This window comes from Nonomuraea sp. NPDC048901, from assembly GCF_040649695.1.
In the GTDB taxonomy this organism is placed as follows: Bacteria; Actinomycetota; Actinomycetes; order Streptosporangiales; family Streptosporangiaceae; genus Nonomuraea.
The window spans coordinates 167630-225300 of record NZ_JBEZFW010000002.1; the positions used below are offsets into that span (position 1 = coordinate 167630).

43 protein-coding genes (1 of these 43 cut by a window edge) are annotated in these 57671 nt (G+C 70.3%); 25 read left to right on the plus strand and 18 right to left on the minus strand.

Annotated elements, in window-relative coordinates:
- On the plus strand, window positions 1–608 hold the 3' portion of the coding sequence (locus AB0C30_RS05910; RefSeq protein WP_357940078.1) for an SDR family oxidoreductase. 148 nt of this gene lie to the left of the window's left edge; only the last 608 of its 756 coding nucleotides appear in the window; its start codon lies off the left edge, out of view; the stop codon is at window positions 606–608.
- 22 nt (window positions 609–630) lie between these two features.
- Here the strand turns inward: AB0C30_RS05910 and AB0C30_RS05915 are convergent, their stop codons facing one another.
- Entirely contained in the window at window positions 631–2070 is a 1440-nt protein-coding gene (locus tag AB0C30_RS05915; RefSeq protein ID WP_357940080.1) for a GuaB1 family IMP dehydrogenase-related protein, read from the minus strand.
- Window positions 2071–2164: 94 nt separating this feature from the next.
- Here AB0C30_RS05915 and AB0C30_RS05920 point away from each other — a divergent pair, with 94 nt between their 5' ends.
- The 7 genes from AB0C30_RS05920 to AB0C30_RS05950 all read left to right on the plus strand — a co-directional run bounded on the left by AB0C30_RS05920 (window position 2165) and on the right by AB0C30_RS05950 (window position 8038).
- Window positions 2165–2620 carry a GyrI-like domain-containing protein gene (locus AB0C30_RS05920; RefSeq protein WP_357940082.1) on the plus strand — a complete coding sequence of 152 codons (456 nt, stop codon included), beginning with the start codon at window positions 2165–2167 and terminating at the stop codon, window positions 2618–2620.
- Between the two features lie 127 nt (window positions 2621–2747).
- Window positions 2748–3965, plus strand: coding sequence for an FAD-dependent monooxygenase (locus AB0C30_RS05925; RefSeq protein WP_357940084.1), 1218 nt, complete (start codon window positions 2748–2750; stop codon window positions 3963–3965).
- Window positions 3966–4019: 54 nt separating this feature from the next.
- Window positions 4020–5141 carry a glycosyltransferase gene (locus AB0C30_RS05930; protein ID WP_357940086.1) on the plus strand — a complete coding sequence of 374 codons (1122 nt, stop codon included), beginning with the start codon at window positions 4020–4022 and terminating at the stop codon, window positions 5139–5141.
- A gap of 11 nt (window positions 5142–5152) precedes the next feature.
- Window positions 5153–5863 carry a hypothetical protein gene (locus AB0C30_RS05935; protein WP_357940087.1) on the plus strand — a complete coding sequence of 237 codons (711 nt, stop codon included), beginning with the start codon at window positions 5153–5155 and terminating at the stop codon, window positions 5861–5863.
- Window positions 5860–6204 (plus strand): hypothetical protein, encoded by a 345-nt coding sequence (locus AB0C30_RS05940; RefSeq protein WP_357940089.1) that lies wholly within the window; start codon window positions 5860–5862, stop codon window positions 6202–6204. The genes AB0C30_RS05935 and AB0C30_RS05940 overlap by 4 nt, the downstream gene beginning before the upstream one ends.
- Entirely contained in the window at window positions 6204–7283 is a 1080-nt protein-coding gene (locus AB0C30_RS05945; protein WP_357940090.1) for a glycosyltransferase family 4 protein, read from the plus strand. Before AB0C30_RS05940 ends, AB0C30_RS05945 begins: the two co-directional genes overlap by 1 nt.
- A complete protein-coding gene (locus AB0C30_RS05950) occupies window positions 7280–8038 on the plus strand; it encodes a hypothetical protein (protein WP_357940091.1) in 759 nt (252 codons plus the stop codon). The genes AB0C30_RS05945 and AB0C30_RS05950 overlap by 4 nt, the downstream gene beginning before the upstream one ends.
- On the opposite strand, the gene AB0C30_RS05955 is transcribed toward AB0C30_RS05950, so the two are convergent.
- On the minus strand, window positions 8001–9158 hold the full coding sequence (locus AB0C30_RS05955; protein ID WP_357940092.1) for a cytochrome P450: 1158 nt from the start codon (window positions 9156–9158) through the stop codon (window positions 8001–8003). The genes AB0C30_RS05950 and AB0C30_RS05955 overlap by 38 nt on opposite strands.
- A 1-nt stretch (window position 9159) precedes the next feature.
- Window positions 9160–10281: a CaiB/BaiF CoA-transferase family protein gene (locus tag AB0C30_RS05960; RefSeq protein WP_357940093.1), complete on the minus strand. Its 1122-nt coding sequence runs from the start codon at window positions 10279–10281 to the stop codon at window positions 9160–9162.
- Window positions 10282–10421: 140 nt separating this feature from the next.
- Here AB0C30_RS05960 and AB0C30_RS05965 point away from each other — a divergent pair, with 140 nt between their 5' ends.
- The 4 genes from AB0C30_RS05965 (at window position 10422) to AB0C30_RS05980 (ending at window position 15751) form a co-directional block, all read left to right on the plus strand.
- Window positions 10422–11957, plus strand: a complete 1536-nt coding sequence (locus tag AB0C30_RS05965) for a serine/threonine-protein kinase (RefSeq protein WP_357940095.1) — start codon at window positions 10422–10424, stop codon at window positions 11955–11957.
- A gap of 66 nt (window positions 11958–12023) precedes the next feature.
- The gene (locus AB0C30_RS05970) at window positions 12024–13007 is read left to right on the plus strand and encodes an NAD(P)-dependent oxidoreductase (RefSeq protein ID WP_357940097.1); all 984 of its coding nucleotides are present in this window, start codon (window positions 12024–12026) and stop codon (window positions 13005–13007) included.
- A 130-nt stretch (window positions 13008–13137) separates the two neighbouring features.
- Window positions 13138–14487 (plus strand): FAD-binding oxidoreductase, encoded by a 1350-nt coding sequence (locus AB0C30_RS05975; protein ID WP_357941460.1) that lies wholly within the window; start codon window positions 13138–13140, stop codon window positions 14485–14487.
- Window positions 14488–14491: 4 nt separating this feature from the next.
- Entirely contained in the window at window positions 14492–15751 is a 1260-nt protein-coding gene (locus AB0C30_RS05980; protein WP_357940099.1) for a cyclopropane-fatty-acyl-phospholipid synthase family protein, read from the plus strand.
- A 97-nt stretch (window positions 15752–15848) separates the two neighbouring features.
- On the opposite strand, the gene AB0C30_RS05985 is transcribed toward AB0C30_RS05980, so the two are convergent.
- Complete coding sequence (locus AB0C30_RS05985) at window positions 15849–17759, minus strand: S8 family serine peptidase (RefSeq protein WP_357940101.1); 1911 nt, start codon at window positions 17757–17759, stop codon at window positions 15849–15851.
- Between the two features lie 625 nt (window positions 17760–18384).
- Between AB0C30_RS05985 and AB0C30_RS05990 the strand changes: the two genes are divergently transcribed.
- The gene (locus tag AB0C30_RS05990) at window positions 18385–19029 is read left to right on the plus strand and encodes a hypothetical protein (protein WP_357940103.1); all 645 of its coding nucleotides are present in this window, start codon (window positions 18385–18387) and stop codon (window positions 19027–19029) included.
- A 419-nt stretch (window positions 19030–19448) separates the two neighbouring features.
- Here the strand turns inward: AB0C30_RS05990 and AB0C30_RS05995 are convergent, their stop codons facing one another.
- The 4 genes from AB0C30_RS05995 to AB0C30_RS06010 all read right to left on the minus strand — a co-directional run bounded on the left by AB0C30_RS05995 (window position 19449) and on the right by AB0C30_RS06010 (window position 25607).
- Window positions 19449–22142, minus strand: a complete 2694-nt coding sequence (locus tag AB0C30_RS05995) for a PQQ-binding-like beta-propeller repeat protein (RefSeq protein ID WP_357940105.1) — start codon at window positions 22140–22142, stop codon at window positions 19449–19451.
- Window positions 22136–22978: a hypothetical protein gene (locus AB0C30_RS06000; protein WP_357940107.1), complete on the minus strand. Its 843-nt coding sequence runs from the start codon at window positions 22976–22978 to the stop codon at window positions 22136–22138. Before AB0C30_RS06000 ends, AB0C30_RS05995 begins: the two co-directional genes overlap by 7 nt.
- Window positions 22979–23201: 223 nt before the next feature.
- The gene (locus AB0C30_RS06005) at window positions 23202–24911 is read right to left on the minus strand and encodes a hypothetical protein (protein WP_357940109.1); all 1710 of its coding nucleotides are present in this window, start codon (window positions 24909–24911) and stop codon (window positions 23202–23204) included.
- A 51-nt stretch (window positions 24912–24962) separates the two neighbouring features.
- On the minus strand, window positions 24963–25607 hold the full coding sequence (locus tag AB0C30_RS06010; protein WP_357940111.1) for an HAD family hydrolase: 645 nt from the start codon (window positions 25605–25607) through the stop codon (window positions 24963–24965).
- Window positions 25608–25724: 117 nt separating this feature from the next.
- On the opposite strand from AB0C30_RS06010, the gene AB0C30_RS06015 reads away from it, so the two are divergent.
- Both AB0C30_RS06015 and AB0C30_RS06020 read left to right on the plus strand, forming a co-directional pair.
- Entirely contained in the window at window positions 25725–26816 is a 1092-nt protein-coding gene (locus AB0C30_RS06015) for a glycerophosphodiester phosphodiesterase (RefSeq protein ID WP_357940113.1), read from the plus strand.
- A 126-nt stretch (window positions 26817–26942) separates the two neighbouring features.
- Entirely contained in the window at window positions 26943–28697 is a 1755-nt protein-coding gene (locus AB0C30_RS06020; RefSeq protein WP_357940115.1) for a sensor histidine kinase, read from the plus strand.
- Here the strand turns inward: AB0C30_RS06020 and AB0C30_RS06025 are convergent.
- On the minus strand, window positions 28682–29326 hold the full coding sequence (locus AB0C30_RS06025) for a response regulator transcription factor (protein WP_357940117.1): 645 nt from the start codon (window positions 29324–29326) through the stop codon (window positions 28682–28684). The genes AB0C30_RS06020 and AB0C30_RS06025 overlap by 16 nt on opposite strands.
- Before the next feature lie 92 nt (window positions 29327–29418).
- Here AB0C30_RS06025 and AB0C30_RS06030 point away from each other — a divergent pair, with 92 nt between their 5' ends.
- Together AB0C30_RS06030 and AB0C30_RS06035 are read left to right on the plus strand one after the other, a co-directional pair.
- A complete protein-coding gene (locus AB0C30_RS06030; RefSeq protein ID WP_357940119.1) occupies window positions 29419–30159 on the plus strand; it encodes an ABC transporter ATP-binding protein in 741 nt (246 codons plus the stop codon).
- A gap of 4 nt (window positions 30160–30163) precedes the next feature.
- Window positions 30164–32782 carry an ABC transporter permease gene (locus AB0C30_RS06035; protein WP_357940121.1) on the plus strand — a complete coding sequence of 873 codons (2619 nt, stop codon included), beginning with the start codon at window positions 30164–30166 and terminating at the stop codon, window positions 32780–32782.
- Between the two features lie 72 nt (window positions 32783–32854).
- Here the strand turns inward: AB0C30_RS06035 and AB0C30_RS06040 are convergent, their stop codons facing one another.
- Complete coding sequence (locus AB0C30_RS06040; RefSeq protein ID WP_357941462.1) at window positions 32855–34390, minus strand: long-chain fatty acid--CoA ligase; 1536 nt, start codon at window positions 34388–34390, stop codon at window positions 32855–32857.
- 214 nt (window positions 34391–34604) lie between these two features.
- On the opposite strand from AB0C30_RS06040, the gene AB0C30_RS06045 reads away from it, so the two are divergent.
- Both AB0C30_RS06045 and AB0C30_RS06050 read left to right on the plus strand, forming a co-directional pair.
- Window positions 34605–36149: a GMC family oxidoreductase N-terminal domain-containing protein gene (locus tag AB0C30_RS06045; RefSeq protein ID WP_357940123.1), complete on the plus strand. Its 1545-nt coding sequence runs from the start codon at window positions 34605–34607 to the stop codon at window positions 36147–36149.
- Window positions 36150–36182: 33 nt separating this feature from the next.
- The gene (locus AB0C30_RS06050) at window positions 36183–37436 is read left to right on the plus strand and encodes a cytochrome P450 (RefSeq protein ID WP_357940125.1); all 1254 of its coding nucleotides are present in this window, start codon (window positions 36183–36185) and stop codon (window positions 37434–37436) included.
- On the opposite strand, the gene AB0C30_RS06055 is transcribed toward AB0C30_RS06050, so the two are convergent.
- On the minus strand, window positions 37411–38826 hold the full coding sequence (locus AB0C30_RS06055) for an FAD-dependent monooxygenase (protein WP_357940127.1): 1416 nt from the start codon (window positions 38824–38826) through the stop codon (window positions 37411–37413). The two genes, AB0C30_RS06050 and AB0C30_RS06055, sit on opposite strands and share 26 nt — an antisense overlap.
- Before the next feature lie 35 nt (window positions 38827–38861).
- Here AB0C30_RS06055 and AB0C30_RS06060 point away from each other — a divergent pair, with 35 nt between their 5' ends.
- Both AB0C30_RS06060 and AB0C30_RS06065 read left to right on the plus strand, forming a co-directional pair.
- Window positions 38862–39548: a TetR/AcrR family transcriptional regulator gene (locus AB0C30_RS06060; protein ID WP_357940129.1), complete on the plus strand. Its 687-nt coding sequence runs from the start codon at window positions 38862–38864 to the stop codon at window positions 39546–39548.
- A 113-nt stretch (window positions 39549–39661) separates the two neighbouring features.
- Window positions 39662–40495, plus strand: coding sequence for an alpha/beta hydrolase (locus AB0C30_RS06065; protein ID WP_357940131.1), 834 nt, complete (start codon window positions 39662–39664; stop codon window positions 40493–40495).
- A 53-nt stretch (window positions 40496–40548) separates the two neighbouring features.
- Here the strand turns inward: AB0C30_RS06065 and AB0C30_RS06070 are convergent, their stop codons facing one another.
- Entirely contained in the window at window positions 40549–41646 is a 1098-nt protein-coding gene (locus tag AB0C30_RS06070) for a methyltransferase domain-containing protein (protein ID WP_357940134.1), read from the minus strand.
- Window positions 41647–41887: 241 nt separating this feature from the next.
- Here AB0C30_RS06070 and AB0C30_RS06075 point away from each other — a divergent pair, with 241 nt between their 5' ends.
- Entirely contained in the window at window positions 41888–43129 is a 1242-nt protein-coding gene (locus tag AB0C30_RS06075) for a cytochrome P450 (RefSeq protein WP_357940136.1), read from the plus strand.
- Window positions 43130–43173: 44 nt separating this feature from the next.
- On the opposite strand, the gene AB0C30_RS06080 is transcribed toward AB0C30_RS06075, so the two are convergent.
- Window positions 43174–44574 carry a hypothetical protein gene (locus AB0C30_RS06080; protein WP_357940138.1) on the minus strand — a complete coding sequence of 467 codons (1401 nt, stop codon included), beginning with the start codon at window positions 44572–44574 and terminating at the stop codon, window positions 43174–43176.
- A 920-nt stretch (window positions 44575–45494) separates the two neighbouring features.
- Between AB0C30_RS06080 and leuS the strand changes: the two genes are divergently transcribed.
- Entirely contained in the window at window positions 45495–47975 is a 2481-nt protein-coding gene (gene leuS, locus AB0C30_RS06085) for a leucine--tRNA ligase (RefSeq protein WP_357940140.1), read from the plus strand.
- 7 nt (window positions 47976–47982) lie between these two features.
- Here the strand turns inward: leuS and AB0C30_RS06090 are convergent, their stop codons facing one another.
- Window positions 47983–48948 (minus strand): TIGR03557 family F420-dependent LLM class oxidoreductase, encoded by a 966-nt coding sequence (locus AB0C30_RS06090; protein ID WP_357940142.1) that lies wholly within the window; start codon window positions 48946–48948, stop codon window positions 47983–47985.
- Window positions 48949–48998: 50 nt separating this feature from the next.
- On the minus strand, window positions 48999–49418 hold the full coding sequence (locus tag AB0C30_RS06095) for a hypothetical protein (protein ID WP_357940144.1): 420 nt from the start codon (window positions 49416–49418) through the stop codon (window positions 48999–49001).
- A 128-nt stretch (window positions 49419–49546) separates the two neighbouring features.
- Between AB0C30_RS06095 and AB0C30_RS06100 the strand changes: the two genes are divergently transcribed.
- Complete coding sequence (locus AB0C30_RS06100; protein ID WP_357940146.1) at window positions 49547–52723, plus strand: PDZ domain-containing protein; 3177 nt, start codon at window positions 49547–49549, stop codon at window positions 52721–52723.
- 207 nt (window positions 52724–52930) lie between these two features.
- Window positions 52931–54004 (plus strand): hypothetical protein, encoded by a 1074-nt coding sequence (locus tag AB0C30_RS06105; RefSeq protein ID WP_357940147.1) that lies wholly within the window; start codon window positions 52931–52933, stop codon window positions 54002–54004.
- Window positions 54005–54130: 126 nt separating this feature from the next.
- Here AB0C30_RS06105 and AB0C30_RS06110 read toward each other — a convergent pair whose 3' ends face one another.
- The 3 genes from AB0C30_RS06110 to AB0C30_RS06120 form a co-directional block, all read right to left on the minus strand.
- Window positions 54131–55240: an aminotransferase class I/II-fold pyridoxal phosphate-dependent enzyme gene (locus AB0C30_RS06110; protein WP_357940149.1), complete on the minus strand. Its 1110-nt coding sequence runs from the start codon at window positions 55238–55240 to the stop codon at window positions 54131–54133.
- A gap of 572 nt (window positions 55241–55812) precedes the next feature.
- On the minus strand, window positions 55813–56523 hold the full coding sequence (gene lexA / locus AB0C30_RS06115; RefSeq protein ID WP_357940151.1) for a transcriptional repressor LexA: 711 nt from the start codon (window positions 56521–56523) through the stop codon (window positions 55813–55815).
- Window positions 56524–56551: 28 nt separating this feature from the next.
- Window positions 56552–56806: a hypothetical protein gene (locus AB0C30_RS06120; protein WP_357940153.1), complete on the minus strand. Its 255-nt coding sequence runs from the start codon at window positions 56804–56806 to the stop codon at window positions 56552–56554.
- Between the last annotated feature and the right edge of the window lie 865 nt (window positions 56807–57671).

The window sequence follows — 57671 nt, forward strand, 5'->3', positions numbered from 1 at the left end:
AGAGCAGCGAGCTCGCGATGACCCTGGACGTACGGGATCCGGTCGCCGTGGAGGTGTTCGCGCAGGCCGTGCACGAGCGGTGGGGGCGCGTGGACATCCTGGTGAACAACGCGGGCGGGACCTTCCACGCCGCGTTCGCCGACACCACGGCCCGCGGCGAGCGGACCCTGATCGAGGAGAACTTCACGCAGGTCACCGGCATGATCCGCCGGATGCTGCCGATGATGGGCGCCGGGGCGTCGATCATCAACGTGACCTCCAGCGAGGCGCACCAGGCGGCGCCGGGGTTCGCGGTCTACGCGGCGATGAAGGCGGGGCTGGAGAGCCTGACGAAGTCGCTCGCGCTGGAGTTCGCGCCCCTGGGCATCAGGGTGAACGCCATCGCGCCCGACGGGCTGCCCACCGAGGGCGAGACACAGGTGCGGGAGCGGATGGCGGACGGACCCTTCGAGCCGGTACGCCTGCCGCCGCTCGGGCATCTCGGGGAGCCGGCCGACGCGGCGGGCGCGGCGGTGTTCCTGGCCAGTGAGCTGGCCAGGTTCGTGACCGGCACGACGCTGCACGTCGACGGCGGGATCCACGCGGCAGGCGGCTGGCGCCGCACCTGAGCCAGCCGGAGCCTGAGCCGCGCTACCAGCTCTGGTGCAGCGGCATGCCCTCGGTGTAGCCGGAGGCGCTCTGGATGCCGACCACCGCGCGCTCGTGCAGCTCCTCCAGGTTCGCCGCCCCCGCGTACGTGCACGAGGACCGCAGCCCGGCCACGATCGCGTCGATCTGGTCCTCCACGCTCGGCCGCCGCGGATCCAGGTACATGCGCGAGGTCGAGATCCCCTCCTCGAACAGCGCCTTCCTGGCCCGATCGAACGGGCTGTCCTCCGCCGTGCGCAGCCGCACGGCCCGCGCGGACGCCATGCCGAAGTTCTCCTTGTACCTGCGTCCGTCGGCGTCGGTGCGCGCGTCGCCGGGCGACTCGTACGTCCCGGCGAACCACGAGCCGATCATCACGTTGGCCGCGCCCGCGGCCAGGGCGAGCGCCACATCACGCGGGTGCCGGACACCGCCGTCGGCCCACACGTGCCGCCCGAGCCGCCGCGCCTCCACCGAGCATTCGAGCACGGCCGAGAACTGCGGCCGCCCCACCCCGGTCATCATCCGCGTCGTGCACATGGCGCCGGGGCCGACCCCCACCTTGAGGATGTCCGCGCCCGCGTCCACCAGGTCGCGCACGCCCTCGGCGGTCACCACGTTGCCCGCCGCGACCGGCACGCCCGGGTCGAGGGCCCGGACCGCGCGCAGGGCGGAGACCATCTTCTCCTGGTGCCCGTGCGCGGTGTCGACCACCAGGCAGTCGATCCCGGCATCGAGCAGTTCCTTGGCCTTGGCCGCGACGTCGCCGTTCACGCCGACGGCGGCCGCGACGCGCAGCCGGCCGGCGGCGTCGAGCGCGGGCTGGTAGAGCGTGGCGCGCAGGGCGCCCGTGCGGGTCAGGATGCCGACCAGGCGGCCGTCGGCGTCCACGATGGGCGCCAGGCGGTGGCGGCCCCCGTGCAACCGGTCGAACGCCGCGCGCGGCTCAAGACCGGCCGGCAGCGTCAGCAGCTCGCTCGACATCACCTGCGACAGCTGCGTGTACATGTCGACGCCCTGGCAGTCGGCCTCGGTCACCACGCCGGTCGGCCGGTTGTCCCAGTCGACGACGATGACCGCGCCGTGGGCGCGCTTGGGCAGCAGCTGCATGGCCTCGCCGACCGTGTCGTGCGGCGTCAGCGTGAGCGGAGTGTCGTGGACCAGGTCGCGTTTCTTGACCCAGTCGACGACTTCCGTCACGACATCGATGGGAATGTCCTGGGGGATCACGGTGATGCCGCCCCGGCGGGCGATCGTCTCGGCCATGCGCCGGCCGGCGACCGCGGTCATGTTCGCCACGACGATCGGAATGGTGGTACCCGTGCCGTCGTTCGTCGAAAGATCGACCGCGAGCCGGGAACCGACCGAGGAACGCGACGGGACCATGAACACGTCGCTGTACGTCAGGTCGTATTGCGGCTCGAGGCCGTTAAGGAACTTCACGTTCGTCCATCTTATGCGCTGGGTGGCTTATGAGGAGTTTCCCGATTGTTATGGCCATATGATCGGCCGGGATACTTAGGGGGATGGAGGGCCTGTGGAGGTCACTGAGAGAAACGAGCTGACAGTCGTCGGTATCGCCGTACGCACCTCGAACGCCGACGAGATAGACCCCGCCAGGGCGAAGCTGCCCGTGCTGTGGCAACGGGCGGGCGCGCCCGGGGCGTTCGCCCACATTCCGGGACGCGTCGACGAGAACCTTTACGCGGTGCTGACCGACTACGAGGGCGACCATCACGGCGCCTACACGCAGATCGTCGGCATCGGCGTGCGGACGGTCCCCAGGCTGCCCGAGGGCATGGTCGCCGTACGCGTTCCCGCGGGCCCGGCTCTGCGGGTCGAGGCGCGCGGTCAGATGCCGCAGGCGATCGTCGACGCCTGGCAGCAGGTGTGGAAGCACACCGAGTCGGGCGGCACGCCCGCGCGGGCGTTCAGGACGGACCTCGAGGTGCACCACCCCGGTGGCGCGGACCTCTACATCGCCGTCTACTGATCGCTGAACCCGAGCCCGTTCGGGCTCGGGTCGTGGCTTCATGGTCCACCTCTTACCTATCGTTAAGTAACCTCTTGCGGGCGTCGCTCCGGGTCGCTTACCATCCGTTAGGTAAGGGGGTGTCACCATGCAGATCCTGATCTCCGGCGCGAGTGTCGCCGGACCCGCGCTGGCGTACTGGCTCAACAGGTACGGCTTCGACGTCACCGTCGTGGAGCGCGCCCCGTCGCTCCGCAAGACGGGCGGCCACGCGATCGACCTGTTCAGACCCGCGATGGACATCGTCGAGAAGATGGGCCTGATCGACCCGATCACGGCCAAGAAGACCGGCACGAACTGGCTCACCATGTATCGCGAAGGCCAGGAGGGGGTCGTGGAGCTGGACCTCCGGCGCGTCTTCACGGCCGTGTCGGACCGGCACGTCGAGATCATGCGCGACGACCTCAGCGAGATCTTCTACGACGCCACCCGCGCCGACATCGAGTACGTCTTCGACGACTCCATCACCGCCATCGCCGAGGACGGCACGGTGACCTTCGAGCGCGGGCCGTCCAGGCGGTTCGACCTGGTCGTCGGCGCCGACGGGCTGCACTCGAACGTGCGCGGCCTGGTCTTCGGCCCCGAGTCGCGCTTCTCCACCTGGGTCGGCGCCTATCTGGCCGTCTTCTCGGTGCCCAACTACCTCGACCTCGACGGCCGCATGGAGGGGCTGTCCGGCATCGGGCGGATGGCCGGGATGTACGGCGCGGCGCACATGTCCGACGCGCGGGCGCTGTTCCTGTTCAGGACGCCGGAGCAGCTCCAGTATCACCATCGCGACATCGCCCGGCAGAAGAAGCTGCTGCGCGAGCGGTTCGCGGGGATGGGCTGGCAGGTTCCCCGGTTGCTGGCCGAGCTCGACCGCACCCCGGCCTTCTACTTCGACTCGATCACCCAGCTGCGCCTCGACACCTGGTCGCGTGGCCGCGTGACGCTGGTCGGCGACGCGGGCTACTGCCCGGGACCGGCCGTGGGCGGCAGCACGAGCCTGGCCGTCGTCGGGGCGTACATTCTCGCGGGCGAGCTGGCCGCCGCGCGCGGCGACCACGAGCGCGCCTTCCCGGCCTACGAGGCAGAGATCGGTGAGTACGTACTGCGGAGTCGCACGTTCGCGGTCGGGGCGGCCAAGCGGATCGTGCCCGGCAACCGGTTCGACCTGTGGACGCTCACCCAGGCCGCGCGGCTGATCGGCCACCTGCCGGTCGCGGTGACCAAGGCCGCTACCAAGCTGGGCAGCAAGGGCATGCGGCTGCACGACTCGATCGCGTTGAAGGACTACTCGGCGTACGAGGGCGTGCGGCAGTAGCCAGCTGTACGCCAGCTATGCGTCAGTGGAAACGGCGCGAATAGACTGCGCGCCGTGCGTGCCGCCTATTTCGCCTTTGACCGGTTCCCTTCGAGCAAGGGGTCGGCGGTGCACATCGGGCAGATGGCCGCCGAGCTGTTCGACCGGTTCGGCGGCGGGCTGCTGGGGGTGCTGGGCGGGGGCGGGCTGCCGCGCTACCAGCGCGAGGGCGATGTCCAGATCGCCAGGTTCGACGAGCAGATCCCCAACCTGATCGACCGGGCCGAGGCGTACTCGCACTGGGTCGCCCGCCATCTCGCACCGCACCTGGAGACGCTGGAACTGGTCCACGTGCGTGACCCCTGGAGCGCGCTGCCGGTGCTCGGCCACCGGCACAAGGTGGTGTACGAGGTGAACGGGCTGCCGTCCATCGAGCTGCCGCACACCTGGCCCCAGGCGGCCCCCGCCACGGTGGCCAAGTTGCGGCGGCTGGAGGCGCACTGTCTGGAACAGGCGGACGCGGTTGTCGTGCCATCGACCGTCATCGGGGACGCCATCCGCAAAATGGGGATAAAACCTGAAAAGGTGTTCCTCGTTCCGAACGCCGCCAACCCCGTCACCCCGGCACCGACCGCACCGACCGCCGCGCCCGAGCACTACCTGATCTACGTAGGCGCCCTCCAGCGCTGGCAGGGCGTGGACGTGCTGTTCCGTGCCTTCGCCAGGCTGGCCGACCTGACCGAGCTGCGCCTGGTCGTCTGTTCCTCCGTCCCGGAACGTCGCGCCAAACCCCTCCAGCGCCTCGCCGACCGCCTGGGGGTGGCCGAGCGGGTCGTGTGGCGGTTCACGCTGCCCCACGACGAGGTGGCCGGCTGGCTGGCCGGCGCGGCCGTGTCCGCCGCCCCGCTCACCGCCTGCCCGCGCAACCTCGACCAGGGCTGCGCCCCGCTCAAGATCCTGGAGTCGATGGCGGCCGGCACGCCGGTGGTGGCCTCGGACCTGCCGGCCGTACGGGAGATCCTGGGGGAGGACGGGCGGCTGGTCGCGCCCGATCGGCCCGCCGAGTTGGCTCGCGCGATCCGGATCCTCCTGGAGTACCCCGACCAGGCGCGGGCGATGGCGGAGCGGGCCAGGGTCAGGGTGCCCAGCTGGGCGGATTCCCGGGCGAGACTCGCCGAGGTTTATCGCCGTGTGTAGTGTTTCGAGCCATGTTCTGGCGGAAGACACGGGCGGCGATCGCCGGGTTCCACCCGCTGCACCAGACTCTCATCTGGGAGCACACGCTCTCGGCCACGCTGCCCAAGGCGGAATGGGCGGCGCTGCTGGCCAGCCTCTCCCGGCATCGCGGGCTCGTCCGCCGGCCCAAGTGGCGGCTGCCCGCGCGTACGGAGAGCCTGCTCGTGCCGCTGATCAGGGTGCTCTGTGAAGACGTCGGCGGCGGCGTGGTCGGTATCACCGCCGATCTGCGCGGCCACGGCGTCCCCGGCAAGGAGAGCCCGCGCCGGCCCCTGCCGGTCGTACGGCCGGTGCGGCGGGCCGAGGAGTGGTGGGTGCGCGATCCGTGGCTCAGCGTCCGCTCGGAGTTACGCGACGGCAGCGTGCTCACGCTCGCCGTCACCGACCTGGTCAGGCGCCGCCGCGTCGTCAAGGTCAACCCGCGGGGCAAGCACAAGACCAAGACCAAGACGAAGGCCGTACAGCACATTCGGACCAGCCGCTCGCTGGCCAAGGGCCAGATGCCGGCGCGGCCGGGCAGCCCGCCGCCGTGGTGGATCCGGGTGAAGGTCCGTCCGGGCGTGAAGACCGTGATCAGGGCCGCCGCCAAGGTGCCGCTGCCCGCCGAGCGCGACCAGCTCGGGGCGATCATGACGGTGGCGACCGAACCCTTCAGGTGGACGCAAAGGAGGCGGGCCGCGTGATCCCGTGCATGGTGAGCACCGGATTCTTCGTGCTCGGCCGCTGCGGCCGGGCGCCGGTCGCAGCCTGCGCCGGGTGCGGCAGGCCGATCTGCGACCGGCATGTCGGGCCCGGCGGCGTCTGCCCCGAGTGCGCGACCGCCCAGGGCTACGGCTCCGCCTACGACCCGTTCTGGACCAGCGGCTTCCGCCGCGACCACTACCAGAGCACCTCCTCCACCTACCAGGACCCCGGCTGGTACGGCACGTTCGACGACTACGACAGAGGCGCCTTCGACCCCGAGGACCAGGGCGACTTCGGTGACTTCGGCGACGGCGACGAGCGCGATTTCGTGGACAGCTGATGCGGCTGCTGTGGCTCACCGAGCACTACCCGCCGAGCAGGGGCGGCATGGCCGAGTCCTGCGACAGGATCGTCAGGGGCCTGCGTGAGGCGGGCGTGGAGATCGACGTCGCGCACCTGACCAGGCGGGACCGGCCCTGGCAGACCGGCGGCGAGCGGGGCGGGCGGCTGCTCACCGTGCCGCTGGAGGACAATCCCGAGCACGCGCTGCGCCGGCTGTGGACCGTGCTGCGCGGTGAGTCGTACACGCACGTGGTGGCGTTCGGCGGCACGTACGCCATGCTCGGCGCCCCGATCCTGGCCGCGTGGCTCGGCGCGCCGCTGGTGACGCTGCTGCGCGGCAACGACTTCGACACCGGCGTCTTCTCGCTGCGCCGCAGGGGCGCCCTGCTCGACGCGTTACGGGCCTCGGCCACGGTGTGCGTGGTGGCCTCGGGGCACGCGCCGCTGGTGTCCGCGCTGGTTCCGGAGGCGCGGGTGCGGTGGGTGGCCAATGGCATCGACACCGCCGGCTGGCAGATCCTGCCCTCCGAACGCGCGGCGGGCCTGGCCAGGCGGGCCGCCGCCGGCCGGCGCACGATCGGGCTCATCGGGCAGCTCAAGAACAAGAAGGGCGTCGGCTTCCTGCTCGACGCGCTGGCCGCCTCCGGGCACGCGGACCTGTTCCACCTGCTGCTCGTCGGGGAGTTGGAGGCGGACCTGGACGTGCCGGTCGGGCACACGCGGCTGCCGTTCCTCGACCGGTACGAGCTGCCCGCGCTCTACGCCGCCTGCGACCTGGTCGCGCTGCCCTCGTTCTACGACGGGCTGCCGAACGTGGCCCTGGAGGCCGCCGCCCTCGGCGTCCCGCTGCTCGCCTCCGACGCGGGCGGGCTGGCCGACCTGGTCGACGACGAGATCGGCTTCCGCTTCGCCGCCGGGGACCCGCACGAGTGCCGGGCGGCGGTCGACCAGGCCGCGCGGGCGACGGACGAGCAGCTGGCCAAGCTCGGCACGGCGGCGGCCGAGCGGGTACGCAGGGACTTCACGGTGACCGCCGAGACGGAGGGCTACCTGAGGGTGTTCCACGAGAGCGCATGATCGTCTGTTACGCCAGAGGCGGCGGGCTCGGCCATCTCACGCGGGTCCGGGCCTACCTGCACACGGTCCATCCGGGCGCCGCGGCCACGATCCGCACCGAGTGGCCGCGCGACCCGGCTGTGCTCGCGCGGGCGGACGAGATCGTGGTGGACGCCTTTCCCGCCGGGCTCGACGGCGAGATCGAGGCGGCGGTGCCGCGGGGGCCGCGTGTCGTGCACCTGGCCAGGCTGCTGCGCTGGGACGCGTACCGGCCGCTGATCCCGGCCCGGCCGTTGCGTTTCCACCGGACGTGGCTGGCCGAGCCGGTGAGCGATCCCCACCTGGCCTACCTGGAGTCGGTGTCGGACGAGGTGGTCCCGCTGGCACTGGCCGATCCACCGGCCCGGCCCGCTAGGGCGCCGGGGGACTGGCCGACAGCTCCGGAAGACTGGCTGATCGTGCATGCCGGGCCGCCGGGCGAGATCCTGGAGCTGGTGGCGTACGCCCGCGAGAGCGCCGTCCACGAAGGTCTCAGCCCGCGCCTCGTGCTCGTCTCGCCCGCCGCGCCGCCCGGCCTGCCCGCCGGGGTGGCCCACCTCGCCGTCCGCCCGGCCTGGCCGCTGTTCGCCACGGCCGGCCGCATCGTCTCCGCCGCCGGGTTCAACGTGGTACGGCAGGCCGCGCCGTACCGGCACAAGCATCGGATGGTGCCCTTCCCCCGCCGCTTCGACGACCAGTTCACCCGCGCGGCGAGAGCACGACGGGAAAGGACGTGACGCCGCGCACGAACGCGTTGGGCAGGATGCGCGGGCCCGCGTCGTCGGCCCAGGCGGCCGAACCCACCCGGTCGATCCACTCCTCGAAGAAGATCCGTAACTCCAGCCGGGCCAGGGACGCGCCCAGGCAGAAGTGGGTCCCCAGGCCGAACGCGATGTGCCCGCCCGGCTTGCGCGTCACGTCGAACACCTCCGGGCGGTCGAACACCGACTCGTCCCGGTTCGCCGAGCCGTACATGAGCAGGACCTGCTGGCCGCGGCCGATGCGCTGCCCGTGGAGCTCGGTGTCGCGGGTGGCCGAGCGGCACATGTTCAGGATCGGGGTGGTCCAGCGGATGAACTCCTCCACGGCGTTCTCGATCAGGCCGCGGTCCTCCCGCAGCAGCCGCCACTGGTCCGGGTGCCGGATCAGCGCGTCGATCGCGGTCGCGATGACCGTACGAGTGGTCTCCGCGCCGCCGTCGAGCAGCAGCAGCGCCTCGTTCGCCAGGTGGTCGTCGTCGTAGGCGGCCCGGCCGGACCACAGGGTCACCAGGTCGTCGGCCGGGCACGTCCGGCGCTCGGCGGCCAGGGCCAGTACGGCCTCGCCGAACTCGCCCGCGGCGACCGCGGCCTCGTGCGTGACGTAGCGCAGGCCGCCGCCCGCCACGATCGTGGTCTCCGACCAGTGCTTGAGCCGCGGCCAGTCCGTGTCGGGGAAGCCGAGCAGCCAGCCGATCATGCGGGCGGGCACCGGCGCGGCCAGGGCGGGCACCGCGTCGACGGTGCCGGTCTCCAGGGCCTGGTCGATCAGCTCGACGACGACCTCGCGGACGCGGGCGGCGTAGCGCTCGTGGACGTAGCGCGGCGTGAAGCGGCGGTAGACGAGGCGGCGGTGCTCGGCGTGCTCCGGGTCGTCCATGCCGATCATCGACGGATCGGAGGGCAGCTGGGGGCGGTAGCCGCCGGTGCTGGTCCACAGCCCGGGATCGCGCTCGATGGCCGTGATGTCGGCGTGGCGGGAGATGCCCCACAGCCCGTTGGCGGCGTCGTGGTGAACGGGGGAGTGCTCGCGCAGCCAGGCGTAGACGGGTGCCGGGTCGCCCGCGTACAGGGCGCCGTCGAGCAGGTCGGGGTTCATGTCAGGCCAGCACCCCCTGGGAGCGCAGCTTCTCCGCGGCCTCGGCGCTCAGGCCCCAGGCGGACAGGTCGGTGAGCCGGGTGGCGGGTGAGAGGTCCTGGTCCGGTACGCCGAGCAGGCGCGGGGCGGGTACCGGCTGGCTGAGCCCGCCGACGTCGGCGAAGGTGCCCCTGGCCACGTTGTGCGGATGCCGGACGGCCTCCTTCATGGACAGGACCGGCGACACGCACGCGTCGGAGCCCTCGAACACCGCCTCCCACTCCGCCCGCGTCCGCGACTTGAACTCCTCGGCCAGGCGGGCCTTGAGCGCCGGCCACTGCTTCTTGTCGCCGCGGTCCGGCAGGTCCGTCAGCCCCATCCGGGTCACCATCGCGTTCCAGAACTGCGGCTCCAGCGAGCCGACCGCCATGAACTCCCCGTCGGCCGTCTCATAGGTGTCGTAGTGGGGCGCGCCGGTGTCCAGCAGGTTCGTGCCGCGCGGGCCCCAGAAGCCGCTCTGCACGCCGTGGTAGAACATCGCGAACAGGATCGCGGCGCCGTCCACCATGGCCGCGTCGATCACTCGGCCCTTGCCGGTGCGTTCCCGCTCGAACAGGGCGAGCAGCACGCCGTACGCGAGCATGAGACCGCCGCCGGCGAAGTCGCCCAGGATGTTGATCGGCGGCGTCGGCTTGTCCTCCGCGCGGCCGAGCATCGACAGGATGCCGGAGATCGCGATGTAGTCGATGTCGTGGCCCGCGGTGGTGGCGAGCGGCCCGTCCTGTCCCCAGCCGGTCATCCGGCCGTAGATCAGCCGCTCGTTCACCGCGTGGAGGTCGGCGGGGCCGATGCCGAGCCGCTCCGCCACTCCGGGCCGGAACACCTCGATGACGACGTCGGCGTTCCTCGCCAGTTCCTTGAGCGCGGCGACGCCCTCGGGCGACTTCAGGTCCAGGCCGATGGTGTGCTTGCCGCGGTCCATGACGTCCGTCCGCGGCTCGTCGGAGACGGCGGACACGCGGTCGACGCGCAGCACGTCGGCGCCGTGGTCGGCGAGCATCATCCCGGCGAACGGGCCCGGCGCGAGCCCCGCGAGCTCCAGCACCCGGATCCCGGCGAGCGGGCCCTGACGGCCTTCAGACATCGGCATCTCCTACGACTCGGCTGGCCTCAGTAGAACAACATTCGGTGACCTCTGGCAAGACGCCTTCCCGACCTCCAGGCAGACATACGCGAGGTATGGGAAACTTGCCCACTGTTCGGGTGGGTCTACAAGGGTTGGACATGGTTTCGGATAGCAACCAGCTGGTGGCCAAGCGCTACCAGTTACTGCGCGAACTGGGGCGCGGCGGTATGGGCGTGGTCTGGGAAGGCCGCGACACACTGCTCAACCGGCAGATCGCCGTTAAGGAAGTGCTCCTGCCCGCGGGACTGCCCCGGGCCGACCAGGAACGGCAGCTGCTCCGTACCGCCCGCGAGGCGCGTATGGCGGCACGGCTGAACCACCCGTCCGTCGTCGCGATCTACGACGTGGTCGAGGAGGACGGCCGGCCGTGGATCATCATGGAGCTGGTACGCCACCCCTCGGTGGAGGAGGTCGTCGCCACCTCCGGCGCTCTTCCGGTACGGCAGGCGGCCGACGTGGGCCGCCAGGTGCTGTCGGCGTTGCGGGCCGCGCACGAGGTCGGGATCCTGCACCGCGACGTCAAGCCGAGCAACATCCTGCTCACCGACGACGGCCGGGCCGTGCTCACCGACTTCGGCATCGCCACCGCCGAAGGAGACGCGTCGCTCACCCAGACCGGGATGGTGACCGGCTCGCCGAGCTTCCTGGCTCCCGAACGGGTGCGCGCGGCCGAGTCCGGGCCCGCCTCCGACCTGTGGTCGCTCGGGGCCACGCTCTACGCCACGCTGGTCGGCCGGTCGCCGTTCGAGCGCGGCGATCCCATGGCCACGCTGAACGCGCTGCTGAGCGAGGAGCCGGACTACCGCCGGATCCCGCCGATCATGCACCCGGTCCTGCAAGGGCTGCTACGCAAGGAGCCGCACGAACGGGTCAACGCCGAGCAGGCAGACGCGCTGCTGGCCGCCGTCGTCGCCGCCAAGCAGCCGAACGCCGACCGGGTCGTGGTGGAGCCGAAGCCGCCCCGCGGCGGCCGTACCCTCCTCGCGGCGGCAGCGGCGGCGGTGCTGGTGGTCGCCGGCGGCGGGTTCGCCTTCTTCAAGTTCAGCGGGTCGGCGGAAGGCGCGCCGCGCGTCACGCAGAGCGCCGTGGCCAGCGCGCCGCCGAGCACGCCGCCGCCCAGCGCCGAGACCAGCGCGACGCCCACCCCCACCCCGACGCCCACCCCGACCAGGGTGGTGGCGACGGTACGGGCCTGGAAGTCCCCCGACGGCTGGTCCATCATGCGGCCCATCGGCTGGCGGGGCGCCCGCAAGGAGGCCTACACCGAGTGGACGCGCCGGGACCGGAGCGGGCACTTCGGCGTCCAGGCCATCTACGTCAACCCGGACCCGAACCAGATCATCCGCGACTCGCAGGAGACCGCCGGGCAGAACGACCAGGACGTTCGGACCCTGCGCCGCAGGTCCGTCACCCACCAGGGGACCAAGGCCGTGGAATGGGAGTTCACCTACACGGCGGGGCCGACCGGCGACGCGCCGTGGAGCACGCAGGGCGTGAAGTACCACGAGGTGCAGCGGGCGGTGGCGATCGGGGACACCGCCTACGTCCTGTCGTGGACGGCCACCGAGGCGCGCTGGAAACAAGACCAGGGGTTGATGCGGCAGGTGATCGCCAGCTTTACGGTAGCGGCATGAGTAACCCCTCCACGGTCATGCCGGTGATGGCATGACGCCCCGGAATCAGAGTGCCGGTGGTGTGGCATGACGCCTTGGAATCTGCTCGCGCTGGCGCCGCTCCCCGAGGAGGTGCTGCGGCAGTTGCTCGCGCCGCTCGGCGACCGGGTGGCCGTGCGGGTGCCGCCGGCCCGCGACCGCGCCGCGCTCCTCGCCTCGCTGGCCGAGGCGGAGATCGTGCTCGGCGACTGGACGGCGCTGCTGGCGCTCGACGCCGAGGCGGTGGCCGCCGCGCCCCGGCTGGCCTTCGTCCAGCAGCCCTCGGTCGGCGTCGACGGCCACGACCTAACCGCGCTGGCCGCCGCGGGCGTGCCGCTGGCCAACACGGCGGGCGTCAGCGCCGTCGCGGTGTCCGAGTGGTGCCTGGCCGCCGCCCTGTCGCTGTCGCGCAAGCTCGCCGAGGCCGACGCCGCCGTCCGCGCGGGCCACTGGCCGCAGCAGGGGCTGCAGCCCCGCGAGCTGCACGGCCGGCAGGTGGGCATCGTCGGCTACGGTCCGATCGGCGCGGCCTGCGCCCGGCTGTTCCGGGCGTTCGGCTGCCAGGTGTCCTACTGGACCCGCACGCCTCGCGCCGAGCCGGGCTACCAGGAGCTGGCACCGCTGCTGTCCGACTCCGACGTGGTCGTCGTGGTGATCGCGCTGTCCGACGAGACTCGTGGCCTGATCGACCCCAGGCGGCTGAAGCAGGGCGCGTTACTGGTCAACGCGGCCAGGGGCGGGGTCGTCGACCAGGTGGCGCTGGCCGGCGCGCTCACCGACGGGCATCTCGGCGGCGCCGCGCTCGACGTGTTCGACATCGAGCCCCTGCCCGACGGCGACCCGCTGCGCGAGATCGACGGCGTGCTGCTGTCGCCGCACGTCGCCGGAGTGACGCCGGAGTCCACCGGACGCCTGCTCACGGCCACGATGGCCAACCTCACGGCCGCGCTGGACGGCCACGAGGTGGCCAACGTGATCAACGGGGTCTCGCCGATCATCTGCCGGAAGTTTCCGGGTTCGCCCACCGCGTAGGCATTCGACCGGGCACGATAAACAGTTTTCGAGTCTTTAACGACCCCGGTCTGGTCGATGTCAGTCCAGGGAGATACCTTCTTACGGACGATCTCTACCGGCTCAAGGGGGTGCTTCCGTGACGACAACGATGTCGACACACCGACGGGCAGTAGAGCACATCAGGCAGTCGTACGCGGAGATCCCGGGGGACGCTTCGCCCCGGCTGTCCAAGGCCACGTCCAACCTCTTCAGATTCCGCGACTCGGGCAAGACCGCCAAGCTCTCCGCCAGGGAGCTCGACGAGGTCATCAGTGTCGACCCGGTGACGATGACGGCCGAGGTCCAGGGCATGACGACCTACGAGCACCTGGTCGACGCCACGCTGCCGCACGGGCTCATGCCCTATGTGGTGCCCCAGCTCAAGACGATCACGCTGGGCGGCGCGGTGACGGGGCTCGGCATCGAGTCGACCAGCTTCAGAGACGGGCTGCCGCACGAGTCGGTCGAGGAGCTCGAGATCCTGACCGGCGACGGCCGCATCGTCGTCGCCCGCGACGACAACGAGCACCGCGACCTGTTCCGGGCCTTCCCCAACTCCTACGGCACGCTCGGCTACGCCCTGCGCATCAGGATCAAGCTCAGGAAGGTCCAGCCCTACGTCAAGCTGACGCACGTCAAGTTCACCGACGCCGACAAGTGCATGCTGGCCATGCAGGAGATCTGCGACAGCATGGAGCATGACGGGGAGCCCGTCGACTTCATCGACGGTGTCTTCTTCGAGCCGGGGGAGATGTATCTCACGGTCGGCCGCTTCGCCGAGCGTGCGCCCTACACCTCCGACTACACCGGCATGCGGATCTACTACCAGTCCATCAGGCAGCGCAACCGCGACTGGCTGAGCATCCGCGACTACCTGTGGCGCTGGGACACCGACTGGTTCTGGTGCTCGCGTGCCTTCGGCGTGCAGCAGCCGGTGGTCCGCTCGCTGATGCCGCGCCGCTGGATGCGTTCCGACGTCTACCGGCGGCTGGTCGCGCTCGACCGGAAATACGGGGTGGTCGCGCGGGTCGACAGATGGCGCGACCAGCCCGTCCAGGAATCGGTCATCCAGGACGTCGAGACCCCGGTCGAGCGGGGCGCGGAGTTCCTGGAGTTCTTTCACGACAAGGTCGGCATGACGCCGGTGTGGATGTGCCCGCTGCGGGCCTCCTCCCGCTGGCCGCTCTACCCCCTGGAGCCCGGCAAGCTGTACGTGAACTTCGGCTTCTGGGGAATGGTGCCACTGCCACGGGGGCAGTTCGACGGTTATTACAACCGTCTCATCGAGAACTCTGTGCACGAGCTCGACGGGCACAAGTCGCTTTACTCGACTTCTTTCTACGCCCGTGAGCAGTTCTGGCAGCTGTACAACGGCGATGCTTACTGGCCGGTCAAGCAGGAATACGACCCGAACGGCCGAATGCTTGACCTGTACGACAAGTGTGTACGGGGAAGGTGAGCAGATGGCTCTCGCATCCATCTTTGAGAAGATCGTTGGCCCGCAGGCCAACATCGCGTTCATGGCCTACGACGGCAGCAAGGCGGGGCCGGACGGCGCGGACCTCGCCCTGGAGGTGAAGTCCCCGATAGCGGTCGCCTACCTCGCGCAGGCACCCGGAGAGCTCGGCCTGGCCCGGGCGTACATCTCCGGCCACATCGACGTCCACGGCGACATGTACACACTGCTCGACCGCATGTGGAACATCACCACCAACGACCTGACGACCGCCGAGAAGGTGGCGGCCGTCCGATCGCTGGGCCTGAAGCCGTTGATGATGCGCGTCCCGGCGCCGCCGCAGGAGATCCGCCAGAGCACGCTGGCCAAGCTCGGCTCCCGGCACGCCAAGCAGCGTGACGCCGAGGCGATCCACCACCACTACGACGTCTCCAACCGCTTCTACGAGTGGGTCCTGGGCCCGTCCATGGCCTATACCTGCGCCGTCTTCCCCACCAAGGAGTCGTCGCTGGAGGAAGCGCAATACGCCAAGTTCGACCTGGTGGCCCGCAAGCTCGGCCTCAAGCCCGGCATGCGGCTGCTCGACGTCGGCTGCGGCTGGGGCGGCATGGTCATGCACGCCGCCAAGCACTACGGCGTCAAGGCCCTGGGCGTCACCCTCAGCAAGCAGCAGGCCGAATGGGCCCAGAAGGCCATCGTCGAGGCCGGCCTCGAGGACCTGGCGGAGGTCCGCTTCATGGACTACCGCGACGTCGTCGAGTCGGAATTCGACGCGGTCAGCTCCATCGGTCTCACGGAGCACATCGGCAAGCGCAACCTGCCGTCCTACTTCGCCTTCCTCTACAGCAAGCTCAAGCCGGGCGGCCGCCTGCTCAACCACTGCATCACCCGGCCGACCGGCACCGAGAAGACGTTCAACAAGGGCGGCTTCATCAACCGCTACGTCTTCCCCGACGGCGAGCTGGAGTCGGTCGGTTACCTGGTCAGGCAGATGGAGGACCTCGGCTTCGAGATCCGCCACGAGGAAAATCTGCGCGAGCACTACGCCGAGACCCTCCGGCACTGGTGCGCCAACCTCGACGCCAACTGGGCCGACGCGGTGCAGGAGGTGGGCATGGGGACCGCCCGCGTCTGGGCCCTGTACATGGCGGGCTGCATCGTGGGCTTCGAACGCAACAAGGTGCAGCTGCACCAGGTGCTGGGGGTCAAGCTGGACTCGGAGGGACACTCCGGCGTCCCGCTTCGTCCGTCGATCGACTGGCCTTGAGGTTTATCGACTTGAGGCTTATCGATTTTAAGGCTTATCGATTTTAAGGCTTGAGGTGTGAGGGGCTCACCGGCCCCTCACACCCGGTGCCGACGGTTCAGAACCTCAGCATCCACCCGTTGATGTAGCCGGTGTCGCCGGTTGTGACGTCTTCGACGCGTAACGTCCACGTCCCGTTGGCCGGTGAGGATCTTCCATCCACCGGATAGGTCTCCTCGATCTGGTCGGCGTCGTCTTTGGAGTTCGCCGCGCGAAGCGGATAAACGATGCCGGTCGGGCCGATCAGATCGATCTTCAGGTCGCCTCTCCAGGGATGACTGATGTCCACGGAGACCGTCATCTTCTGGGGTGCGTTACCCGGGAGCCAGCCCGTGACCGTGATGGGCGATTTGACGAGGCGGCCCTTGTCCGGGATGGCGTATTCGGTCCAGTTCTCGAAGTAGGGGAAGTCCATCGACCAGGCATCGATGATGCCGGCATGGGGTGACCAGCCGTCCGCGGCACGCAGCTTCCAGGTCCCGTTCTGCTTCGTCACGGCGCTGATGTCCACGTCGTACGTCTCGTCGATGAAATCGCTGCCGTCCGAGGACGGCGACCTCAGCACATATGCCTTTCCGTCTGGGCTGATCAGGGAGAGCTTCAGATCACCCACCCAAGGGTGCTGGATGGAGACGTAGACGTGCACCTGGGACGGGGTCTTGCCGAGGAGGTCGCTCACCACGATCGGCGAGTCCACACTGCCCGGGTCGGGGATGGCGTAGTCGTTGAAGTTGGAGAAGTACATCGGCCAGAGGGCGCCGTCGGTGGGCTGGGTCGGCGGGAGGGCCGCGCTGTCCAGCCGGAGGCGGGGCGTGGTGGCGCTGGTATAGGCGATGGGCTTGCCCGTGCTCTCCATGGCCGCTTCCAGCTGCCCGATGCTCGCCTGGGGGAAGGCCTGGCGGAGCACGGCCAGCGCGCCGGCCACGTGCGGAGCGGCCATCGACGTACCACTCAGCGACCCAAAGGTGTTGCCGGGCACCGAGGAGACGATCGACGTGCCGGGGGCGAACAGGTCTAGCAGCGGACCGCGGTTGCTGAAGGCGGACACCTCGTCCGTGTCGGTGGTGCTGCCGACCGTGATGGCCGAGGGCACACAGGCGGGCGCGCTGACCGCGTCGCCGTAGCCGTTGTTCCCGGCCGCGACCACCGTGGCCACCCCGGCCGCCAGGAGCGCGTCGATGGCCGGCTTGCGCGGGTCGGTGTCACACGCGGAGGTGTACTGGCCGCCGCCCAGGCTCAGGTTGGCGGCCACCAGCGCCGTACCGGCCTCCTTCAGCTGCAGGACCTTCTCCAGTCCCGCCACCTGGGCGCTGGTGAAGCTCAGCACGCACGGCGCGGCGCCCACCCCGCAGAAGTCGTCGGTGGTGAACTTGCTGAACACCTGGATGGCGACGAGTTTGGCCCCAGGGGCGACCCCGGCCGGCGGGGCGCCGGCCACGTTCGTGCCGTCGCCGACCGCGATCCCGGCCACGTGCGTGCCGTGATCACAGTCGAGGGCCGCGTCGGCGCACGGCCCGCTCTCGGAGTCGGCCGAGCCGGCTCCCGTCTGCGTGGCGGTGCCGTTCGGGCACAGGCTGGTGGCGCCGTAGTCGGCGTCGATGGGGGAGAAGCAGGCCTGCTCGATCACCCGTCCGCCCAGGAAGGGGTGCTTGACGGCGACGCCGGTGTCCAGCACGGCCACCACGCTGCCCGCGCCGGTCAACCCGGCCGCCCGCGTCTTGTCCGCGCCGATCAGCGGGATGCTCTCGGCGAGCACCGGTGGTACGGGCTTGTCCTCCGACACGCTCACCACGTTCGGCAGCTTGGCCAGCCGGTCCACCGCCGCCGCGTCGACGCGCAAGGTGACCATGGGGAACCGGGACATCGTCTGCAGCACCTGACCGGCACTCGACGCCTCAGGCAGATCCGTCCGGCTCTTGGTGATCACATTCACCCTGATCTTGGCACCGGCGGCCAGCCGCGCGCTCAACCCGGGCTCTATCGTCGGGGGCTGGTCAATCAGATTCGCCGACGTGGCATGGGCCGGCACGCTCACGCCTGTCGTGGCCGCTAACGCCATGATGATGCAGGATAAAACCCACTTTTTCATCCGCCACTCCAAGGTGAGTGAATTGATCACCTGGACAGTAAATGATCGAAACCTACTCAACAAGGGCCGGGGCTTAGGTAGATGTTCAAATCGCCGCTCAAGATGCTGAAATCTCACATCTGCGCAGGTGGATGCAGTCGTATGGCGAAATTGTGGCGAATATATGGCGCCTTGGTGGACAATTCGCATGCGCGCTGTAAATCGCGCGGAAGGCGCGCTCATCGGCCATAGTGGCGTAATGAAGAAAGGCGGTCTCTACGGCGTCCCTGGGAGGGGATGTCCATTCTGAAGGACCTCAGCCACAACGGACCGTCTTCGTCCGCGTTCCCAGAGGGGGCATCTCTGGAGGGACCTCAGCCACAACGGACCGTCTTCTTCCGCGCGCGTTCCCAGAGGGGGCATCTCCCGAGGGACCCCAGCCACCACGGACCGCCACCGAGATCGAGACGGTCGTGTGACGAAACACCTGGGACCCCCGGTGATCACCTCACTAGGATGCGATCCCATGCGCTCCGTGATCTTAGGTGGCACTGCCGCCGCCCTCCTTCTGGCCTCCGCCACCCCCGCGCTGGCCACCGCCCCCGACAAGCCCCTGACCTCGGCCCAGTTGAGTGAAGCCCTCATCACACCCGAGGACCTGGGCGACGCTTACGCCCCCAATCCGAAGCACATCCGGGAGGCGTTGGACGCCGAGTCGGCCCACACGAAGAAGTGCGTGCGGGCGATGAGGGCGCTGAAGCCCCTTCTCAGCAGCCCGGCCGCCGTCTACATCGACAAGGAGGGCCTGCCGTCGGGCGTCAAGCAGTTCGCCATCAGCGGCACCTCGGCCAAGCTGGCCGGCTGGCAGACGGTGGGCAAGGTCATGGTCCGGGACTGCGCCGGAACCAAGACGAAGACCAAGCGCGCCAAGTCGGCCATCACCAAGCTCTCCGTCGGTACGGTCGGGAACTGGGTGTACGGGATCAGGTACAAGGAGACGATGGCGACGAGGAACGCCGAGCTTCAGGCGGCGGATGTCGTGCTCATCAGAGTCAAGAACGCCGTCACGTTGCTGGTGAGCGACGGCTTCTTCGGGGCGTTCGAGCCCGGCCTGAGCAAGCGGGCGGCGAGGCTGGCGGTGCCGAAGCTTCGGGACGCCCAGAACGAGTGACGCGCGTGCGCACACGATGCCTGACGACGCAGATGACGGCGATCTCGCGCTTCCCGGCGGACGGTCACACGGGGACGTAGCGGGCGACCCGACCGACGTCGCGACCCGGCAGCCAGGAGTGTTCTGATGATGTTGTTGGTCAGGGTTCCGATCATGTAGGTCGGGGGTCAGGCCGGCGGCATGATGGGGCATCGTCCCGAGCGGCCGATGGAGCCGGATGTGTGGGACGCCTGCCGGGAGTTGATCCCGGCAGGCAGCGCGTACGCGTTTTCGGCGTGTGGAGGACGGCGCCGGGCCGCCGCCCGGACGATGCACGCGAAAGCCACAGGCCTGGCACAGGCGGCCAGCCGCGGACAGGGTTTCCAGCAGCGCGAGCCGGGTGGCCGGCTCACCGGTGATTCGCACCGAACGACCCGTACTCACCCGGGGCGCCGGTCAAGCTCGGCCGGATTCGGCCCGGGGAGTCCGTCCGTGGCGCGCAGCGCGTACAGGTTGCCGTTCGAGCTGCCGACGTAGACAAGACCGTCGGCCACGACCGGCAGCGTCTGGAAATGGCCGCCGGTCTGGAAGCGCCAGCGGGGCGCGCCGGTGGCCGCGTCCAGCGCGTGCAGCATGCCACCCTCGTCTCGGGCGAAGACAGTGTCCCCGTGGACCGACACCTTGGCGGTGAGCGGCCTGCTCCACCGTTCTTGCCCGGTTTCGGGGTCGAGGGCGTGCAGGTCCTGGCCGCCGATGTAGACCGTCCCTCGTGACTCGGTCACGCTCCAGAGGCCGCTGTCGCCTGCGGTGGTAAGCCTCCATCGCTCCTGGCCGGAGGCGGTGTCCAACGCGTACGTGCGTCCGGCGAGGTCGCCGAGGTAGACGGTGCCGCCGATCATGATGGGGTCGTACCGGACGAGGTCGCCGAAGCCGGCGCGCCATCGCGCCTTCCCCGTGGCGGGGTCGAGCGCGACCACCCTCGCGCCGGTGACCGCGAAGACGGCCTCCTTGGTCGCGGTGAGGTAACCGGCCGGGATGGAGTTGGCGGCGCCCAGACGGGAGCGCCAGCGAAGGGCGCCCGTCTTGGCGTCGAGGGCGGACAGCAGGCCTTGCTCGCTGCCCACGCGACCTTCCTGGCTGCTCACGTAGACGGTGCCGGCGGCCACGGCCACGTTGCCCAGGGAGCCGGGGACGCGGAATCGCCTCCGCTGCTTGCCGGTGGCGGCGTCCAGCGCGATGACGTGGGTGAAGCCGACGCCCGCGTACACGCCGCCGGCCTGGATCACGATGTCACTGGCGTCAAACTGGCGGTTCCATCGCATCCGGCCGGTGGCGGCGTCGACGGCCGCCACCCCGTCGCTCCTCGCGCCGTAGAGTAGGCCGTCCACCAGCATGGGCGCGGCCGGTCCTGACCTCCAGCGCATACGGCCGGTGGCGGCGTCCAGGGCGTACAGCCCGTCGTCGGCGCCGGCGTAGACGACATCGCCGTCCACCACGGGGTCGGCGCGGACGCCCTCGTCGGCGAGGTGGGTCCAGCCGCCCGTCCGCGCCGGAGGACGGACGCGCTCCCCTGGCCGGTAGCGGGCCATCAGGTTGTCGCGCACCCGGGCCGCGGCCAGGCGTTGGACCAGCCTGGATGGCGACGTCAGATGGACGATGACCGGGCCCACGTTGACGAGCGTCGCGCCGAAGGTCCCGCGGGGGCCGTGGGCCGTGTAGGAGAAGATGCCCTCGCCCTCGATCGTGGGGTCGTAGTCGAAGCTCTCGTGCCCCTTGATCTGCCCGGCCGCGGCGGCGAAGAGGGCGCCGGCGTCCGGGGACACCCAGCTCACGGAGAGCGAGACGACTCCGCGGTCGTCCTCGGGCGGCACCCAGTCGCAGGTCACGGGCTTGGGCAGCGTGAGGCGGCCCAGCGACCTGCGGCCGGGGAGGAAGCGGGCGCCGGGGGCGACGTCGCGCGGAGTGAGCAAGGAGCACGCGTCCGGCCAGTCGCCCGGCGGGACGCCGCCGAGCGCGACGGGCCCAGTGGGACGTCCGTAGACGGGACGGAAGGCGGTGACATGGGCGTCACTGTGGATGAGGGCCAGGTGCGAGGTCGACCCCAGGAGAGTGATGTAGTGGGGGAGCGGCCTGTCCAGGGGGAATGCGCCGAGACGGCCGGTATCGCGGTCGCGCGAGATGAGGAAGCCGGGCAGCGGCCACGCGTTGTTCGAGTCGAATCCGGCGGAGTCCTCGACGTCGGGATGACGGCCGACCTCCAACGGCATGCTCCAGCGGCCGTTGCCGCCGAGCCCGTGAGAGATGGGCAGGTCAGAGATAGGCCGCGGCGTGCCGTCCTCGGCGAAGAGGAACCGCTCGTCGTGTACATCCGCGACGACGAAGCCCTCCGGCGCCTGCTCGTACCCGATCCACGCGCCGTCGTCCGCGACGACGAAGCCCTCCGGCGGCTGCTCGTAGCCGAGCCGCGCGCCGTCGTCTGCGGCGGTGTGCCGGGTGGTGACCGGACGCGTCCAGTTCCGGCGCAGCGTGCGCGGGTCGTAGGAGGCGAGCTGGACGCCGCCGTTCTTGCAGCGGGTCAGGAGCATCACGGACCGGGAGGTGCCGGTGATCACCCCGTCGCAGTCCGGCAGGTCGCCGGCGCGTGCCTGGACGCCGCCGGTTCGGGCGTCGAGCGAGAGCAGCCCGGATCTCCGCTGGTAGAGGACGGCTGCGCGCCCTACCACCTGGATCTGCGGGAGGTCGCCGTTCTCCGACGCGGGTACCGCGTGCCGCCACAAGACGCTGCCGGAGGCGAGATCGTACGCGTGCACGACCCAGTTGGTCACTCCCTTCGTCGAATCGGTGAAGAAGAGGATCCCGGCCTCGGTGGAGAGGACGGTAGGGTTCGTGACCGCGGTGGAGACGGTACGCCGGATCGCGCCGGTATCGGTGTCGCGCACGGTCACCGTCCCTGGCGTCTCCAAGAGCAGGTTGTCGCCGGACAGGCGGGACTGCAGGGCATCCTCCCCGGCGGGGACCGACCAGGCAGCCTTCCACCCGATGAGTTCCGGCGCAGGCCGCCCGTCGTCGGCGACCGCGAGCGCGGCGGCCACCGAGAGCGCCGTCAGGGCCTTGACGCAACGGGTGATCAGCACGTCCGGCGCCCCTGACAGGAGACCGGCTGCCAGCCTCCCTGCGGCGCCTGCCGGTAGTAGGTCCGGTAGCGAGCGGCCTCGCCGCTCAACCGGAACGGCCCTCCGTCCGGCCCTTTGATCACGACCTCTTCCGTACGGCCGTCCGCGAGCACCGTGACCCGGAGATCGAACTCGTAGTACGCCTTCTTGCCGGAGAAGCTCAGGCTGAGCGTGACCGGCTCGTCCCGTTTGAGGTCGATCTGCTTCTTCCGGAAGTACGGGGTTTCGCCGCCGCTCGTGAACCGGGGCGTGGGACGGTCGAGGTCGGCGGCCATCTCGACGGTGCCCGCCTCGCCGCCCTTGATGACGATCAGGCGGGCGCCCTCCGACACCGGCATGCGGGTGAGGACCTGCGGCTCGATGTTCACGATGCGCAGGCTGCTGCGGTTGCCGGTCAGCGCGACTGTGACGTTCATGCCGCCGATCGGGGCCATCCGGTGGCGCGCCAGCATCGTCTCACGCTGCTTGTCCGCGTGGGCGGCGAGCATGACCGCCCGGTCCTCGGGGTCGGTCACCGGTTCGCGCAGGACGGTGTCGCGCTCGGAATAGTCGACGGCCACCTGACCGACGGTGATCGGGGCGGTGCCGCGTACCTGCTCGACCGTGTCGGAGCCGTGCGCGTTGTACCACTCGGTGAACACGACGCCGAACGCGGCCAAAACCACGGCGCTGGCGATCCCCGCCAGCCACGCAAGCAGCCCTTTCGACCGGGCAGGATCAGACGCCTCGCCTCCCTGCTGCTGTGCCGCGACGTCGCGGCCGACCGATGTGCGCTTGTTCCGGCGCGCTCTGCCCATGGGGACGCGTCCCTCCACGACCGATCGTCGAGACCAGAGTAGGCACGAGCTCGAGCGCGCAGGAGCGGATTGCGGCTATTCACGACTGTCGGCGAGCGTGTCCGGCGTGTCCTGCAGATCGTCGATCATCTTCGAGTGACCAATCGCTCTGACCGCGCCGTTCGTTGGTCTTCGGAAGTGGGTGTCGCGAAGTGTTGGGGTAATGGCCTATCGCCGAACCAGGTCACTTCAGTAGCGCGGGCCGCTCGGACTTCCCCGGATAGACCATGATGAGGAACTCCTGCCGGGCATCCTCATCCCTCTTCAGCGCGGCCTTCGCGCCGCGCATGTGCACCCGAACCCGGTAGCGGCCCGGGCCGTTGATCGCCAGGTTCTTCAGGCCGACCCCGTCGTCACCGGTGAAGGTGAGGGCGCCGTTGCCGCTGCGGTACCCCACCTCCACCACCTTCTCCCAGCCCTTCAGCTCGACGGGGGGCCGCCTGCGGTAGGCCTCCCCGGTGACGCACACGTGCATGGCCTCGTCGGCGGTCAGGATGCTGAGCTGCCCGGGCGCGCTCCCCACCAGCCCGTTGGTGAAGGCGTTGTCGAGCGCGGGGAAGTCGTCGTCCGGGTCGTCCTCGTACGCGTTGATGCTGCCGGCCTCTGACCACAGCGTGGCCCGGTAGGTCCGGGACGCGCGGATCGACGGCCGGTGTCTCGGCACCTCGGCGCAGCGCGCGCGGGCCTTCGCGATGAAGGCGGCGTTGGCGTCCTGTTGCTGCTCGGCCTGCAGGTCCTGGCGCTGCTCGACTTCCGGGCACAAGTACGCGAGCGCCTCGACCGTCTCATAATTCCGCAGGTACGGCCCCAGCGGCCCCTCCTCGGCCAGCCGGTTCGGTGCGCCGCCGCGCAGGACCGCCTCGCACAGCCGCCGGCCGATCGCGACCACTCGATCATCGGGCACACCGGCGAACTGCCCCGGCAGCTCACCGTCCTGTCTGACGAGGCAGACGAAGGCGAGCTCGCGCTGCCCGGCGGACGGTCGCACGGGGACGTAGCGGGCGGTTTGCCACGGTTCGCAGGCCGAGGAGCTCGCCGCTGTGATCTTCCCGATCGGTGCGTCCATGCGCGGCACGGTGACCAGCAGCAGGACGACGGCGAGCGTGACGGCGACGCGGACGTCCGGACTCCGGTACGGCCATCGCACGCGGCGTACGCGTACCGCCACGATGATCAGAACGGCGGTGACGACATCGTAGAGCTGCCAGGCCCACGAGGCGGGCTCGTACATCTGACCCCAGGTTCGCGCGCATCCCTCACCGGCGACCGCGTCGAATCCGGCCATCAAGAAGGCCAGCGCCCCGAACAACCCCAAGGGGATCACTGTGGCCCAGCCGACCGCGCGGCCCCACCGCCGGTAGCCCTTGCGCACCAGCAGCGCCCACACTCCGAAGCCCACCGCCACCACCGCGGGTTGCGGCACGAGGTGCAAGGGGGACAGCAGGAAGCTGGCCGATAGGTAGACCTCGAAGCCGGGACAGCTCCCCCACATCGCGAACAAGTCGTACTCGGTCGTGGTCGAAGAGAACAGGGAGCTCGCGTACGGGATGCTCACCAGCGCGAAGGCGACGCTCCACAGTGTCAGCGACAGTCGCCACCGCACCGGGAGGACTTCTCGCGGGCCGATCCCCTGACGGCGGCCGACCAGGAGCAGCAGTATCGCGGCCGCGGCGAGGGCGGCGCCGATCAGCAGCAGCGCGGCGTCGTCGAAGGGCAGGAGGGCGGCGATGCCGGTGCGGTGGCCGGTGGCGACGGCGGGAGCTTCGCCCATGGCGAGCCGGTCTCGCACCTCCGCCTCGCTCGGCCGGCCGAGCCCGGTGAGCGGCGGCGTGACGGCGGCCGCGGCGAGCAGGATCAGGAGCGCCGCGCTCAGCCGGAGGACCCATCGCCGCATACCTATCGCTCCCGTTGTTCGTGGGGAACGGGGTCCCGGCGTGAAGAGCCGCTAATAGTCGACATCGAGCAGGGCGATCGCTTCCAGTACGTCGGTCACCTTGTGGTCCGCCCCCGGGGATAACCCCGGGGACAGGCCGCGGTCGATCCAGATCGTGTGCAGGCCCGCGCCGCGTCCGCCCGCCACGTCCTTCTCCACGTCGTCCCCGATCATCCAGTCCCCGTCCGCGAGCGTGGTGTCGCACCGGCGGGCGGCGATCTCGAACAGCTCGCGGTCCGGCTTGCTGAAGCCCTCGGCGTCGGAGATGGCCCAGCCGTCCACCCGGTCCACCAGGCCGCTGTGGTGGATCTTGCCGGACTGGTTGTCGGCCATGCCGTTGGTCACGATGCCGACCCGCCAGCCGGACATGCGCAGGCGATCGAGGGACTCGAGTACGGCCGGGCGGCAGGTGACGAGGTGCGGCAGGCGGTCACGGTAGCCCTGCCACAGCGACTCGGCCGACTCGGCGAGCCCGAACCGCTCGCGGACGTGGGTGAAGAACGTGCTCATCGGGATGGAGCCGTCAGCGTCCAGCTCGATCATCCACGCCACATCCTGCGCGCCCAGTCCCCTGTCGGCGGCGAACTCGGCGGCCCAGCGCTTGAAGGCGTCCAGGCGGTCGATCAGGGTGTTGTCGAGGTCGAAGAGTGCCAGCACGCCTCAGGACCATACAGGTGTTCGATGACGCGCGGCGGCCTTCCGCGCAACAGGTGATCAACGGTTGTGCGCCCGGTGGTCACTCACCGGCCACTTTGCCGGTCTAACGTACGCGGCATGCTGACGCGCAGATTATTCGCGAGCGCTCTGGCCGTCCTGACCGGTGGTACGGTCGCGGTCGTGCTGCTCCAGCCCAACACCGCCACGGCCGAGCGCCGCGCCCAGGCCCCCGTCGTCATCGGGCACCGGGGCGCCAGTGCCCACCGGCCCGAGCACACGCTGCTCTCGTACGAGGCGGCCATCGCCATGGGCGCCGACTACATCGAGCCCGACCTGGTCTCCACCAAGGACCACATCCTGGTGGCCAGGCACGAGAACGACATCACCGGCACCACCGACGTGGCCGCGCATCCGGAGTTCGCCGACCGGCGCGCCACCAAGACGGTCGACGGGCGGCCGATCACCGGGTGGTTCACCGAGGACTTCACGCTGGCCGAGCTGAAGACGCTACGGGCCAAGGAACGCGTGCCCGACCTGCGGCCCGACAACACGGCCTTCGACGGGGTGGCGGAGATCCCGACGTTCGAGGAGGTCGTGCGGCTGGCGCAGCGCCACGGCGTGGGCGTCTATCCCGAGACCAAGCATCCGACGTACTTCGACTCCATCGGCCTGTCGCTGGAGGAGCCGCTGCTGGAGACGCTCAACAGCAACCACATGCGCAAGGTGTACATCCAGTCGTTCGAGACCGCGAACCTGCGGGAGCTGCGCAAGAAGACCAGGCTGCCGCTGATCCAGCTGATCACGTTCGGCGGGGCGCCGTACGACTGGGTCGCCGCCGGAGATCAGCGTACTTATGACGACATGGTGAAGCCGGAAGGGCTGCGTGAGGTGGCCTCGTACGCGAACGGGATCGGCGTGGACACCCGCCGCGTCGTGCCCGTGGGAGCGGACGGCAAGCTGACGGAGCCCACCACACTCGTCCAGGACGCCCACCGCAGGCGACTGGACGTGCATGTCTGGACCGTCCGCAACGAGAACTCCCAGCTCCCCCTCGACTACCGGCTGGGCAACCCGGCCAGCCCCGCCTTCCCGCGCGCCACCGGAGACGTGATGGGCTGGCTGAACAGGCTGCTCGACCTGGGCGTGGACGGCGCGTTCTGCGACGACCCGGCCATGGGCCGGGCCGTGGTGGCTCAGCGGACAAGCTAGCCCGGATCGACTGATCGACGTGGGCGGGCCGCTCGCTCCGCCGGAGCGGGTGATGGACGTGGGCGGGCCGCCGTGACGTCGGTCGGCGGGCCCGCTCGTTAGAGTGGGCGGATCTTCAGAATCGCCGTGCTCGCCGTCGCCCTCGTGGCGACGGCGGGAGACCTCGTCTGGGGGCTCAGCCACGCCGCGACGCCGCCCCTCACCCAGCTGCCCCTGCTCGCCGTGGGCCTCGCGGGCGGCTGGTCATTCGTCGTCTCGGGCCTCTTCGTCAGGGCCAGGCGGCCCATGGGCGGTACGGGCGGGCTGATGGCCGCGGTGGGGCTCTGCCTGCTGCTGTCGGGCGTGAACTACCTTCCGGAACGCTGGGCCCTGCTGACCGGGAACGTGATCGGGTGGCTGGCCCTGACACTGCTCGCGCACGTCGTGCTGATCATGCCCGAAGGCAGGGCCGTCGGGCGCAGGCAGCGGGCCACGGTCCTGGTCCTGTACCTCGGCATGGCGCAGGCGCTGGCGGTCTGGCTGCGGTTCGGCCGGCTCGGCGACGGCAGCTGCACCTGCCTGCCGCTGCTGCCCGGCGGCGAGGACGTCTCGCGGCCGCTGATCGCGGCCGTGGCCGTCTTCCTGTGGCTCTTCGGGCTGGGGATGACGGCGATGCTCGGCTGGCGCTGGCTGGTCCGGCTGCCCGCGCCGCGCCGCCACACGTTCGCTCCGGTCGCGCTGGCGGGCGGGCTGATGCTGCTCACCACCTGGACCCGGCAGGCCGTCTACATCTGGCCGGACGCCACCAACTCCCTTCTCCAGGCGGTCCTGCACGGGGTGCAATTGCTCACGCTGGCGACCTGGCCGCTGGGGGTGCTCGCGGGACTCATGCGCGCCCGGCTCGACCAGGCGGCGGTGGCGCGGCTGGCGACCGGGCTGGACCTGTCGCCCGGCGCATTGGAGAAGACGCTCGCGAGCGTGCTGCGCGACCCGACGCTGCGCCTCGGGTACTGGACCGGCGACGGGTACGTCGACGCGGCGGGCGATCCGCTGACCGTCCCGGGAACGCGGTCTGCCAGCGTGTCGGGCGATCCGTTGACCGTCCCGGGAACGCGGTCCGCCGCGTACCTGGAGGTCGGTGGGGAACCGGCCGCCGTGCTCCTGTACGACCCGGCGCTGGACCTCGACCCGGAGCCGGTGCGGTCGGTGGCGGCCATCACCCGGCTGATCGTGGAGAACGAGCGCATGCGGGCCGAGCTGGCCGCCCAGCTCGTGGAGGTGCGGGCGTCCAGGGCCCGCATCGTGGCCGCCGGCGACGCCGAACGCAGCCGCATCGAACGCAACCTGCACGACGGAGCCCAGCAGCGGCTCGCCGGCCTCGCGGTGCTGCTCGGGCACGCCCGGCTGCGCAACGCCGACGCCGAGGTGGCGGAGTTGCTCGACGAGGCGGTGACGGGAGTACGGGCGGCGCTGGCCGAGCTACGCGAGCTGGCGGGCGGCATCCATCCGGCCATCCTGAGCCAGTCGGGGCTGGCCGCCGCGCTGCACTCGCTCGCGGAGCGCTCGCCCGTTCCCGCCGTGGTGGAGGAGGCGCCGGACGGACGGCTGCCGCCCGACGCCGAGCAGGCCGCCTACTTCGTCGCCGCCGAGGCGCTCGCCAACGTGGCCAAGCACGCGGACGCGTCCAAGGCGTCGATCAGGGCCGTCGTGCGTGATGGCGTCCTGCTGCTGGAGGTGACGGACGACGGGACGGGCGGCGCGCGGCCGGAGTCAGGTACGGGCCTGCGCGGCCTCGCCGACCGGGTAGCCGCGCTCGACGGCCTGCTGCACGTGCACAGCCCACCAGGCCAGGGCACCCGCGTGACGGCCGAGATCCCGCTCGCCGGTCAGGAGCGCAAATAGGTCAGGACGGCCAGGACACGACGGTGGTCGTCCTCCGTCGCGGTCAGGCCCAGCCGGACGAAGATGTTGTGCACGTGCGTTTCCACCGTCTTGGGGCTCAGGTGCAGGCGGCGGCTGATCGCCTGGTTGGAACGGCCTTCGGCCATCAACCCGAGCACCTCCCGCTCCCGGCCGCTGAGCCGGGCGACCGGGCCGTCGCCGCGTCGCCTGCCGACGAGCCGCTGGACGACGTCCGGATCGATCACCGTGGCCCCGTCGCGTACCCGCTTGAGCGCGTCGGTCAGCTCGGTGACGTCGGCGACCCGGTCCTTGAGCAGGTAGCCCACTCCCCGGGCGTCCTCGCCCAGCAGGCCGACCACGTGCCGCGTCTCGATGTGGTTCGACAGCACCAGGACGCCCACCCCTGGATGTTCCCTGCGGATGAGGTGCGCCGCCTCCAGCCCCTCGGCGTTGAACCCGGGCGGCATCCGTACGTCCACGACGACCACGTCGGGCGGGTCCGCCCGGACCGAGGTCAGCAGGCTCGCGGCGTCGCCGACCTCCGCGGAGACCGTGACACCGCAGTCTCCGAGCAGCCTGGCCAGCCCTTGCCTGAACAACACGCTGTCCTCAGCCAGCACGACGCGCATAGTGCGGGACAGCCTAGCTTTCCGGGTTAACCCTGAGCGGATTGGGGGACTGCCCGGTGGGCAGCCCGGCCCGGTGTTGCCAGCATTCCAGGGTGAAAGACTTCGACTCCACGGCGGCCATCAGGCTGATAGAGGTGACCCGGCGTTTCGGCCGGGGCAAGAGCGCCGTGGCCGCGCTGCGTGGCGTTTCCGTCGGGCTGAGGGCCGGCTCGTTCAACGCGATCATGGGACCGTCGGGATCGGGTAAGAGCACCCTGCTGCAGTGCGCGGCGGGCCTGGACCGGCCGACATCCGGCCGCGTGTTGCTGGGCGAGACAGACCTGGCCACGATGAACGAGTCACAGCTGACCAAGCTGCGCCGGGACCGGATCGGCTTCGTGTTCCAGTCCTTCAATCTCATCCCCGCGCTGACGGCGCGGCAGAACATCACGCTGCCGCTGCGGCTGGCGGGTCGCCGAGCCGACCAGGAGTGGCTGGCCGACCTGGTCAAGCGCACCGGGCTGAGCCATCGGATCGGCCACCGGCCGACGGAGATGTCGGGCGGCCAGCAGCAGCGGGTGGCCATCGCCCGCGCGCTGATCACCCGGCCGGCCGTGGTCTTCGGTGACGAGCCGACGGGCGCGCTCGACATCGCCACAGGCCGGGAGATCCTCACGCTGCTCAGGGAGGTCGTCGACGCGCTCGGCCAGACCCTGGTGATGGTGACCCACGACCCCGTCGCCGCCTCGTACGCCGACCAGGTGCTCTTCCTGGCCGACGGCTCGATCGTCGACAGCATGGATCGGCCCACCGCCGACCAGGTCGCCTCGCGGCTGACGCGCCTGGGCGGGTGACGGCATGCTGCGCCTCACGTTGAGCACCATCCGTACCCGCAAGATCGGGTTCGCCGGGTCCGTCGCCTCCGTGCTGGTCGCGGTGGCGTTGATCTCGGCCTGCTTCATGATGATCCAGTCGGGGCTGAGCGCGACGCCCGAGGTGGACCGGTTCGGGGCCACGGCCGCCGTCGTACGCGCCGATACGGATCTGCACGTCGGTTCGGGCGACGACGAGGAGGCTGTGCCGCTGGAGGAACCGCCCCGCCTCTCGGCGGCGCGGCTGGCCGAGTTGCGTGCCGTGCCCGGTGTCGCGGCCGTGGTCGCTGACACGCCGTTCTACGCGCAGGCGGTGAACCGGCACGGCGTCGCCCTGGCCGGGCCGGGCAGCGGGCCGTCGTGGGGGCACGGCTGGCCGGTCGCGCGGCTCACCCCGTTCGTGCTGAACGCCGGGCGGGGTCCGGAGGCGGACGACGAGGTCGTGCTCGACGCCGACCTGGCGCGGCGCGCCTCCGTCCGCCCAGGGGACGAGGTACGGGTCGTCACCGTGGCGGGCACCCAGCGTTTCCGGGTCAGCGGCGTGGCGCGGCTGGACAGCGGCCGGGCCGGACTGCCGACGCAGTCGGCGCTCTTCTTCACCGAGCGGGCCGCCGCCCGGCTGTCCGGCGCGGACGGTTCGGTGGAATTCGCCGGAGTGCTCGCCCGCCCCGGGACTTCGGACGCCGAGCTGGCGGACCGCCTGCGCCAGACCCTCCGGGATCCCGGTCTGCGGGTGCTGACCGGGGGCGAGCGGGCTCGGGCGGGGGCGCCGGAGACGGCGGAGAAGCTGGAGTACTCGACGCAGCTGTTCGGGCCGATGGCCGGGATCGGCGGTTTCCTCGCCGTCTTCGTCATCGGCGGCACCTTCGGCCTGTCGATCCTGCAACGCCGCCGCGAGATCGCGCTGCTGCGGGCCATCGGCACCACACCGGGACAGATCAGCCGCATGATCGCCGGGGAGGCGGTCGTGGTGGCGCTGGTGGCCGCCCTGCCGGGCTACGCGCTGGGCGTCCCGCTGGCGCATCTGCTGCGCGCCGTGCTGGTCGGGCAGGGGCTCGCGCCGCCGGAGTTCGTCGTGGTGACGGGCCCGCTGCCGCTGGTCATCGGGGGTGGCGCCGGGCTGCTGCTGACGCTGCTGTCGGCGCTCACCGCGGTACGCCAGGCGGCCCGGGTCCGCCCGGCCGAGGCGCTCCAGGAGGCTGTCGGGCCGCGGCGGGTGATGACCGTGCCGCGCCTGCTGTTCGCGCTGGTCATGCTGGCCGGCGGGGCGGCTGTCCTGGCGCTCAGCCAGCATCTCGGCGGTGAGGTCGGCGTCGCCTTCCTGGCCCTGGTGGTCATCCTGTTCATCGGCGCGGCCGGGCTGCTGTCCCCGGTCCTGACGCGGGTGCTCGAGCGGCCGGCCGGCGCGGTCGTCGGGGCCGTCACGCGGACGACCGGCTGGCTGGCGCATGCCAACTCCGCCGCCGCCGTCCGCCGGGTGTCGTCGGCCGCGGCGGCGATCATGATCAGCGTGGCCATGGCCGGGTACGCGCTGCTGGTGACCGCCGTGCTGAACGACACCTCGGCGGCCCAGGGCCGGGAACGGGTCGTCGCGGACCGCGTCCTGGTGCCACGCAACGGCCCCGGGCTGCCTCCCGGCGTCGCCGACGCGGCCCGGCGGTTGCCCGGCGCCGAGACGGTCTCCGCCGTGCGCGCGACCTCGTTCGTGTCGTACGTTCTCGGCACGCCCGACGTGGTGCCCGCGCAGCTGGTGGACCCCGGCACCATCGGCAAGGTGCTCGACCTGCGCGTCCTGGAAGGCTCGCTCGCCGCCGTCAAGGAGGCGGGGACCGTCGCGGTCAGCCGTACCCACGCCGGTGAGCACGGCTGGCACGTCGGATCCCGTTTCCACGGGTGGCTGGCCGACGGCAGCCCCGTCGACCTGCGCGTGGGCGCCGTCTTCGACCGGGGGCTCGGCTTCGCCGACATCGTCCTCCCACGCACCGAAGCACGCACCGAAGCACGGGCCGGGGCACAGGCCGGGGCACAGACCGGGGTACGGGCCGGGGTACGGGCCGGGCTCGACAGCGCCGTCCTGGTCCGCGCCCGTCCGGGGCACGCCGACGAGCTGGACCGGGCGCTGGCCGCCTTCGAGCGGGAGCAGCCGGCCGTACGGGCGCTGGACCGGGAGGAGTACGGCGGGGCCGCCGAGACGTCGATCGAGCGGAACATCACCGGGACCTACCTGGTGCTCGCCGTGCTGGTGTCGTTCACGGCGGTGTCGCTGGTGAACACGCTTGTCATGGGGACCGCGGCCAGGACCAGGGAGTTCGCGCTGCTACGGGCGGTCGGGGCGAGCCGCAGGCAGATCGTCCGCATGATCGGCTGGGAGACGGGAATCGTGCTGGCGATCGGGGTGGTCGTCGGGACGGTGATCGCCTGCGTCGCGCTGGCCGGGGCCAACGGGGCGCTGTCGGGCAGCATGATGCTGACCGGGTTGCCGATGCCGCTATACCCGCTGGTACTGGCGGGTGTCGCCGTCATGGGGCTGGCGAGCGGCCTGCTGGCGGCGGGAATGGCGCTGCTCTCCCGCCCGATGGACGCCCTGGGCGGCGCCCGCGAGTGACGGCGCGGCGCACACGCGGCACCTCGGCCGTGACGGCGCCACGCCGTCACAGCCGGTCGGGTTTCGGGGCGGCTACCGGAGCTCGCGCTTGAGGATCTTGCCCGTGGCGGTCATCGGCAGCGCGTCGCGGAACTCCACGACACGCGGGTACTTGTAGGCCGCCATGTTCTCCTTGGCCCAGGCGATCAGCTCCTCCTCGGTCGCGGTCGAGCCGGGCGTACGGATGATGTACGCCTTGATCTCCTCGCCGTGCGAGTCATGCGGTACGCCCACGACGGCGGCCAGCGAGACGGCCTCGTGGGTCATCAGGACCTCTTCGAGCTCGCGCGGGTAGACGTTGAACCCGCCACGGATGATCATGTCCTTGGACCGGTCGACGATCGAGTAGTAGCCGTCGGCGTCGCGGGTGGCGATGTCGCCGCTGCGGAACCAGCCGTCGCGCATCACCTCGGCCGTGGCCTCCGGACGGCCGTAGTAGCCCTTCATGATGTTGTGGCCGCGGATCGCGATCTCGCCCGGCTCCTCGCCCTCGACCGTCTTCCAGTCGCTGTCGATGAGCTTCATCTCCACGCCCCAGATCGGGGTGCCGACCGTGCCCGGCTTGGCGGGGTGGTCCGGCTGGTTGAAGCTGGCCACCGGCGAGGTCTCCGACAGGCCGTACCCCTCGAGGATGGCGACGCCGAAGGTCTTCTCGAAGTCCTTCAGCACCTCCAGCGGAGAGGCGGAGCCGCCCGCCACGGCGGTCTTCAGGCTCGCGGGCGGCGCGACGCCGTCCGCGTGGACCTTCGACAGCATCGCCCAGTACATGGTCGGCACGCCGGCGAAGAACGTGACGCCCTCCTTGGCCATGAGCGCCAGCGCGTCGCCCGGCTCGAAGCGCGGCATCAGCACGACCGTGGCCCGCCGCAGGAACCCCTGGTTCATCACGACCGTCTGCCCGAACGAGTGGAACAGCGGCAGCACCGCCATCATCACGTCGCCGCCCTCGGCGCTCGGGAACATCCGGTCGCAGACGATGGCGTTCATCAGCATGTTCTGGTGGCTGAGCTCGGCGCCCTTGGGCTGGCCCGTGGTGCCGGAGGTGTAGAGGATCACCGCCGTGTCCTCGGCCGCCGTCTGCACGGTCTCGAACACGCCGGACATGCCGTCGAGCGCCGCCCAGATCGACTCGCCGTACACGGACTCGGTCGCCAGCGGCGTGGCGGGCAGCACGAAGAAGTGCTCGCACCCCTCGGCCGCCTCGAAGCCGGCCTTGCCGCGCTCGCCCAGCGGCAGCTCGGGCGTGCCCTCGAAGCAGAACAGCGCCTTGGCGTCGCTGTCGTCAAGGTGGTAGGCGATCTCCCGCGACTGCAGCAGCACGTTGAGGGGCACCACCGTCGCCCCGGCCTTGAGGATGCCGTAGTAGACGAAGGGGAAGTACGGCAGGTTGGGGCAGGCCAGCGCGACCTTGTCACCCTTGCCGATGCCGCGCGAGACCAGCAGGTTGGCCACTTGTGCCGCCACGGTGTCGATCATTGAGTACGGCAGGCGCATGTCACCGAAGACGATGGCCGTGCCGTCCGGCGTGGCCCTGGCACTGTCCTCCAGGACGATCGACAGGTTGAGCATGAGCGCCTTCCTCCCTGTGTACGGCTTGCGCGCCATCATGGCAGCAAGACATACCGACCGGTAGGGGCAAACTCCGCACCCTGCGGTGGTCCGCTGAACGCGGCCCACCGTAGGGGCAAACTACGTCACCACAGAGGGCGGTTACGGACGCGTATAGACGCGGTACATCGCCTGGAGTAAGCAAGTACCAGATTACTTACGCCTGGGAGGGGCCATGGAGTACGACTACGTGATCGTCGGGGCCGGGTCGGCGGGGTGTGTCCTGGCCAACAGGCTGTCGGCCGATCCCGGTGTGTCCGTGGCGCTGATCGAGGCGGGCGGCAAGGACGACAAGCTGGAGATCCGCATGCCCGCGGGCTTCGCCAAGCTGTTCAAGACCGACTACGACTGGAACTACACCACCGCCAAGCAGAGCGAGATGTCCGGCCGCGAGCTCTACTGGCCCAGGGGCAGGGTGCTCGGCGGCTCGTCCTCACTCAACGCGCAGATGTGGGTACGCGGCTGCGAGCGCGACTACGACCAGTGGGGGATCCCGGGCTGGACCTACGACGACGTCCTGCCGTACTTCATCAAGGCCGAGCACCGCGTCGGCAGCAACAACGGCGGTGTCTACGGCTCGTCCGGCCCGCTGTTCATCTCCGAGCTGCGTAGTCCCAACGTCACCACCGCGGCCTTCCTCAAAGCCTGCGACGAGCTCGGATTACAGCGGCTGGCCGAGCTCAACGGCCGCTCCAACGAGGGCTACAGCGCCACGCCCGTCACCCAGAATCGGGGCAGGAGGTGGAGCTCCGCCGACGCGTACCTGCGCCCGGCGTTGAAGCGGCCCAACCTGACGGTGATCACCGGCGCGACCGTGGACCGGGTGGTGTTCGACGGCACGCGGGCCGTCGGCGTCGAGCACGACGGCGGCGCGCAGATCAAGGCCAGGCGGGAGGTCATCCTGTCGGCGGGGGCGATCGGCTCCCCGTACCTGCTCATGCGCTCCGGGGTCGGCGCGGCCGACGAGCTGCGCGACGAGGACATCACGGTCGTGCGGGACCTGCCCGAGGTCGGCAAGAACCTGCAGGACCACCTGTCGACCGGCGTGTACGTGCAGTCCAAGCAGCCGGTCACGCTGACCAAGGCGGAGTCGATCGGCAACCTCCTGCGCTACATCGTGCTCCGCTCCGGCATGCTCACCACGAACGTGGGCGAGGCGGTGGCCTTCATCAGGACGTCGCCGGAGGAGCCCGCCCCCGACATCGAGCTGATCTTCGCGCCCGGCCCGTTCATCGACCACGGCCTCACGCCGCCGACCGGCCACGGGCTGACCGTCGGCGTGGTGCTGCTGCAGCCGGAGAGCCGCGGCCGGGTCGGGCTGAGCGGCCGCGAGGTGGTGATCGACCCCGGCTACCTGACCCGGGAGGCCGACGTCAAGCGGCTGGTCGCCGGGCTGAAGACGGCCAAGCAGGTCTTCGCCACCGCCGCGATGAGCAAGTACGCGGGCGGCCCGATGGCCCCCTACCAGGGGCCCGAGAGCGACACCGAGCTTGCTCAGTGGGTACGCGAGCGCGGCGAGACCCTCTACCACCCGGTCGGCACCTGCCGCATGGGCACCGACGCCGAGTCGGTCGTCGACCCGGAGCTCAAGGTACGCGGCCTCGACGGGCTCAGGGTCGTGGACGTGTCGATCATGCCGACCCTGAACCGTGGACACACGCACGCCCCGGCCATCATGATCGGCGAAAAGGGAGCCGAGCTCATCACCAAGCGCCCTTGACGTAAGTGACTACTTGCAGAAGGCTTGGTGTTCATGACGCTCTCCAGTGACCTGGACATCTCGCAACTGGTGTTCTGGGGGCTGCCCCAGGCCGAGCGCATGGCCGCCTTCCGCCGGTTGCGCCAGCTGGACGAGCCGGTGTTCCTGACGGAGCAGGCCGTGCCGTTCATCAAGGGCGGCCCCGGCTACTACGCCCTGGTGCGCCACGCGGACGTGACCGAGGCCAGCAGGAACGCGGCCGTGTTCAGCAGTGAGCCGTGTTCCAACAGCGTGCCCGACATGCCGCGCTGGCTGGCCGTGTACTTCGGGTCGATGATCAACATGGACGACCCGCGGCACGCCCGGCTGCGCCGGATCGTGTCCAGGGCGTTCACGCCGCGCATCCTGTCCAAGATGGAGGAGGACCTGGCCACGGCCGCCGCCGAGATCGTGGACCAGGCGATCGAGGAGGGGCCGGGCGACTTCGTGGCGCAGATCGCCGCCCGGCTCCCGGTCCGCGTCATCTGCGACATGATGGGCATTCCGGCGACATTTCATGACATGGTGCTTCGGCGGACCAACGTGATCCTCGGCAACGCCGACCCCGAGTACACCGGCATCGACCCCGAGTTCAGCCGCGTCAACGTGGCCCGCGGCCTGGCCAAACTGCTGCACGCCGGCTTCTCCCTGAACCGGCTCGCCGCCCGCCTGGGCGACGAGCGGCGCAAGAATCCCACGGGCGACCTGGTCAGCCTGCTGGTCAACGGCGAGGAGCGGCTCACCTCGCAGGAGCTGGGCTCCTTTTTCATCCTGCTGGTGGTGGCCGGCAGCGAGACCACCCGCAACGCGATCGCGTACGGGCTCAAGCTCTTCACCGACCACCCCGAGCAGCGGCGGCTGCTCCTGGAGGACTTCGACGGCCGCGTCACCAAGGCGTGTGACGAGATCGTGCGCTACGCCACGCCGGTGATCCAGTTCCGCCGCACGCTCACGCGGGACCATGAGATGAACGGCATGCGCTACAAGAAGGGAGACAAGGTCCTGCTCTTCTACAACTCGGCCAACCGTGACGAGACGGTGTTCAAGGACCCCGACACGTTCGACATCACCCGCGACCCGAACCCGCACGTCGGCTTCGGCGGTCCCGGCCCGCACTTCTGCCTGGGCGCCCACCTGGCGCGCAGGGAGATGACGGTGATGTTCCGCGAGCTGTTCACCCGGCTGCCGGGCATCAGGTCAGAGGGGGAGCCCGACTTCCTGCTGTCCAACTTCATCAACGGGATCAAGCACCTGAAGTACACCTTCTGAGGGCCTCGGCCAGGCCCTCCTCGCCGCGCCAGGCCACGAAACCGTCAGGCCGTACGAGGAGCGTCCCGTACGGCCAGCCGTCCACGACATGCACCGGAACGTCGGCCGCCACGCCGGGATCGGCCGTGAGCACACACCACTGGGATCCGACCAGGTCGAGCGTGGACACCCCGTCGGCCACCCACATGTGCGGCAGGCGGGATCCCGGCGACCCGTCGAGGTCGAGGGCGACGTCCTCGGTGGAGGGGAGCTCCGCGCCGCCGTACCGATAGCCCATGTGCACCACCGGCGCGTTGATCGCCCCCGCCGCCTTGCGCGCCTCCGCCATGTCCTGCCCCCAGTGCAGGGACGGATCGTTGAACCGCAGGAGCGCCTGTTCCATCGTCATGAGGGCCACCGGATGGCGCTCCGCGTGATAAGTCTCCAGCAGCTCGGGCTCGGCCTCACCGCGCAGCACGTGCGCGAGCTTCCACGCCAGATTGTGCGCGTCGGCGATGCCGGTGTTCAGCCCGAACGCGCCCAGCGGGGGGATGGCGTGCGCCGCGTCGCCCACCAGGAAGACCCGGCCGACGGAGAGGCGATCGGCCACCTGGCCGCGCCCCCGGAACGTCAGCACGCTGCGGATCTCCACCTCGATCGACGGGTCGCCGAGCGCGGTGCGGATGTGCTCCGGAGTCGGCTCAGTGCCGAGGCGGGTGAGGAAGACCCACTCGCGTTGGCCGTCGACGGTCACCAGCAGGCCGGGCGCGTCCGGATGCTCGATGTCGCACATGGCGAACGGCTTGCGCGGGCGCAGATCAGCGCGGAACAGGACACTCGTCGTCTCCTGACCGAGCACACCGGGACCGGTGAGGCCGACGCCGAGGATCTGCCGAACCCGGCTGCGCACACCGTCGGCCGCCACCAGATAGCGCGCCCGCACGACACGCCCGTCGGACAGGGTCGCCGTGACGCCGTCGGAGTCCTGCTCGAACGAGTCGAGCGCGACGCCGAACTCCACGTCGCCCGCCTTGGTGATCAGCACGCGGTCGAACCGGTTCTGCGCGCAGGTGCCGCGGATCCGGGCCGGCGTGTAGGTGAACTCGGCCTCGCCTCTCGTCTTCCACGCCACGCCTTCGGTGAAGTCGGCCTCCGCGAGCGTGCGCCCCCTGATCTTCCCCGCCCGCAGGTCGACCGCGGCCTCGTTGACCGCTTGTTCCAGGCCGACCTCGCGCAGGATCTCCACCGACCGCAGCCCGATGCCGTTGGCCCTGGGGTGGTGCGACAGCTCCGGCTTCTCCTCGACGACGCGGGGCTTGACGCCGTGGTGGCGCAACAGCACCGCGAGCATCAGCCCGACGGATCCGCCGCCGGCGATCAGAACATCTGTGGAAACAGTGTGCCCATTCATGGGAACACTGTACCCATATCTGTAGAATCCTGTCCATGCCGCTTATCTGGGAGCGCGAGCCGTACCAGCCGAAAAGGCAGGCCCTGAGCGTGGAGCGCATCGTGGACGCGTCCGTCGCCATCGCCGACGCCGAGGGGCTCGACGCGCTGTCGATGCGCCGCGTCGCCGCCGAGCTGTCGACCGGTACGACCTCGCTCTACCGTTACGTGGACAGCCGCGACGACCTGCTCGACCTCATGGCCGACGCGGTGCAGGACCACCACGTGCCGCTGACGGGAGACTGGCGCGCCGACCTCGAGGCGTACGCCCACCACGAGCGCGAGCTGTGGCTGCGGCACCCCTGGCTCGCCCCGCTGCTGGCGACCCGGCCATCGCTCGGCCCCAACTGGTTGCGCGGCCTGGAACACGCCCTCACCGCGGCCGCCCCGCTGACTTCCGACATCGCCGACGCGGGCTCGGCCGTCGGGCTGATCAGGGACTACGTGCGCGGCGCGGTCATGCGCGAGCTCGCCGAGAAGGAGACTCAGCGGCGCACCGGTCAGACCGAGGACGAGTGGCGCGCCGACGTCGCCCCCTACATGCGCAAGGTCATCGAGAGCGGTGCGTATCCCCGGGTCTCGCGCATGACCGAGTCCGCCGACCTGAGCCCGGCCGAACAGTTCTCGTACGGCTTGCACCGCATCCTCACCGGGATCGCGGCCGCTCAGCAGACGGCAAAGTGATCACGACCCGATCAGTTCGCGTTCGGACCGCGCTGCCTGCTGCGGGGGTCGAGGAGGGCGGCTGATTCCGGAGTGCTACTCCAGCGGAGAGCCGACTGCTAGGTTTCGCAGTCATGGAGATCAGAACCGTCCACGCCAACGGGGTGGAGTTCGCGTATCTGGCCGTAGGGGAGGGGCCGCTGGCCCTGTGCCTGCACGGCTTCCCTGACACGGCCCACACCTGGCGTCACCTGCTCCCGGCGCTGGCCGAGCGTGGCTACCGCGCGGTCGCGCCGTTCCTGCGCGGCTACGCGCCGACCGAGATCCCCGCCGACGGCGCCTACGAGGCCGGCGCGCTCGTCGCCGACGTACGGGCGCTGCACGAGGAGCTCGGCGGCGACTCCGCCGCGGTGCTCATCGGTCACGACTGGGGCGCGTTCCCCGTCTACGCGACCGCCGACCGCTTCCGCAGATCCGTGGCCATGGCCGTGCCGCCGGCCGCCGCCCTGGCGACCGGATTCCTGGACTACGAGCAGCTCAAGCGCTCGTTCTACGTCTTCCTCTTCCAGACCGCCCTGGCCGAGACGGCCGCCGCCGCCCCCGGCTTCCTCGAGGGCATCTGGCGCGACTGGTCGCCCGGCTACGACGCCGAGCAGGACCTGGAGTTCGTCCGGCAGAGCATCGGCGCACCGGCGAACCTGGCGGCGGCCATCGGCTACTACCGGGCGATGCTCGGCACCACCCCGCCCACCGGCCGCTACCCGGCACCGGAGCCCGCCACCACCGGACCGATCCTCTACCTGCACGGGACCCAGGACGGCTGCCTCTCGGCCGACCTGGCCAAGGACGCGCTGAGCCACCTGCCGGCCGGATCGCGGACCGAGCAGGTGGCCGGCGCGGGACACTTCCTCCACCTCGAAAAGCCGGCGGAGGTCAACCGGCTCATCCTCGACTGGCTGGCCTCCTGAGGGCGGCGGCCCACGGGCTCGTCCTCGACTGGCTGACGTCCTGAGGGCGGGGGTCAACTGGCTCGTCCTCGACCGGCTGACCTCCTCAGGACCGCCACGACCGGATGGCGGCCTGACAGGGTGAGACGAATCACCCTGTCCACCCCGAATCCGGGCGGCTGCCACGGCTCCGGAACGAGCGCCACCACGGTGCCGCCCACGGCCAGGACGCGGTGGATCTCCCGCCACAGGCGGCCGGGGTCCCGGCGGAGCCGCCCGCTCGGGGCGACCTGACGGTCCCAGGGCGGATTCACCAGCACCCGGTCCACGCTGCCGTCCGGCAGGGGAATCCGCCCCGCATCGGCCACCCCCCAGGCGATGGCGTCCGTCACGGGGCTCCGGCCCGCGTGGGCTGAGGTGAAGGCGCGGGTGGCGTTGGCGGCGGCGACGTGGACGGCGTGCGGGTCGTGGTCGAAGCCGATCAGCCGTGCGTGCGGCGCGAGCGCGCGGGCCTCGATGAGCGTGGTGCCGGCGCCACAACAGGGGTCGAGCACCGTGCCGGCGCGCTCGAGCCGCGCCAGCCCGGCCATGGCGGCGGCCACCGGCGGGTGCAGCGTGCCCGGGATCGACTCCGTCTTGTACGGCCTGCGGTGCAGCGGTCTGGCGGGCACCCGCAGGGCGATGACCGCCTGCCCGTCCTCCACCGTGACCCGCCACGCCGTCGAGCCCTCGGGCGGCACACGTCCGTCGCGGCGCGAGTGGTACGGCATGCCCAGCGGCCGGGCGAGCTCGGCACCGACGGCGTCCTCGATGTCGAACCGGTTGTAGTTCCGCCGCCCGACGAACGATGCCGACACCTCCACCCCACCGCCGCCCCGCCCGCCTGTCTGGTGGGCGAGTTTCGTCAGGCTTTCGGCGTCGAGTTCGCGAGCCGCCCGCGCCAGGCGTCCCAGCGCCTCCCTGTCGCGCCCGATCCCCTCCACGACGGCCGCCACCAGCAGCACGTCGTCGGCCGTCCGCAACCCCAGCAGCTCCGGCCCGGGATCGGCCGTCTCGAACCACACCTCACGGTGGCGCACCCCGCGCACCACCCCAAGCCCGGCACGTCGGATCTCCGCGGCCACCAGGGGCTCGATGCCACGCACCGCCCTGGCCACGGCAAGCGTATGCACGTGTCCTTCTCCCACGTCGCGACCCGGGACGGCGGCCGGCCGTCCCGCATCACCGGCGGTGGGTCATCCACGGCGCGCCGGCGGGTCGCTAACGCAGGAAGAAGAAGAACTGCATGCGCCCACGCTATAGATCACCCGCCTCCAGAGGCCACCGATTTTCCGCGCGCGCCCGGCCACGGAGACGTACGGTGTACTTCGATCGCGTTGACGTGAATGGGCCGCTATCCGAATGATGGTGTTCATGGACGTGCTTGACTTCGACCTGTCGGACCGTGACTTCTGGGCCAAGCCGATGGCGGAGCGGAGGGCCGCCTTCGACCGGCTGCGGGAGCGAGATACGCCGGCCTTCTTCGCCGAGCCCGTGGTCGACTTCGCCCCGCAGGGGCCCGGCTACTACGCGCTGGTCAAGCATGCCGACATCCTGGAGGCCAGCCGCACTCCCGAGGTCTTCTCCTCGGGCGACGGCGGGGCCACGAACATCCTCGACATGCCCGCCGAGTTCGCCGAATACTTCGGCTCGATGATCAACATGGACGACCCGCGGCACGCGCGCCTGCGCCGGATCGTCTCCCGGGCCTTCACCCCCAAGATGATCAAGCAGTTCGAGGCGGACGTGGACACCGCGGCCGCCAAGATCGTGGACGACCTGCTGGTCACGGGCTCCGGCTGCGACTTCGTCACCGAGGTCGCCGCCCGCCTGCCCTTGAAGATCATCTGCGACATGATGGGCATCCCCGAGCGCGACTACCAGTTCGTCTTCGAGCGCTCGAACGTCATCCTGGGCGGCTTCGACCCCGAATACACCGGCGACGACGTCACCCAGGTGGTCCCGCTCCTGCTCAACGCCGGGATGGAGCTGCAGCAGCTCGTCCAGGACCTGGCCGCCTACCGCATCGACCAGCCCACGAACGACCTGACGTCCTCCCTCGTCAACGCCAACATCGACGGCGAGCGGCTGACCTCGCAGGAGCTCGGGTCGTTCTTCATCCTGCTGGTGGTGGCGGGCAACGAGACCACCCGCAACGCCATCTCGTACGGCCTGCGCCTGCTCACCAACAACCCCGACCAGCGGGCGCTGTGGCTGGAGGACGTCCAGGGCCGGGCGGCCGGAGCCGTGGAGGAGATCGTCCGGATGGCCTCACCGGTGAACTTCATGCGCCGCAAGGTGACCAGGGACTACGAGATGAACGGCCACCTGTACCGGAAGGGCGACAAGGCGGTCCTGTACTACTGGGCGGCCAACCGTGACGAGGCCGTCTTCGAGGAGCCGGAGCGGTTCGACATCACCCGCTCACCCAACCCGCACGTGGGGTTCGGCGGACCGGGGCCGCACTTCTGCCTGGGGGCGCACCTGGCCCGGCGGGAGATCACGGTGATGTACCGGGAGCTGCTCCGCCGGGTGCCCGGCATCCAGGCGGGCAAGCCGGACCGACTGCACTCCAGCTTCATCAACGGCATCAAGCACCTGGAGTGCACCTTCTAGAGCCGCCTGCCCGGCCCCCGGGATGCCGGGGGCCGGGGACAGGGTCAGGAGGTGGGGGTGACCTTGATCTGCTTGATGACCGTGTTGACGTCCGGCAGAAGCTGCTTGCTGGTCGACGGGATCGACATGTAGACGATCGCCGGTACGTCCTTGCCGGTGTTGATGGCGGCCGTGACGATCGTGGCCTTCTCGGTGCCCGAGGTCAGCGCGTAGGCGATGACCCGGCCCGAGGACTGCCCGACCTTGATCGGCTGCTGGGCGATCTTCTTGACCGTGTTGCCCTCGGGGAAGAAGCGCTTGCGGGCGTTCAGCACCACCTGCTTGATCACCGGCTCCAGGTCGTCCTCGCTGGTGAACGAGGACGCCAGCTTGGCCGGGAGCGGGCCGGTGAGGATCTGGGCGGAGCTGTTGGTGCCCGTGATCACGTACTGGCGGGTGTCGAAGCCGTACGTGGACTTGACGGTGGCGCGCTGGTCCTGCTGCCAGGTGCCGCCGAGGCGCGGGATCGTGATGCCGGCCGAGGGGTTGGCGACTATGCCCGTCACGGGGGCGGCCTTGCCGGACCACCGCGGCAGACGGGGGATCGAGCTCGCCGTCTTGGTGGGGGCGGTGCTGGCCGACGTGCTCGGCTTGGCGGCCGCGGTGTTGGTGGCGGACGGCGTGTTGCTGGCCAGCGGTCCGGCCAGGAACGCCCAGAGGACGGCGCCGACCAGGGCGATGGCCACCGAGCCCGCCAGGGCGTAGATCCAGAGGGGCTTGCCGGGGTTGTCCAGCGACTCTGGCTCACCCATCGCCTGGTAGTCGTCGCCGAAGACGGTGTTCCAGAGCTCCTGCTGGCGCTCGGGCGGCGGGGTGCGGGAGCCGCTGATCTGACCGGCCGTCACGAACCTGTGGTCCGGGTCGGACGGGTCGCGGCTCAGGTTGGCGCCCGGCCTGCCCTGCTCGCCTTGCTGGTCCTCGCCGGTCGGCGGCTGCCCGCCCGGGGGCTGGCCGCCCGGACCGTGGCCACCTGGTCCGTGCCCACCCGGACCGTGCCCACCTGGTCCGTGCCCACCCGGACCGTGCCCACCTGGCCCGTGGCCGATCGGCGGCTGGCCGGGCGGTGCTTGGCCGACCGGCGCCTGGCCGTACGCGACCAGGCGGTCGTCGGGGGAGGGCGCGGAACGCGGCACCGCACGCTCGTCGAGGGGAGTGCCACGGCGCCGGCTGTCCAGCGGAGTGACGTTTCGCGGGCCGTCCAGCGGAGAGCCGCCCTGCGGACCGTCCAGCGGCGAGCCGGACCGAGGGCCGTCCAGCGGGGAGCCGGACCGCGGGGAGCCGGACCGCGGCGCGCCTCGGTCGTCCGCGGGCGGGTACGCCAGCTCGCCGAGCGGATTCGGGAACTGGTGGTACGCCGTGGGCTGATTGTCCGGAGAGTTCTGGCCATAGGCGGCCGTGCGCTCCATCGGGTCACCCGGACGCGACTGAGGCCGGGCGTCGGGCTGGCCGAGGTTCGACCACGCGTCCGAGGACGGCGGAGCCTCCGACCAGGCGGGCCCGGAGTCCGGCCAGGACTGCTGCGACCCCTGCGAGGGCGCAGAGCCCTGCCGCGAGGGATCGGGCCACGAAGGCGAGGACTGTGATGGGTCCGGCCAGGACGGCGAGGATTGCGCCGGGTCCGGCCAAGATGGCGAGGACTGTGATGGGTCCGGCCAGGACGGCGAGGACTGCGCGGGATCGGGCCAGGACGGCGAGGACTGCGCGGGGTCCGGCCACGAGGGTGAGGATTGCGATGGATCGGGCCACGACGGCGAGGACTGCGACGAGTCCGGCCATGACGACTGGGCGGCACCGCCCCGTGAAGAGTCAGGCCATGCCGCGTCCTGCCGGGGCGCCTCGGGCCAGGATGTCGGCACCTCCGGCTTAGGCGCCTCGGGCCAGGACGGTGGCAGATGGGGTGCTCCGGAATTCTCCGTTGCCATTGCTGCCGTACCTCCCGAGGTTATGTCCGGATTTGACGCATCCGGCATGATCTCACGCGAGACCAGGGGTTCCGCAGTAAAACGCGCGAAGCCGTGCGGATCCGTCGGTGGGTCCTGCATGGGCAGGCCACCATCTGGACGTTCTGGCTCTACTGGGTACACCACGGCGACGAGAGTATTCTAATGGGACATTAGAGGTCACAACGGATACATCACCATCAGATCTCACCAGACCTGAAGAGTCCATTGTGCCTACTGACCCGACTCGACGACCCGCATTCAGCCGAAGACGTGCGCTAGGCTTGACCTATGCGTTCCGCGACCCTGCTTCTTAGCGGGCCGCGACGGCTCTGATCAGCTCGCCGTCGCGGCTGCCCCTCGTCATGCGCACGAGGGGTTTTCTTATGGGTCCGAGTCAATCCAAAAGGACAACCGCCGTGAGTGAGTACAACCCGCAGGCGCTGCAGGCCAAGTGGCAGCAGCGATGGGAGGAGCAGGACCCGTTCCGGGCCAGCGATGACGCCGCCGACACGCGTGAGCGGCGCTACATGCTGGACATGTTCCCCTATCCTTCCGGTGACCTCCACATGGGCCATGCCGAGGTGTTCGCGATCGCCGACGTGGTCGCGCGCTACTGGTTCCAGAAGGGCTACAACGTCCTCCACCCGATCGGCTGGGACTCCTTCGGCCTGCCGGCCGAGAACGCCGCCATCAAGCGGAACGCACACCCCGCCGAGTGGACCTACGCCAACATCGAGACGCAGGCCAATTCGTTCAAGCGCTACGGCATCTCCTTCGACTGGTCGCGCCGCCTGCACACCAGCGACCCCGACTACTACCGCTGGAACCAGTGGCTGTTCATCCGCTTCTTCGAGCGCGGCCTGGCCTATCGCAAGGGCGGCCTGGTCAACTGGTGCCCCCAGGACCAGACCGTGCTGGCCAACGAGCAGGTCGTGGCGGGCAAGTGCGAGCGCTGCGGCGCCGATGTGATCCGCCGCGAGCTGACGCAGTGGTACTTCAAGATCACTGACTACGCGCAGCGGCTGCTGGACGACATGCAGCAGCTGGACGGCTGGCCGGAGCGGCTGCTGACCATGCAGCGCAACTGGATCGGCCGGTCCGAGGGCGCCGACGTGCTGTTCGAGATCGAGGGCCGCGAGGAGCCGGTCCACGTCTACACCACGCGGCCCGACACGTTGTTCGGCGCCACGTTCTTCGTGGTGGCCGTGGACGCGCCGCTGGCCGACGAGATCGTCACGGACGAGCAGCGCGCGGCCTTCGAGGCATACCGGGCCGAGTCGGCCAAGCTGAGCGACATCGAGCGGCTGTCCACCGACAAGGACAAGACCGGCGTCTTCCTGGGCCGCTACGCGATCAACCCGGTCAACGGCGAGCGCATCCAGGTCTGGGCGGCCGACTACGTGTTGTCCGACTACGGCCACGGCGCCATCATGGCCGTGCCCGCCCACGACCAGCGCGACCTGGACTTCGCGGTGAAGTTCGGGCTGCCGGTGAAGGTCGTCGTGCACACCGGCCTGGCCGACCCCGGCGAGACCGGCGAGGCCACGCCGGGCGAGGGCAAGCTGGTCAACTCCGGCCCGCTGGACGGGCTGTCCAAGACCGAGGCCATCTCCAAGATCATCGAAGTGCTGGAGACCCAGGGCAAGGGCACGGGCGCGATCAACTTCCGGCTGCGCGACTGGCTGCTGTCCCGCCAGCGCTACTGGGGCACGCCGATCCCGATCATCCACTGCGTCGACTGCGGCGAGGTGCCCGTCCCCGACGACCAGCTGCCGATCACGCTGCCCGACCTGCGCGGCGAGGCCCTGGCGCCGAAGGGCGTGTCCCCGCTGGCCAGTGCCACCGACTGGGTCAACGTCGAGTGCCCCAAGTGCGGTGGTCCCGCTCAGCGGGACACCGACACCATGGACACCTTCGTCGACTCGTCCTGGTATTTCCTGCGCTACACCTCGCCCGGCTACACCGACGGCCCGTTCGACGTCGAGGCGGTCCGCAAGTGGGGCCCGATCGACCAGTACGTCGGCGGCATCGAGCACGCGGTGCTGCACCTGCTCTACTCGCGCTTCTTCACCAAGGTCCTGCACGACATGGGCATGCTGGACTTCACCGAGCCGTTCCTGCGCATGCTCAACCAGGGCCAGGTGATCAACGGCGGCAAGGCCATGTCCAAGTCCCTGGGCAACGGCGTGGACCTGGGCAAGCAGATCGACGACTTCGGAGTCGACGCGGTCCGCCTGACCATGGTGTTCGCCGGTCCGCCCGAGGAGGACATCGACTGGGCCGACATGTCGCCGGCCGCGTCGCAGAAGTTCCTGGCCCGTGCCTTCCGTGTGATGGACGAGGTGGCCGCCGAGCCCGGCGTGTCGTTCGAGGGCGGCGACGTCGAACTGCGCAAGGCCACCCACCACGCCATCGACGAGGTCACCCGGCTGGTGGAGTCCCAGCGCTTCAACGTCGCGATCGCGCGCATGATGGAGCTGACCTCGGCGGCCCGCAAGGCCATCGACTCCGGTCCCGGCGCCGCCGACCCCGCGGTCCGCGAGGCGGCCGAGACCCTGGCGATCATGCTGTCGCTGGTGGCGCCCTACACCGCCGAGGAGGGCTGGGAGCGCCTGGGCCACAAGGGCGGCGTCGGCCGGGCCGGCTGGCCCACCGCCGACCCGGCGCTGCTGGTGCAGGAGTCGGTGACCTGCGTCGTCCAGGTGGCCGGCAAGGTGCGCGAGCGCCTGGAGGTGTCGCCCGACATCTCGGAGGCCGACCTGAAGGCGCTGGCCCTGGGCTCGGAGAAGGTCCGCTCCTACCTGACGGGCGAGCCGCGCAAGGTGATCGTGCGGGCGCCGAAGCTGGTCAACATCGTCCCCTGACGCCGACTTAGAGGCGGCGCAGCGCGGGCAGCAGCTCCTTCTCGGCCCAGCCGAAGAAGGGCTGCTGCTGGTCGTGGCCGATCTGGACGAGCGCGACGTGCGTGAACCCGGCGTCGGTGTACTTCCGGACCGCCTCGACCACCGCGTCCACGTCGTTGCCGCACGGCACGCTGCCGGCGACGTCCTCGGGCCGTACGTAGTCGGCGTAGGCGCCGAAGTTGACCGGCCCCGGCAGCTCGGCCATGACCTTCCACCCGGCCGCCGACCAGCGCCACAGCTCGTGGGCCCGCTCCTTGGCCGCCTCGGCGTCGGTGTCGTAGGAGATGGCCAGCTGGCCGTACACCGGCTTGCCCGACCCGCCGAGCGCGTTGAACTGCTCCACCACCTCCGGCATCGGCTCGTTGACGATCAGCAGGTCGCCGAACTCGGCGGCCAGGTCCGCCGACTGCCCACCGGAGGCGGCGACCCCGATCGGGATCCGGCGCTCGGGCAGGTCATAGAGCTTGGCCGAGTCCACGTCGTAGAACTCGCCCTGGTAGGTGACGTACTCGCCGGAGAACAGCTTCTTGATGATCTGGACGGCCTCGCGCAGCATCCGGTGCCGGGTGTTGACCGGTGGCCAGCCCTCGCCGATCACGTGCTCGTTCAGGTTCTCGCCGGAGCCCAGCCCCAGCGTGAACCGGCCCTGGCTGAGCACGCCCATCGTGGCCGCCTTCTGCGCGACCACGGCCGGGTGGTAGCGCATCAGCGGGCACGTCACGTACGTCATGAGGGGCAATCGCTCGGTGGCGTTCGCCGCCGCGCCCAGGACCGACCAGGCGTAGGGCGCGTGACCCTGCTCCTCGAGCCATGGGAAGTAGTGGTCGGAGATGACCGCGTAGTCGAATCCGGTCCGTTCGGCGGTGGCCGCGTCGTCCACCAGTTGCCGGGCCGGAGTCTGCTCGCACATCAAGGTGTAGCCGATTTCTGCCATGGTGTGCCGACTACCCGGGCTTGCACACGTTAGTTACCAGGCGCCGGAGATCAACGTTGGGTCAGTTCCTCCACCACCAGGCCCAGCCCGATGCCCATCAGCCAGACGTCCTTGGCGACGGAGACCCCCTCTTGGGAGGGGCGCAGGGTGCCATCCTGGCGCAGCCCGGGGGTCTTGACGTAGAAGGCGAGCAGTCCGCCGGCGAACGCGGTGAGCGCCGCCCCCGCGAGCAGCGACGGCACCACCGGGAGCAGCAGCGCCGATCCGACCGCGATCTGCGACTTCGACAGCAGCCGCACGAACGTCTCGGGATCCTGCCGGCGAAGGAACGGGAAGGCCGTGGCCGCCATGCCGTGCACGCCGGTGGCGGCTTCGCGGTCGGCCTGAGCCAGGGTGAGCCCGGAGTCCAGGATGTACGCTCCCGCCGCGATGCGGGGCGGCCATTGGTGGGGGCGGGCGAGAATCCTCACGTTTCCTCCAGAAATGACGTCACGTACGGCTTCTGCCCCATCGCCGTCTGTCACACGCTGCCCGGCGGCGGCCTTGACCAAGACTTCAAGGGCGGACTTCGCGGCCGGACGCGCACTAGTGTGCAGCTGTGACAACTGGCGCATACCTGAGATTTCCACACCTGCACGGTGACCTGGTCACCTTCGTCGCCGACGACGATGTCTGGCTGGCTCCCGTGGCGGGCGGACGGGCCTGGCGGTTCACCGCCGACCGTACGCCCGTGTCGTACCCCAGGTTCTCGCCCGACGGCGCCCGCATAGCGTGGACCGGCCATCGGGAGGGACCGCCCGAAGTGTTCGCCGCCGAGCTCGACGGGGCCGAAGGCGAGCGGCTGACCCACTGGGGCAGCGCCACGACCGGCGCGCGCGGGTGGACCGCCGGCGGGGATGTGCTCGCGGTCAGCGCGACGGGCGAGGGCTCACGGTCCAGGACGTGGGCGTACGCGGTGCCGCTGGACGGCGGCCCGGCGGTGCGCCTGCCGTACGGGTGGGTGAGCGAGGCCGCCGTCAGCGGCGACCGGGTCGCGACCGTGTCGCCGGTCTACCGCGAGCCGTCACATTGGAAGCGCTACCGGGGAGGTACGGCCGGCAAGCTCTGGGTCGACGCCGAGGGGAACGGCGAGTTCGCCCGGCTGTTCGCCGACAGCCACGCGCAGTACTGGTCGGTCATGTGGGTGGGTGACCGTATCGCGTTCCTGGCCGACATCGACGGCACCGGCAACGTGTACTCGGCCCTGCCTGACGGCTCCGACCTGCGCAAGCACACCGGGCACGACGAGTTCTACGCCCGCCACGCCTCGACCGACGGGGAACGGGTGGTCTACAGCCACGCCGGCGACCTCTGGCTGCTGGAGAGCCTGGACGCAGAGCCGTACAAGCTGGAGGTCAAGCTCGGCGGGCCGCGCCCGGCTCGCGCGCGGCGACCGGCGCCGGCCCGCGTCGGCGGGTTCTCGCCGGACGAGACCGGGCGGGCGAGCGCGGTCGAGATCCGCGGCACCGCCCACTGGGTGACCCACCGAGACGGGCCCGCGGGCGCGTTGCGGGTGGAGCCGGGCGTCCGGGTACGGCTGCCGCGGGCGCTCGACGCCGACGGCCGGGCGGTCTGGGTCTCGGACGCCACCGGTGAGGACGGTCTGGAGATCGGTACGCCCGGCGGCGAGATCCGTACGCTGGCCGCGGGCGAGCTCGGCCGGGTGCTCCAGCTGGCCGCCGCGCCCAACGGCAAGCACGCGGCCGTGGCCACGCACGACGGGCGACTGCTGGTCATCGACCTCGAATCCGGAAATATCCGGGAGCTGGATCGCACGACGCAGGGGGACATCAGCGGGCTGACGTTCTCGCCCGACTCGTCCTGGCTGGCGTGGGTGCATCCGCATGACGAGCGGCTGTCGCAGATCAGGATGGGCCGCCTCGACGGGACCTCCGTCATCGACGTGACGCCGCTGCGGTTCGTCGACTTCGACCCGGTCTTCACCAGGGACGGAAAGCATCTGGCGTTCCTGTCGGTACGGACCTTCGACCCGATCTACGACGCGCACGTGTTCGACCTGTCGTTCCCGGCGGGCTGCCGGCCGTACCTGGTGCCGTTGCAGGCGACGACGCCCTCGCCGTTCGACCCGAGCCTGCAGGGGCGCGGGTTCAACGGCGAGGACGACAAGCCCGCCTCGTCCGCTGCTTCGGATGAGAAGAAGAACTCGGACAAGAAGGACGCCGAGCCGCCGCGTACCGAGGTGGACGTCGAGGGGTTGGCCTCGCGCGTGGTGCCGGTGCCCGTGCCCGCCGCGCACTACCGCAACCTGCGCACCGCCAAGGACGCGCTGCTCTGGCTGCGCCACCCGACGGCCGGGCTGCTCGGCGACGGCACCGAGCCGACCGGCGAGACCGTCCTCGAACGCTACGACCTCAAGAAGCGCGCCAAGGCCGAGCTCGGCAGGGAGACGCGCGCCTTCGAGGTGAGCGGCGACGGCAGCAGGCTCGTCCTCAACGGCAAGAACGGCCTGCAGACCCGCACCAGCGGCGAGGGCGACGAGGTCGTCACCATCGACCTCGACCGGATCACGGTCCAGATCGACCCGGCCGCCGAGTGGCGGCAGGGCTTTGCCGAGGCCGGCCGGTTGATGCGCGACCACTTCTGGCGCGCGGACATGAACGGCGTCGACTGGCAGGGCGCCCTCGACCGCTACGCGCCGCTGGTCGACCGGATCGGCGCCTACTCCGAGCTCATCGACCTGCTCTGGGAGGTACAGGGCGAGCTGGGCACCTCGCACGCCTACGCCCGGCCCGTCGGCGGGGGCTACGACTCGCGGCGGCGCCAGGGCCTGCTCGGCGCCGACATCGTCCGCGACGCGGAAGGCGTCTGGCGGGTCGAACGGATCCTGCCCGGTGAGTCGTCCGACCACGACGCGCGCTCGCCGCTGCTCGCGCCGGGCGTCGCCGTGCGCGCGGGCGACGCGATCGTGGCGGTGGGCGGACGACCCGTCGATCCCGTACGCGGCCCGCTCGCCTCTCTGTCCGGCACGGCCGGCCAGCCCATTGAGCTGACCGTACGACCGGCGTCGGGCGGCGAGACCCGCCGGGTGGTGGTCACCCCGATCTCGGACGAGACGCAGCTGCGCTACCACGACTGGGTGGAGGGCCGCCGGGCCTACGTCCGGCAGGCGTCGGACGGGCGGCTCGGCTACCTGCACGTGCCCGACATGGTGGCCTCGGGGTGGGCGCAGTTCCATCGCGACCTGCGTACGGAGATGGCCCGCGAGGGGCTGGTCGTGGATGTCCGTGAGAACGGCGGCGGGCACACCTCCGAGCTCGTGCTGGAGAAGCTGTCGCGCCGGGTCACCGGCTGGAACCACGCCCGCGGCTACGAGCCGATGCGCTACCCCGAGGACTCGCCGCGCGGCCCGATCGTGGCCGTCACCGACGAGTTCGCGGGCTCGGACGGCGACATCGTCAGCGCGGGCATCAAGAACCGGAAGATCGGTCCGCTGGTAGGCACCCGGACGTGGGGCGGGGTGATCGGCATCGACTCGCGCTACTCGCTGGTGGACGGGACGGTGGTGACCCAGCCCCGCTACTCGTTCTGGCTGGCCGGGCCGGGCTGGGGCGTGGAGAACTACGGCGTCGACCCCGACATCGAGGTGGTCATCACGCCGCAGGACCGGGTGGCGGGGCGCGATCCGCAGTTGGAGAAGGCGGTCGAACTCGCGCTCGCCGCCCTGGCCGAGCACCCGGCGGCCACCCCTCCGGACCTGCCGCCTCTCGCGACATGACGAGCCTCTCCGTCGCGGACCTGCCGCCTCTCGCGACATAACCGCGCGACGTAACCTCGCGACATAACGGACTCATCACGGGATCCGCTCCGATGACGATCGGAGCGGATCCTGTAGGCAGGCTTGATCCTATGAAGTCCCTTACGTATCGCCTTGGGCTGTCGCTCAAGGGCGTGGCCGCTGACTCCCTCTTTCAGAGGTAAGGCGGTGGAGCCTCTCGCCTATCGTCAGAGCGGTATCCGGGAAACCGGACTGAATGCCCGGGACATCAGGAAGGCCCTGGAAAAGCTCACCGTTCCAGGGCTCCCCCTGGGGACGTTCGGCATCGCGGGCGGTGCGGCGAGAGAACGCCACAACCAGGCCGGCGACGAGTTCAACAGCCGGGCGCGGCGCGGCGCGGAGTCGGCCGAGGGCATCTCGCACAATATGAAGCTCACCGCCGACGGGTACGTGCGGGCCTCCAACGACGTCATGCGCGCGGTCCTCGCCGTTGGCCGCGACCGGCAGCCTCTCGTACGCGGGAAGGCCCCTACGCCGGAGTCGGAAGTCCGGAACGGCCTGGGATATGGCCTCACGTCGCTCGGTACCACGGGCGTGACCCTCATCCGGCTGGCGGAGGCCTCCTCCTACCTCCAGCGCGGCTCGGCCGCCGGGGTCGCGAACCTGTCGGCCGAGGCGGCGAAGATGGCGAACCTGAGCCAGCGCACGCTGTCCATGCTCAAGGTCGCCGCCACGATGTCGATCACGGCAGGGACCGGGCTCATGCTCTGGCTGGCCACCGTGACCTGGAACGACGACAAGGTCGACGAGGCCATCGCGGCCTGGCGCCACGCCGCCAACTCCCTGGGCGAGATCTTCGGGGCCGGGGACCCGATGAAGCTGGAGGCACTGGCGGCAGCATGGCACGGTGGCGCCAAGGACGTGGCCGACCAGAAGCTACGAGACTTCGTCACCGCGGGTGTCCAGCTCGCCGACTACGCCGCCGGCCGGGCTGTCGGGTTGCAGGACGCGGTGAAGCAGCTGAACCGGCTGCACTCGTACGCGTTCTGGACGACCATGGGTGAGCTGGGGGTGATCGCGGCGCTGCGCCTGGTCGCGGCCGTCAACCCGGCCGCCCGGCTGGCGACCATCACGGTGGGGTGGCGGTTGTCCCTCGCCCTTGTACTGATTCAGGGGGCTATCACCGCGCGGCTGGAGTACCTGGCGGGAGAGTCCTTGAAGAAGGACTCGGTGGGCGCCGGGCCGCCGGGGGTCGAGGAGACGGACTTCCCTCGCTTCTGACCTTCCCTTGCGGTCATGCGGTCATGCGGTCATGCGGGCCTGCGGTCATTGGGGGTCCGTGGTCATGCGGGTCGTCCTGGACTGCCGCCCGGCGGGGTGAGGCCACAGGCCGGTTGATGATGATGGTCATCCGGTCTGTGTGATGCGGTCCAGGATCTCAGCCAGGATCGGCTCGGTGGTGGCGAAGTTCAGCCGCACGCAGTGCGCGCCGCCGGGCCCGAACGTGGCGCCATCGCTCAGCATGACTTTCGCGTCACGTTCGAGCGCTTCCTGTACGCCTGGGCGGCCGTAGTCGAGCCAGGCCAGGTAAGTGGCCTCCGGGATGCGGTAGCCGACCTCCTCAGGCAGCCGGTCGGCGATCGTCCGGCGATTCCTGTCCAACAGGGCACGGGTCTCCTCAAGCCAGGCGTCGCCGTGCCGCCAGGCCGCCACCGTCGCCTCTACCCCGAACAGATTGGCGGAGCCGAACACGAAGGGCGGCTGCGCGTCCAGAGCCTTACGCAGATCCGGCGAGCCGATGTGGGCGACCGAGCACCGAATGCCGCCAAGATTGAACGCCTTGGTGGCAGAGGTGAGCGTGACGGTCCGCTCCGGCAGGATGGTGGCGAACGGGATGTGCTGGTTGGGGGCGTACGCGAGGTCGGCGTGGATCTCGTCGGAGATGACGAGCAGGTCATGACGCTCGACGTGCTCCGCCAGCTCGGTCAGCTCCTCGCGGGTGAAGACCCGGCCCGTGGGATTGTGCGGGTTGACCAGCAGCAGCACCTTGCACCGGGACAGATCAGGCACCTCAAACCGCCACGAGTCCCCGTCGGCGATCAGCTGGAGGGGATGCAGCGGCCGGTTCATGGTCTCCAGCGTGCCGAGGAACGGGGGATAGGCGGGGGTATGCACGGCCACGCCGTCGCCTGTGCGGGTCCATACGTGGAGGAGCACTTGGAGCGCTTGGTTGATGTCGGAATAACTCCGCACATACTCAAGCTCCGGCTCCCAGCCGTACCGACCGGCCATCCGCTCAACGAACGCCTCAGCCAGGGGACCACAGCGGGGACTGTCCAGCCAGGTGGGGTAGCCGAGGTCACCGTGGGCCCGCCGTTGAAGGGCGTTGACGACTTCGGGGGCGGTGGGGAGGTCCATGTCGGCGATCCAGGCGGGGATGACGCCGGGAGCGGCTTTGGCCCACTTGAATCCGTCGTGTGTTGCCTTGAGGTCTTCTGCCCGCTTTGTGTAGGTCACCCGGCCATTCTAAAAACCACCTTGATCCTGGCCACCCCGTCTCACGATCAGCCCGGTCTTACGGCCACCCCTGGCCTTGCGGCCGACCCTGTCTCACGGCCATCTCGTCTCACGGTCGGCCCGGTCCTGCGGCCAACCTGTCTCACGTCGGCCAGCCGGTCCCACGATCAGCCCGGCTCACTGATCAGCCCATCTCATCGTCGGCCCATATGGCCGATCAGACGATCGGTCCGTTCGCGCCGAAATGCTCGAAGACCCGTCGATGGCAGGCCCACAAGGTGGCTGGTGGCGAAACAGCACCAACCACTCGTGGATCACAGGAGTGGTGCCTTCCTGCCATATCCATCAGCCATCCGCGCGACTGATGCCCATTGGGCACCCGCACGGTCGATACCCGCTAGCCGTCTGTACGATCCGTACCCATTAGACGCCCGTACAGGAGATGCCCAGTAGCCACCCGATACGGTCCACGGCCACCCATCAGCCACCCGTATGGTCGTGGCCACTCGTAAGACACACGTATGGTGTTCCGGGCGCATGACCCTGTCATGCGCCCGGAAACCTGCGTGGAGTCAGAGGCGGCGGAGGACCGCCACGACCTTGCCCAGGACGCTGGCTTCGTCGCCGGGGATCGGGTCGTAGTTGGCGTTGTGCGGCACCAGCCAGACGTGGCCGTCCTTGCGCTTGAACGTCTTCACCGTAGCCTCGCCCTCGATCATGGCCGCCACGATGTCACCGCTCTCCGCGACCGGCTGCTGGCGGACGACGACCCAGTCGCCGTCGGCGATGGCGGCGTCGATCATCGAATCACCGGCGACCTGCAGGAGGAAGAGGGTGCCTTCACCGACCAGTTGCTTGGGCAGGGCGAAGACGTCTTCGACGCTCTCCTCGGCGAGGATCGGCCCACCTGCGGCGATCCGGCCGACCAGCGGCACGTAGGCGGCCGTGGGCCTGCTCACCGGAGAGTCGGACTCGTTGGCGGCGTCGGGATCGACCCAGAGCACGGGCTCGCCGGGCAGACGCACCTCGAGCGCACGCGGCCGGTGGGGGTCGCGTCTCAGGTAGCCCTTGCGCTGCAACGCCGTCAGCTGGTGCGACACGCTGGACGTGCTGGTCAGTTGCACGGCCTCGCCGATCTCGCGCATGGACGGCGGGTAGCCCCGCTGTTGGACCGAGTCGCGAATCACCTCGAGGATCTTGCGTTGCCTGGGCGTCAGGCCCAGGGAGTCACGCCGACGCACCGCGAGGTCACTGACCCCGTTGGTGTCATCCCGATCGCTCATGATCTGCCTCCTCGCCCGGCGGCCCGCCTCACCGGCGAATCTCCCGGTCCGTGGTCTTCGTGTCGCACACAGCGACCGTATCGCTGTTGAAGATCATCTTCAAACAATTGTTCGAGTCTTCCTCGAAATTGTTGGCAGCGTGGTGTACAACATCGTACGGGAGTTCGATCGACACCGTGTTCGATTTGCCGATCTTTATTGGGTCTTTTTTTCGGGCCGGGGCGGCTGGGAGGTCACACATGCGAACGACCACCATCACAGATGCGACCAGCGACGACGTCAAGCGACTCACCCTCCTGGCAGACGCCACCCGGCGACCGGTGGCAGGGGGCGGAAACACGGGTGACGACCGGGGGGACGGTTCTCGGGGCGGCGATTCCGCCATCCGGCCAGATTGCGAACGCCCGCATACCCGTGACAACTCTGACAACCGGGCTCCGGGGTCTGGCGGTTCGGGATCGGCCACTCCGGGGTCTGGCGGTTCGGCGTCGGTCGGCCCAGGGTCTGTTGGACTGACGTCTGGCGGTTCGGGGTCTGTTGGTCCGGGGCTCGTCGAGTCGGGATCGGCCGGTTTGGGGTCGGCCGGTTTGGGGTCTGGCAGTTCGGGGTCTGGCGGTCCGGGATCTGTCGCTTCGGGCTCCGCCGATCCGCGATCGGCCGGTTCGGGATCCGGCGGTCCGGGGTCCGCTGCCCCGGGACCAGAAGGCCGTCTTGGGGTAGCGGGCGGGGCTCGCTCCGGAAGTGGGAGTGCGGGTCGTCTGCGGGCTGGGGGCGGGAGCATTCGCGAGAGTGGAGACGGAGGCCGTTTCGGCAGGGAAGGCGGTACACGGCCTGTACGCGGGGGCGGGGGGCGTCCCGAATACGGCAGCGGTGGCCGTCCGGGGGGCGGCAGAGTACGTGCCGGAGGCGGATCGGCTGGCAGAGGGCCTCTCAGTCGTCGGGCTGCGGCACAGGGGAGACCGCTCCTGTGGCTGGTGCCCGCGCCGCGCCCTGACGCCGACGACACGCCGCCGCCTGATGGAAGTGTGCGACCCACGGACACGACCGGGCGCCCAGTGGAGCCCGCAGGCTCAGCGGAAGTTGGGCGGCGATCGGTGGAGTCCGGGAATTCGTCGCTTCGGGCGAGCGACGGCCGCGCGGAGGGACCT

Excerpts from the sequence above, each read along its gene's own strand:
- AB0C30_RS05925 (WP_357940084.1), top strand. The coding sequence starts at position 2,748 with ATGCAGATCCTGATCTCCGGCGCGAGTGTCGCCGGACCCGCGCTGGCG.
- AB0C30_RS05935 (WP_357940087.1), top strand. The coding sequence starts at position 5,153 with ATGTTCTGGCGGAAGACACGGGCGGCGATCGCCGGGTTCCACCCGCTG.
- AB0C30_RS05945 (WP_357940090.1), top strand. The coding sequence starts at position 6,204 with ATGCGGCTGCTGTGGCTCACCGAGCACTACCCGCCGAGCAGGGGCGGC.
- AB0C30_RS05950 (WP_357940091.1), top strand. The coding sequence starts at position 7,280 with ATGATCGTCTGTTACGCCAGAGGCGGCGGGCTCGGCCATCTCACGCGG.
- AB0C30_RS05955 (WP_357940092.1), bottom strand. The coding sequence starts at position 9,158 with ATGAACCCCGACCTGCTCGACGGCGCCCTGTACGCGGGCGACCCGGCA.
- AB0C30_RS05960 (WP_357940093.1), bottom strand. The coding sequence starts at position 10,281 with ATGTCTGAAGGCCGTCAGGGCCCGCTCGCCGGGATCCGGGTGCTGGAG.
- AB0C30_RS05965 (WP_357940095.1), top strand. The coding sequence starts at position 10,422 with ATGGTTTCGGATAGCAACCAGCTGGTGGCCAAGCGCTACCAGTTACTG.
- AB0C30_RS05970 (WP_357940097.1), top strand. The coding sequence starts at position 12,024 with ATGACGCCTTGGAATCTGCTCGCGCTGGCGCCGCTCCCCGAGGAGGTG.
- AB0C30_RS05975 (WP_357941460.1), top strand. The coding sequence starts at position 13,138 with ATGTCGACACACCGACGGGCAGTAGAGCACATCAGGCAGTCGTACGCG.
- AB0C30_RS05980 (WP_357940099.1), top strand. The coding sequence starts at position 14,492 with ATGGCTCTCGCATCCATCTTTGAGAAGATCGTTGGCCCGCAGGCCAAC.
- AB0C30_RS05990 (WP_357940103.1), top strand. The coding sequence starts at position 18,385 with ATGCGCTCCGTGATCTTAGGTGGCACTGCCGCCGCCCTCCTTCTGGCC.
- AB0C30_RS06000 (WP_357940107.1), bottom strand. The coding sequence starts at position 22,978 with ATGGGCAGAGCGCGCCGGAACAAGCGCACATCGGTCGGCCGCGACGTC.
- AB0C30_RS06005 (WP_357940109.1), bottom strand. The coding sequence starts at position 24,911 with ATGCGGCGATGGGTCCTCCGGCTGAGCGCGGCGCTCCTGATCCTGCTC.
- AB0C30_RS06015 (WP_357940113.1), top strand. The coding sequence starts at position 25,725 with ATGCTGACGCGCAGATTATTCGCGAGCGCTCTGGCCGTCCTGACCGGT.
- AB0C30_RS06025 (WP_357940117.1), bottom strand. The coding sequence starts at position 29,326 with ATGCGCGTCGTGCTGGCTGAGGACAGCGTGTTGTTCAGGCAAGGGCTG.
- AB0C30_RS06035 (WP_357940121.1), top strand. The coding sequence starts at position 30,164 with ATGCTGCGCCTCACGTTGAGCACCATCCGTACCCGCAAGATCGGGTTC.
- AB0C30_RS06040 (WP_357941462.1), bottom strand. The coding sequence starts at position 34,390 with ATGCTCAACCTGTCGATCGTCCTGGAGGACAGTGCCAGGGCCACGCCG.
- AB0C30_RS06045 (WP_357940123.1), top strand. The coding sequence starts at position 34,605 with ATGGAGTACGACTACGTGATCGTCGGGGCCGGGTCGGCGGGGTGTGTC.
- AB0C30_RS06050 (WP_357940125.1), top strand. The coding sequence starts at position 36,183 with ATGACGCTCTCCAGTGACCTGGACATCTCGCAACTGGTGTTCTGGGGG.
- AB0C30_RS06055 (WP_357940127.1), bottom strand. The coding sequence starts at position 38,826 with ATGAATGGGCACACTGTTTCCACAGATGTTCTGATCGCCGGCGGCGGA.
- AB0C30_RS06060 (WP_357940129.1), top strand. The coding sequence starts at position 38,862 with ATGCCGCTTATCTGGGAGCGCGAGCCGTACCAGCCGAAAAGGCAGGCC.
- AB0C30_RS06065 (WP_357940131.1), top strand. The coding sequence starts at position 39,662 with ATGGAGATCAGAACCGTCCACGCCAACGGGGTGGAGTTCGCGTATCTG.
- AB0C30_RS06075 (WP_357940136.1), top strand. The coding sequence starts at position 41,888 with ATGGACGTGCTTGACTTCGACCTGTCGGACCGTGACTTCTGGGCCAAG.
- AB0C30_RS06080 (WP_357940138.1), bottom strand. The coding sequence starts at position 44,574 with ATGGAGCGCACGGCCGCCTATGGCCAGAACTCTCCGGACAATCAGCCC.
- leuS (WP_357940140.1), top strand. The coding sequence starts at position 45,495 with ATGGGTCCGAGTCAATCCAAAAGGACAACCGCCGTGAGTGAGTACAAC.
- AB0C30_RS06090 (WP_357940142.1), bottom strand. The coding sequence starts at position 48,948 with ATGGCAGAAATCGGCTACACCTTGATGTGCGAGCAGACTCCGGCCCGG.
- lexA (WP_357940151.1), bottom strand. The coding sequence starts at position 56,523 with ATGAGCGATCGGGATGACACCAACGGGGTCAGTGACCTCGCGGTGCGT.